Below are 43,821 nucleotides of genomic sequence, written 5' to 3' on the forward strand. Positions count from 1 at the left end.
GGCCGCCGGCGCGGGCGCGGCGCATGATCCGATGTGAAACTGATGTCACGGCCGCGTTCATACGTCAGAAAATAGGCCATTTTTTTCTGACATACAAGAGGCATGAAAAACGTGCAGGAGGGTTGGTGACAGTAAGAAAGACGACGCCGTCGACGCACTCTACGAGCACCGGCGAAGTGCCTGCTTCTCGTTGGTTCAAAGGATGCTCCCGGATGCAAGTGTCGTTGGTCGGTGCCGCGGTTAGCCCGTGGCCACGGCGTCTTTGATCATGTTGCGGGCTATGACGAGCTGCTGAATCTGGGTTGTGCCCTCGTAGATGCGAAACAGGCGCACGTCCCGGTAAAAGCGTTCGATCCCATAATCGGTCATGTAGCCGGCGCCACCGTGGATCTGGACGGCGCGATCCGCGACGCGCCCGACCATTTCACTCGCGAACATCTTCCAACAGGCAGCCTCGGTGGAGACGCTTGCGTCGCGATCCTTCGCGCGCGCAGTCTCGATCACCATGCAGCGGGCCGCATAGGCCTCGGCCCGGCTATCGGCGAGCATGGCCTGTACGAGCTGGAATTCGGCGATCGGCTGTCCGAACTGCTTGCGCTGGATGGCGTAGGCCAAGCTGTCGGCGATCAGGCGCTCGGCCATGCCGACGCATACCGCCGAGATGTGGAGCCGCCCGCGGTCCAGGACCTTCATGGCAGTGTGGAAGCCCCGGCCTTCGCGGCCGCCCAACACCGCGTCGGCCGGGACGCGGCAGTCCTCGAAGATGACGTCGCTGGTGAGGGATCCGTTCTGTCCCATCTTTCTGTCGACGGCGCCGAGGCTCAGACCCGGGGTCCCCGCCTGGACGAGAAACGCTGTGACCCCTCCTTTTGAGCGCTCGGCATCGGCGGTGCGCGCAAAAACCGTGAACAAGCCGGCATGCGGGGCGTTGGTGATGAAGCGCTTGGTGCCGTTAAGCACGTAGCTGTCGCCGTCCCGCCGCGCGCTCATGCGCAGGGACGCCGCGTCCGAGCCCGCCTCGGGCTCCGTAAGGGCGAACGAGGCAATGATCTCACCTGTGGCAAGTCGCGGCAGGTATTTCTGCTTCTGGGCCTCTGTGCCGTCCATCACGAGGCCCTGGGAGCCGATGCCGTTGTTGGTGCCGATGAGCGACCGGAAGGCCGCCGAGGTGCGCCCGAGCTCGAACGCGACCATGACCTCCTCCTCCATAGTGAGGCCCAATCCGCCATAGGCTTCGGGGATGGAAAGCCCGAAAAGGCCCATATCGCGAAACGCCTGCTTGATGTCGTCCGGGATGGCATTCTGCTCTGCCACAGCGGCTTCTTGCGGCACCAGCCTTTCGCTGACGAAGCGGGCGACGGTCGCTACAAGTTGGTCGAAGGTAGCTGGATCGAGCGCCATGTCTGTTTCCGTCTCGTGTCTGGAAGTTGGCTGTCAGGCCAGCTGCGTCACCCAAGGTGGCCGATGTTCAGGCCATGACCGGGCATCGTAGAAGGTCAGGGCCAGAGCCGAATTGTTTGCGGCGAGGCTGCTGGGCGCCAGCCGATAGTTGTTCGACCCGCCTTCGCGGTGCCTGCCGGTCTGTGGTCATACACTTGCGCATTTTCGGGTCGCCATCACTTCGTCGACGCTTGCAATGGGCTTTACACTTGGGTACCGTCCAAGTCAATTATTCGGAAATTAATTCCATTATACAGAATTTGTAGACTCAACGCCGAATGGTTCGGCAAGACGTGAGAAGGCCGTGCGTGCATGTCGCAAGCGAATGAGATGACCGGGGCTGAAAGCCTGGTGCGAACAATGATTGCGGGGGGCGTTGACACGTGCTTCGCCAATCCGGGCACCAGCGAGATGCATTTCGTGGCGGCCCTCGACCAGATTCCAGGTATGCGCTGCGTGCTTGGGCTGCAGGAGAACGTTGTCACCGGCATGGCCGATGGCTTCTACCGGATCGCGGACAGGCCTGCATGTACGCTGCTCCATTGCGGGCCGGGGCTGGCGAATGGTTTGGCGAACCTCCACAACGCGCGCCGGGCCGGCAGCGGCATGGTCAACATCGTGGGCGACCAGGCGACTTACCACGCGCCGCTCGACGCCCCGCTGACGGCCGACATCGAAGCACTGGCCCGAACCGTCTCTGCGTGGGTGCGCACAAGTGCCCGGCCGCAGGATGTCGGGCAAGACGCCGCGGCCGCAATGCAGGCCGCCCGAACGATTGCCCGGAACCTCGCGACGTTGATCCTCCCTTCGGACTCCTCGTGGGGCCGAGGCGGCGTTGTAGCCGAACCGCTACCCAAGCTCAGGGCGCCAGCAATCGACCCGCACGCCGTCGAGGCGGCCGCTGCGGCGTTGCGCAGTGGTGGTCCAAACGTCCTCATCCTGCTCGGCGGCCGGGGTTTCCGAGCCGTCTCGCAGCGGCTGGCATGGCGCCTAGCTCACGCGAGCGGCGCCGCCATCCTCGGGGAGTTTGTCGCCCCGCGTGTGGAACGCGGCGCCGGGCGTCTCCCCCTCGAGCGGATCCCTTACGATACCGACGCGGCGACCAAGGTCTTGGCCCGTTATACTGACATCGTTTTGGTCGGTGCTCGCCCGCCAGTCAGCTTCTTCGCCTATCCCGACAAACCGTCACGACAACATGCCAATGATGCGCGCCTCCATATCCTTGCCCGTCCGGAGCAGGACGTCGAAACGGCCTTGGCTGCCGTCGTCGATGCGCTAGGTGTGCCCGATGCCGCCTATCCAGCCGGGGCGGATCGACCGCAGCGGGTGACCGGCAAACCTTCCCCGGAGGGCTTGGCCCGTATGTTGGCCTCGGTCATGCCGGAGGGGGCTATCGTTTCGGATGAAAGCATTTCGTTCGGTCGGGGGCTTTACGCCGAGACGCATGGCGCGGCCCCGCACGACTGGCTGCATCTAACTGGCGGCGCGATCGGCGACGGCCTTCCGGTCGCCACCGGGGCTGCGATCGGCGCGGGAGGTTCGAGGCGGGTGATTAGCCTTCAGGCGGATGGCTCGGCCATGTACTCGCTGCAGTCCCTCTGGACACAGGCGCGCGAGCGGCTGCCGGTCACGACCGTTCTCCTCAGCAACCGGAAATACAACATCCTAATCGGTGAGTACAAAGGCGTCGGCGCCGTCCCGGGTCAAACCGCGATGAACATGCTCGATCTGTCCAATCCCGGCATCGGCTGGGTCAAGCTCGCGGAAGGGATGGGCGTCGAGGCCGTCCAGGCGCATTCCCTAGAGCAGTGCGCCGATATGCTTGAGGCGAGTTTTCACCTTGCTCGGCCCTTCCTGGTCGAACTTGTTATCTGAGGACAGCCGTGCCCGGCGCCTTCATCTGCGACCGCGTCCGCATCCCTATTGGCAGCCTGACTCTGATTACCAGGGTTGCTTGATGGCGCGACCGCCGGCTCGCCACCACGGAACAGGGGTATGGGGGCGAGTTCCTGCCATGCTGGGGCTCTGCACGTCTCGGCCTCGCCTCGTCGTCGAACTGAACGAAGCCTTGCCTCCCAAGGCACAGACGAGCTCCGCGAACTGGCCTCCAGAGGGCGCGGAGCACGTCAATCCCAGCGAGCGGCGCTATAGCGCTCGCGCCCCACTCGGCATGTCGGGCGCCAATTTGGCAACGACCGCGGCGGTGAACCTGCAGCGCATTGCCGATTGAGCCATTTCGGTGGAATGACCGTCTGTCCTCCGTCGCTCGGGAGGATCTTGTCGCCATCTGGCGCTACAAACCGGGCCTTAGACGGCGCGCTTTACCTTTCCGGTCATCATATCAGCTGCCTTCGCGGCCATCATCATGATGGCCACGTTCGGATTTCCCGAAATCAGATGCGGCATCGCGGAGGCATCCACGACACTTAGGCTCTCGAGCCCACGCACGCTTAAGTCGGGGTCAAGGACCGCGTCCTCGCCCATACCCATCTTGCAGGTACATGCCGGGTGGTAGAGTTGGATGGCGTTCTCGCGGATGTGGAGGTCGATGTCGGCGTTCGTCCTTAGGTCGCGGTGGGGACTTGTGAGACGATCGCGAAAAGGTGCCAGGGCATCGCTGTTGCCAAGGGCAAGGGAGCGTCTCACACCATCCCGGAGCACATCGAGATCTTCCGTCCGGGAGAGCGAATTATAGAAGATAAGAGGTCTATCCCGGGGATCGGAGGATTTCAGGAGGATTTCGCCACGGCTCTTCTGGCTCAGCAGTTCTGGCCTGATACCGAACCCGTCGACATATGGCCGTTTGAGACCCGGGAACCAGAAATTGGCGTCGCCAGGCACCATGGAGATGACCAGTTCGAGATCGGGCTGGCGAAGCGTGGGTTGCGACTTTATGAAAGCCAGTATCGCCCCCGGGATGTTTGTCGCAGGCCCGGTCGCGCCGAAATAGGCGCGCAGCATGCTTGTGCCGACCCGATCGAGCCTCAGGCTGCCATGGAACATGCCAGCCTGCTTGCGACTCCAAGACACCCAAACCCCCAGATGGTCTTCGAGATTCTTCCCGACCGGGAGATCAACCAGGGAATCGATGCCCATCGCTTTCAGATGATCGGCAGGGCCGACGCCGGACAGCATTAGCAGATGCGGGGTGTTGACGGCGCCAAGACACAGAACCGTACGCTCGTTCGCGAAGGCGACCGAGGTCTTGCTGTTATGCACAAAGTCTACGCCAGTTGCCCTCGTTCCATCAAAAAGGACTTTCGTCGCCATCGCGCGGGTCCGCACCGTCAGGTTCGACCTTGTCATTGCCGGTCTGAGGAAAGCGCGGCCCGCCGAAGAACGGGTGCCGTTTCGGATCGTATACTGTGCCATCGCGAAGCCTTCCGGCTTGGCACCGTTGTAGTCGTCGGTGACAGAGTAGCCCTGCGATCGGATCGCGGTGAACCACGCGTCGTAGATTGGATCTGGCCTGAGCGCCTGCCGGGCTCCGAGTTCGCCACCCCCGCCGCGAAAGAAGTCCTCGCCGCCTTCCCAGGTTTCGCATTCTTTGAAATACGGCAGGACGTCCTCATAGCTCCACCCGGTCGCGCCACGCTCGACCCAACGGGCATAGTCGACCGGATGGCCGCGCGTATGGGCCATGTAGTTAATGGAAGAGCCGCCGCCGACGACCTTTCCGTGCGGGACCTGCATGCGACGCCCGTTGAGAAGAGGGTCGGGCTCTGAGACATCGCCCCATTCGTGGAGGCCATATTGAGACAACTTCCGTGCCCCGATGGGAATCGAGATCAGGGGATTCCAATCCCAGCCCCCCGCCTCCAGCAAAAGCACCCGCGCGTTTCGATCGCGCGATAAGCGGTTGGCCATGACGCAGCCGGCGGAGCCCGCGCCGACAACGATAAAGTCATAGGTATCCGTCAAGATCGGCTCCTTTAATGTCTCGGGTGGACGGTGGATGTCGCCGCGCACCATTTGTTGTGGTTCCGGTGGCCGTAGGGGTGAATGCGTGCGGCGAGCAGATCGCGTGTCCGGCGAGCACTCAGAGGCAAACCAGGGCCTTTTCGACAGGTTTCCGGCGATTTGTCTCCGCCACGAGGCCGTTGCGAGAGGTCACCTCGCGCACGGATGCGGTGCGTTCCCGGGTCTTGCGCGCTGACATCCGCGCTCCGAACTATGGCCCGGTCCTCGATCTCCGCCGCGCCAAGTGGGTGTATCACCCGTTTTGGATTGAACTCTGTTTTCTGGCTGATGCCGCGAATGGCGATGTCAGGCTGGGCGACGCGAACGGTTGGACCGCACACTAACGCGGAGCGGATCGTGCCCAGTGCCGCCTCAGTCTCCTTTGGACCGTGCACGATCTCTCGCCGGCGCCTGTCCGGAATTGCAAGGCGCGTGATTGCCCGGTCGTTGACCCGGTGGTCTTCCGTTCCGCGAACCACTTCGCGCCGAGACGGCCAGAAGTCGAAGGGCGCGTGCGTGCCAAATCCGCGACCGAAGTGGAACGCGTAGATCTCGGGATAGATGGCTTTGGCACCGCGACGCTCTGGCTTGACCTCGTAGAAGCACACGATGGCGAGCTGAAGGAGATGGGTCGCGCCGACGCCTCCTAGAGGTCCATCCAACACGATGCCAAAGCGGTCGCGGAAACCCGAGTTTGGGAACACGTCAGCGACGGTTCCCACCTGCCCATTGGTCTTGACCTCGAACATTTCAGGAAAAAGAAGGATTGTGACGTGCATTGATGTTTTTCGAAGACGAGACCGAAGCCGGAATTTGATATTAGTCAGATTTTACGCCATGGTCAACGCTCCGGTCGGCGTAGCTGTATTCCTGCTCGACTTACGCCACCCACCAGCCAGGCGGCTCTCTAGCGCTGATCTGAGGCTGTCGATCTCGACCCGGCGTTAACCGCAAGGCACGTTGAAGAGTCTAGTCGGTGGATTTTGTGCCACAAGAAACTTGACAAAGATCGAAAAAAGCGCATCATGTTCGCTGCGACGTGAGCCGTTGCGAGCCTGCTTGGCCAAAAGATCTCGGCAGGGATTGTTCTGAGAAATCAGCTGCACGGCTCCTTGCCAAACCGCCTCGATCGGAATGCCGTGCACCCCAACGCTTGAGGTGTGAAATGCTGAAAGTTAGTATCGTTGTCGGCAACCCGAAACCGCGGTCGAGGACCGCCAAGATCGCGGAAAGTTTTGCGCGTGGACTTGTCGGATCTTCCGATAGCTCGCTGCGGATCATCGATCTCGCGGACCATGTTGACGAGATTTTCCTCTGGCCAGCCGAGAGCCTGCAGGAGCTTAACCAACTCGTGGCAGACTCAGATCTCGCTATATTCTGCTCCCCCACCTACAAGGCCAGCTACACCGGACTGCTCAAAGCGTTCCTGGATCGCTATAAGGCCAATGGCCTGAGCGGGGTGACCGCGATAGCGCTGATGACAGGGGCTGACATGGGCCATTCCATGGCCCCAACCGTCAACCTGGTCCCGTTGCTGCTGGAACTTGGTGCAATCGTGCCCACGCGCGGGATTTATTTCAACACCTCGCAGATGGATCAAATCGACGACCTGGTGCAGAGCAACGCGGCGCTCACCCGCGATTCACTGAACGTTTTGCGGCGCCTCGCCGAGGCGATCGATGCTCCCGCAGGGGCGACCTCCAAGATGGCGAGGGCGAATTGATGCTGCACGCCCACTTTGAAGATCGCAAATTTCGTGAGGCGCTCGGCAACTTCGCATCCGGGATTACCGTCGTTGCCGCAATGGTAGATGACGAGCCAGTCGGCTTCACCTGTCAATCCTTCTTCAGCGTCTCGATTGCGCCACCTCTCGTCTCGTTCTGCGTGATGAACACTTCCACGAGTTGGCCGAAGATCCGATCGGCCAGCCGCTTCAGCATCAACATTCTCTCAGCCCGTCAGGCCGAGGTCTCGCAAGCTTTCGGCCGCAAATCGCCAGATCGATGGGCAAACGCGCGCTGGCAACTGAGCCCGGACGGAAACCCTGTGCTCCACGAAACCCTGCTCAGCATGGATTGCAGCCTGCACGCGGAGCACGTCGCCGGAGACCACTGGCTGGTGCTCGCCAACGTACATCGACTGCTTAACGACGGCATCGAGGACAACGGCCCACTCCTCTTCTACCGAGGCACCTATCGCCAACTCGCGAGCCCGTGAGCGGCAGCCACACGAGTGAGCGCCCGCGCCGCGGCTGAGTTGGGGCGGCGCGGCACGGCTCGCGCCGCGGCCTCTCATAATTGGAATTAAGTTCTGATTTTTGGCTTGCCTTTGTAAACCCCGATCAATACCATTGCAACGCGGACCTCGGTCCTTTGCTTCAGGATCAGCTTATGACAAGACAATTGCATTTCGTTGGGTACTGCTGTGTTAGCCCGACCTGGCACAACAACGGCGCTTGGCGCCATGCCGAGAGCGACGCGGTGAACGTCATCAATCCGTCGCGCTACGAAAACATCGCAAAGATCCTCGAAGAGGGTAAGTTCGACGGCCTCTTCTTCGTCGACTGCCTCTCGATGTTCGAATCCTATGGTGACACTTTCGCAGCCGACCTGAAATGGGGTGGGCAGATGTACATGCTCGAGCCCATGCAAGTGCTGGCGGCCATGGCGCGGGCGACAAAAAACATTGGCCTCGCCGCCACCATGAGCACAAGTTTCTACCATCCATACCACATCGCCCGGCAGTTCGCGACGCTCGACCACATCAGTGGTGGCAGGGCAGGCTGGAACGTGGTGACATCCGCCAACAATCTCGAAGCGCAGAATTTCGGCATGGAGAAATTACTCGACAAGGCGCTGCGTTACGATCAAGCCGACGAAATCTTGGAGGCTTGCGGGGCACTCTGGAACAGCTGGGACGAGGGTGCCTTGCTGCTCGATCAGGAAAAGGGTCTTTTTGCCGACCCCGAGAAAGTCCGCTATGCGAACTATGCGGGGAAATACGTCAAGACAAGGGGGCCGCTCCAGACGCCGCGCTCTCCGCAGGGCCACCCGGTGATCATGCAAGCCGGTTCATCGGACCGCGGGCGCGAGTTTGCCGCGCGTTGGGCCGAGATGGTGTTCACCAACCAGCGCGACAAGGCGGGCATGCAGACCTTCTATAGCGACATGAAGGGCCGCGTCGAGGCGGCGGGGCGCAATCCGGACCACTGCGCGATCCTGCCGGCGCTTGATTTCGTGGTCGGAGAAACCGAATCGATTGCCAAGGAGCGTGCCGACTACATCAATTCGCTGGTCAACCCTGAACTTGGCGTCGCGGACATCTCCAACTCACTCTACCTTGATCTCTCCAGCCATCCCCTCGATCAGAAGGTGGATGAGCTCGATCTTTCCGAGGGTGCAAAGGGCATACGCGGGATCTTCGATCTCATCCTTGGCGGCTCCAAGGGCAAGACTCTGCGCGATGCCGGTCAGGCGTGGGGCGAAAGCCAGATGATCTTTCAGTTCGTCGGCACGCCGACGATGATTGCTGATCACATGCAGGACATGTTCGAGTCCCACGCTTGCGACGGCTTCATCGTTACCCCCAAGCTCAGCCCCTCCTCCTATATTTCCTTCGTCCGCTCGGTCGTGCCGGAACTGCAGCGGCGAGGAATTTACCGGAAGGACTACACCGGCCGGACCTTCAGGGAGAACCTGCGGAGCGGAAGCTAGCCAGCCAAAGGCACCGACCAATGCCCATGATGGGCGGGCGAGGCCTGGACCTCGACTGTCAAAGAACGCTGGAGACCGCAAGTGCAGGACAACGCGTCGGAGGCTGAGCAGGGACTCCCGCTCAGGGGCGTAAAGGTTCTCGACCTTTCGCGGGTGCTGGCGGGCCCGTGGGCGACGATGAGCCTTGCAGACCTGGGTGCCGAGGTCTGGAAGATCGAGAACATAGATGGTGGCGACGATACCAGGGCGTGGTCCGTCCCGAGTTACAAGGGGATAAGCACCTACTTCCTGTGCGCCAATCGCGGTAAGCGCTCAATCGCGCTCGATCTCAAGACCAAGCACGGTCTTGAGATCGTCAAACAGCTGGCCTCGCGATGTGACATCGTCGTCGAAAACTTCCGCGTGGGCACTGCCGAGCGCCTCGGCGTGGGGTACGAGCAGCTCAAGGCGATTAATCCCGAGCTCATTTACTGTTCAATTTCGGGCTATGGCCGCGACAGTTCGGAAGCCCGGCGCCCAGGCTACGATTTTGTCGTCCAAGCCGAGAGTGGCCTAATGGCGATTACCGGCGAGAAGGAGGGTCAGCCGCTGCGTGTCGGTGTCGCCATAACCGATATCGTTTGTGGTATGGTTGCCACCCAGTCGATCCTTGCTGCCCTTATACATCGCGACAGGACGGGGCGTGGCCAGCAGATCGACCTGTCCCTGCTGGACTGTGGCCTCAACCTTTTGATCAACGTTGGCAGCGCCTATCTCAACACTGGTGGTGAGGTGAAGCGCTACGGAAATGCTCACCCGACGGTGGTACCCTACCAGATCTTCCCTTGCGCAGACGGGGACCTTGCGCTCGCCGTCGGCAACGATCGCCAGTTCCGAGCGCTTTGCCGGTCAGTGGTCTATCTCCCGGAGCTTTCGGACGACCCGCGCTTCACCTCCGCCAATGGTAGGGCCGCCAACAGAGAGGCGCTGATCCCGATCCTCGCCGCCGTCTTTGCGACGGCGTCGCGTCAGCACTGGATGGACGCCTGCGCGGTGGCCGAGGTGCCGTGCGGGGTCGTCAAGACGGTTCCTGAGGCTTTGGGGAGCCGTAATGTCATCGAGCGCGGCACCATTCAGACGCTGCACAGCGACGCCGTCGGGCCAGTCTCGCTCGTGCGCCCGGCCCAGGGACTGCGCGCACAGCGGCACGCCACCCCCCTCCCCCCACCGATGCTCGGCCAGGATACCGAGACCGTGCTGCGCGAGGTGCTGGGTTACAGCGAGGAGACGATCCGCGAACTCATCGATGCCGGCGTGGTCTCCCAGTATCATGGCTCCTCCCCCTCCGCCTGAAATAACCCCCCGCGACCGATACCGTGCGAAGCCCAGGCCCTGGGTCGATGTTGCTCCCAGCGCCGGGCAATCCAGCTTGCTACTCTCGATCTTGCTGGCCCGGACTAGCGGGGGAAACGGAGCGGTGGGTTCATCCGCCCACCGATCCGGCGGCTGGCGACGTGACGCTTGCGGATGACGCCATTTGCCAAGAACGCAGCTAGTATACGGCTCGGCCATTTCTGCTTCTTGCGGGTCACGAACCAGACGTCGGTGTTCTCCGTGCGCATTCCCAAGGCCAGTTCGGCGAGCGTGCGGCCATTCTGCGCTCCGCAGGGCATGCCGTTGCCCCAGCAGCCGCAGGCATAGAGGATGCGTGGGTCGCTGGCTTCCCCGACATGGGGAATCCAGTCGGGAGTGATCGAGATAGGCCCTCCCCACGTCTGCGCGACCTCGACCCCGCTCAGCGCGGGGAAGAAAGCCGCCAAGTGGTCGGGACCAGCCCGCTTGAGGCGCATGTCGACCTCAGGCGCGAGGTTCCTGTCCCACGGCGCCGAGGTGTAGTAGCCCCCGACATACAGCATGCGGCCATCCGCCGTCGGCGCGAATGAGTAGAACAGGTCCGAATGGATGTTGACGCCCGAACGACGGGGCCAGCCGAGCTGTTCCCACTGTTGCGGTGTCAAGGGCTCCGTGATGACCCCTTTGACCATAAGCGGCGTCTGCTCGCGGGCCAAGCCGAGCTCCTTGGCACTTGGCAGCAGGTGGGTGAAAGCGTTTGTTGCCAGGACCAGTCTCTTGCAGCGGATAACCCCAAGACCGGTCTGGAGCGTGATCAATTTTCCCGTGGTATCGATCGATGCGACCGGCGAATTCTCGTAGACCCACACGCCGCGACGCTCGGCAGCGCTCTTGAGGCCACGCACCAACTTTAGCGGATTGAACTGGCCGCCTCGTGACTCATGGTAAGCCGCTCCGAACTGGTTGCTGCCGAGCTCCTGCTCGACCTGCTCGCGCTCAACGTATGACACATATTGCGACTGCCCCATCCGTTCCATCAGCCGCATTGCCTCGTCGATGCGCCCATCACCCTCGACGCGTAGACAAACGTTGAGAGTGCCAGTGTTTGTGTAATCGCAGGCGATTCCCTCTTCGTCGCGCACGTCCTCAATGAAGGCTATGCCACGGTGGACGTAGTCCCATGCTTCGCGTCCCCTATCGGCTCCGTGGCTGCCGACAAGTCGCTCGGGTGAGGTGCCGCCAAACTTCATGATGATCTGCCCAGCGTTGCGCCCGCTTGCGCCGAAGCCGACAACCTCAGCTTCGAGCAAAGCCACATCGACGGAGGGGTCCAGCTTCTTCAGATGATACGCGGTCGAGACGCCGTTGATACCTCCACCGACGATACACACGTCGACATCGACGTGGCCGATTAGCGGGGTAGCGGGTTGGTAGGAGTCAGAAGTGTTCCACCAATGTGAGCGCGACCGGTTGAGGACGGACCCACCCGACGGTCGTTTCGCCGAGGCGTTCAAGATCACTGCTTCCATGTCATTGTGCTCCCTGGCGGAGATCGGCCAGCCGCCCTGTTGAATCAGCGCCACTCGAATTCTGACATTAATCTGATTTTGTCAATACGCACCATCTAGAAGTCGACTTCGTGGGAGTTTGCAGTTTGCCCTCCCGTCGCCCTCTCTGCATAATGATCGCCACCAAAGAAACCAGATTTAAAAAAAATTTCAACAATGGAGAGCACTGCCACGTCCGCCTCGTTAATCGCGCATGAAGGCCTATTTTACGGGTATCCGGACGCTTTATCGTTCCCGATCAAGCCATCAGCCATCTCCATACCAAAGCACCATAATCGGATTTTAATTTCATATATTGCCAATTTGGCGATTCCGTGAGACACATTCGGGTAGCCAGATTTGAGGCTGGCAAAATCAGAAAAAGAAACTTGGGAACACGGAGAATTCGATGACAATCGGGAAAGCGCGTTCCGGCCTCTCTCGCCGGAAATTTCTCAAGATCGGCGCAACCGCCGGCGTCGCTTTGGCGGCGACGAAACTCGCCACGCCGGCTATCGCCCAATCTGATGCGGAGGGACTCCTCGTGTCGTCCGGTGGCGGCGACTTCCTCACCGCCTTGCAGAAGGCCTACTACGACGACTTCACCAAGAGTACGGGCATCAAAATTGTACCTCAGCCCTGGAAAGGGTTGGCCGAGTTGAAGGTCATGGTTGAATCCAATGCCTTCGGACAGTTCGATATGATGCTGGCTTCATCCGGTGAGGCGGCCAGTGCACAGGGCCAGGGATTGAGCGAACCGCTCGACTATGGGCTCATCGAGCGCAAGGCCCTTATTCCTGGTGCAAGCGGTGACAACTGGTTTCTCTGCAACATCGCCGCCAACGTCCTGTCGTGGAATACTTCGGTATTCCATCCGGGCTCCGAGCCGAAAAAATGGGCCGACTTCTTTAACCCTGCCAATTCGTCGCCGCGGGGGCTTTGGAAGAACGCCAACCAGACACTTGAGCTCGCGGCCCTGGGTGCCGGCGTCCCGATCGAGAAACTCTATCCGCTCGACATTGAGAAGGCGCTCAAGACTCTGGATGGGGTGCGCGATCACATCGTGTGGTGGGAGGGTGGTTCTCAGTCGCAGCAGCTTCTCGCCGGCGGCGAGGTCGACATGGCTTCGATGTGGGTCAACCGCGTGAAAGCGCTCAAGGACGAGGGCAAGCCGATCGACTATTCCTTCAATCAGGGCATTTGCGACGGCGACACGATCATCATCCCGAAGGGCCATCCGAAGAAGAAGACGGCCATGAAGTTGGCGGCGTATCTTTCAACGCCCGAACCGCAGGCACGGCTCGCAGAGTTGCTCCCGCTGGGTCCCACCAACACCAAGGCCATTCCGCTTTGCGATCCGAAGGCTCTGGCGGCTACGGTTGCGGACCCGGCGAATTTGAAGACCGCGCGTCTTCAAGATTTTGACTGGTGGGCCAAAAACAGCGATAAGGCCAATAACGAGTTCACGAAATGGCTTCTCGGATGATGGTGCCCGGGGTTCGGCGGTCGGCCGAGCCCCGGCCCCATCGCGAGGACGGCTGCTGAACACCGCCGGCCTCAATTGTTGCGCGAAAAACCAGAGGCTCGGACGCATGAATCGATCGCGGCATTGGTCGCCGGATTTTGCCCTCAAATTCCTGCTGGTGCCACCGGCGCTCTTTCTATTGCCGACATTTTTCCTGCCGCTCGGTGTCGTCGTTTATCGCGCCTTCGGCGAGTCCCGGCCAAGTCTGGCGAATTTTGGGGAGATCGCCGCAAATCCGATTTACCTTACAGTCATCTGGCAGACATTCACGACCGCGCTCTACGCCACGGTCCTCTGTCTGGTGGTGGCCTTCCCGATCGCCCATCTCATCTCCCGGGCCAACAGGTTCTGGTCCGGCATTGCTTTTGCCCTCGTGATGATACCTTTCTGGACAAGCGTAGTGACCCGAACATATGCCTGGATCGCGCTCCTCAGCCGTCGCGGCGTGATCAACAATCTGTTCATGCAGTTGGACTGGATCGACCAGCCCCTCAAGCTGATGAACAACATGACTGCGGTGCAGATCGGCATGGTCCAGTTCCTGCTGCCCATGATGGTCCTACCACTCGTCAGCACGATGCGACAGATCGACACGACCAAGCTTCTGGCTGCGCGCATCCTAGGCGCCAACCCGCTGCGAGCCTTCTGGCACATCTATCTGCCCATGTGCCTGCCGGGTCTTGTGGCAGGCAGCGTGCTGGTCTTCATCACCGCTCTGGGCTTTTACGTGACGCCCGCCCTACTCGGTTCAGACAGGAACATGATGATCTCGGTGCTAATCGAGAGACAAGTCTCGCAAGCCCTCAACTGGCAACTCGCCTCGGCGCTTGCGACCGTCCTACTCGCCATGGTGTTGCTGTCGATCACGCTGATCGCCTACATCGCCGGGCGGCGCGGTGTGAGATTGGCCATCCAATGAGCTGGACAGCCTTTGAGCGCCTGACGCACCTCGCAAGCCGGATCTTTGCCACCCTCGGTCTGTTCTACCTAATCCTGCCCATCTTGATTTTGGCACCCCTATCCCTCAGCAGCGGGCTGTTTCTGGATTTGCCGCTGCCGGGCGTCTCGCTGCAGTGGTACCAGAGGATGTGGAACCATCCCGGCTACCTTTCGTCCTTCTCGAACACTCTCATGATCGGTCTCGGGGTGGCGCTCGTGTCCGTGCTGCTGGGCACGATGGCCGCCCTAGCTGTCGTGCGCGGAAAGATCCCCTTCGCCAAGGCGATCTCCGGGTTGCTGCTGTCGCCGCTGATCATGCCGCAGATCATCTTGGCAATCGGCATCTTCCCGATCTTGGCACGTTTTAACCTGATCGGGTCGCGCGCGGCAGTTATCGTTGCCCACACGGCCGTCGCGACGCCCCTGGTGTTCGTAACCGTGTCGGCAGCGTTGCGGGGCTATTCGGAAAACCTGGAGCTTGCCGCCATGACCCTTGGAGCCAACGGTTGGCGCACGTTCGTCCATGTCACCTTCCCGATGATCAGGCTCGGCATGCTGACGGGAGCGATCTTTGCCTTCGCCTTTTCCTTCGACGAGATCATCATCGCGCTCTTCCTGACGGATGCGTCCTCAGTGACGCTGCCGGTCTTCATCTGGAACGAGTTGCGCTACCAGATGGACCCGACCATTGCCGCGGCCTCGACCGTCGCGATCGTCCTGGCGCTTGGCCTGCTTGGCACGGTGACGTTGCTGCAACGGCAGAGCGCCAAATTCTCAACCACCAAGGAAGCCGATCAGTGAGTGCCATCCACCAGCGGATTCGGGCCGCCACCCCCTTTCATAGCTTCGGCGCCGGGGCGAGCGCCGGTGTGCCTGGCAAACGGATCCAGTATGTCGGCCTCTGCAAGCGGTATGGAGCATTGGTGGCTTTGCAGCCGACCGATCTGACCATAGAGGCCGGCGAGTTCTTCGCAATAATCGGGCCGAGCGGTTCGGGGAAGACAACCTTGCTGGGTCTGACGGTCGGCTATCTCGCGGCGGACGAAGGTGAGATCCTCGTGGACGGCCGTAACATCGAGGGCGTGCCACCCTTCAAGCGCAATTTCGGCATGGTCTTCCAGAACTATTCGCTGTTTCCGCACAAGACGGTTGCACAGAACATCGCCTTCCCGCTCCAGATGCGCGGCGTTGCCAAGGACGAGATTGCCCGCAAGGTGCGGGACGTGCTTCGGCTGGTTCGCCTCGACAACGTGGGCGACCGCTACCCCAACGCCCTATCAGGCGGCCAACAGCAGCGCGTGGCGCTGGCCCGTGCTGCGGTCTACAATCCCCTGCTCCTGGTGATGGACGAGCCCCTGAGCGCGCTGGACAAGAACCTGCGCGAGGAGATGCAGTTCGAGATCAAGCAACTGCAGGGCAAGCTGGGGTCGACGGTCCTCTACGTCACCCACGACCAGGGCGAGGCAGCGGCGATGGCGAGCCGGATTGCCATCATGCGCGCCGGTTCGATCATCCAGATTGGCTCAGCCAAGGAACTCTACCGCCATCCGAAGAACCGTTTCGTCGCGTCTTTCCTCGGTCAGGCGAACGTCTTCGATATCTCGGGGGTGCGAGGTTCGGGAGAAGACCTACACATCACGACCGCCCTTGGCGTGCCCCTGAGAGTGACCTCGGTTCCGGCCGGGACGCTCGACCTGTGTGCTTGCGTGCGGCCAGAGGCCATTACCTTGTCTGCCAGCCATCCCGGCACTGACAACGTTGTCAAGGGCACGGTCGTCGACATCACCTTCACCAACGGCGTCCAGCGCCACCGGGTGGCTGTCGGATCGGGCCAAACGATCGAACAATGGCAGCAGATGTCTGGAGATCCCTTTAGCCCAGAACCGGGGGCGGAGGTCTACCTGAGCTGGAAGGCGAGCGAGACGATGGTCGTTCCGGCGCAGTAGCCGCAAAGGGCCGAAGTGGCAGTTGGATCATTCACACTTGGAAACATCCGGTACTTCGCGTAAGCGCTGCCGCAAAGTATCGGCTAAGGAAGCGAGGGACTGAATTGCGCAAGCGCCTGAACAATCCCATCGAAGACGCCACCGAAAGCGAGGGCTTCTCCACGTCCCTGGTTCGTGGCCTGCAGATATTGCGAAGCTTCCGGCCGGGGGAAACGTCGCTTGGAAACCTCGAACTCATGGCCCGTACGGGATTGCCGAAGGCGACCGTGTCGAGGCTGACCTACACGCTCGCAGGCCTGGGTTATCTTGTTTACGATGACGTCCTGGGGCGCTACAGCCTTGGCGCGGCGACGGTTTCGCTGGGCTATACTGCCTTGAGTTCCAACGCCATCGTCCACGTCTCACGCCCCCTGATGCAGGACCTTGCGGACGAAACCGGTGCTGCGGTTGCTTTGGGAGCGCGTGACTACAACGAAATGGTTTATCTCTCCAACTGCCGATCCGAAAGCCTGGTGACGCTCAGGCTCAACGTTGGATCAAGGCTGCCACTGTGGAACAGCGGCATGGGCTTGGCTTATCTAGTCGGCCTCTCCGAGGAACAGCGCAACCAGCTGAGCAATCGCTTCCTGCCCCCTACGCGGAGCGAACGCGCGACTTTCTCGAAGCTGCTCGAGCAGGCGCAGGAGCAGTATGCGCGTTTGGGCTACGTCACGGCCTCAGGCACCTGGCACAGCTACGTCAAGGCCGTCGGCGTGCCGTTCATACCCATCGACGGATCTCCGCCGCTCGCCTTTTCCTGTGGCGGAACCGCTGAGATCATCGACGAGAAGACTATCGCCGAGAAGATCGGCCCAGCACTTGTGCGCATGCGGACTGGCGTTGAGAATCTCCTGGCTGGGATACCGAAAGAGCCTGCCCCTCTCAAAAAGGCCAAACGGGTCAAGGCCGACCGCTAGAGCATAATCTGACCTGATGGAATCGCGAGGGATTCCCATCGGCGAGAATATCTGATTCATCATGTCTGCTGGATATGGAGGCCAGCAGGCATGGTTAGAGCCATATCGGAGGATCTGCGTTCGCGTGTGATCGCGGCGGTTGAGGGTGGCCTGTCGCGGCGGGCCGCGGCGGATCGTTTCGGTGTTGCCCCGGCAAGCGCGGTGCGCTGGGTCCGCGAATGGCGAGAGAGCGGCGCGACGCGGGCAAAGCCCCAGGGCGGGGACAAGCGCTCCCAGCGGATCGAGGCCTATCGGGATACGATCCTGGCGGCGATCGAAGGTCAGGACGACATCACGCTGGTCGAGTTGGCTGAGTTTCTCAGGGCGGAGCATGCGGTCGTGTTCGCGCCGAGCACGATCTGGCGCTTTCTCGACCGTCACTCGATGACCTTGAAAAAAAACGGCGCACGCCAGCGAGCAGGATCGGCCCGACGTGCTCGCGCGGCGACGCGCCTGGTTCAAGGCCCAGCCTGATCTCGATCCCGAACGATTGGTCTTTATCGACGAGACCGGCGCGTCGACGAAGATGGCTCGCCTGCGTGGACGGGCAAAGCGGGGCATGCGGTGCCGGTCTCCGATCCCGCATGGGCACTGGAAAACGACCACTTTTACAGGCGCATTGCGCCTGACGGGCATGACTGCGCCGATGGTCCTCGACGGACCGATGACGGGTGAATGGTTCGCCGCTTATGCCGAGCAGGTACTGGCGCCTACGCTTCGAATTGGGGACATCGTCATCCTCGACAACCTGCCCGCTCACAAAGTCACCGCCGCCCGCCAAGCGATCGAAGCGGTCGGCGCGCGAATGCTCTTCCTGCCACCTTATAGCCCCGACTTTAACCCGATCGAAAATGCCTTCTCGAAGCTGAAGTCGATCCTCAGGAAAGCCGCCGCACGCAACATCCCCGAGCTTTGGGACGCAATCCGCGACGCGCTGCCCCGCTTCACCGCCGAGCAATGCACAAACCACTTCAGCGCCGCAGGTTACGAGCCTGAGTGATCAGATTCTGCTCTAGCCGACGCTTGCGGGACGCACCGGCTACGACCATCGCGATAGCTGTTCCTCCGAGCCTTCCGGGTGACGACGTCAATGTCAGTCCTTTGCCGAGGCGAGCATCTTCTCATGCGCGATCGCTGCCTGCATCGCCTCGATGATCGGTTGGATCTTGGCGATGTCGTACGACCTGCCCATGAATGTCATCTGGTAGGCGATCGCCTCCTGTGCGAGATAACGCCGGCGCTGTATCAGCATCCCAAGCATGCGCTCGAGATTACCCAGATGATCCTCGCTGAGCTCGGCCTTTCCGAACTCTTCAATGGGACGGGCGTAGCCGGACTGTTCCTTCAAGGAATTGTATTCACCAATCTCCGGCGGACTTTTATGCATCATCTTCTCCTTGTTCTGGTTCGCGGGTAGCAGGCGCCGCCTTGGGCTTAGACCGTCCACGTGACCGGTACGGATTTGCCGTTGTCGGCATCACTCCACAATGTTGGGAGGGGCCCGCCGGGACCGAAGAAGGGGTCAAAGGCCGGTATCGGCACCCGCCGCGAGGTCTCGGCCAGTTCGTAGTATTCGTCTGGATGACCCAAGCGGAAATCGAGCACGCCGAACCCGGCCGGAAATGACCCCGTCACGAGCAGATCATCTGTGATCGAGACGCCGAAATGTCCTACACCGGCGGGAATGGCCACGACATCGCCCTTCCGGAGCAAAACCTCCTTGCCGTCGTGGCCCCCGAACAGCCCGCGCGCCTCGCCGCGTATGACAGCGATGAGTTCGTGTGACTGGCTATGGAAATGATGCTGCGGATAGAAACCGATTGGACTGTGCCAACTCGGGTTCCAGTAATTCGATCGCTGGCGGTCTTCCATTTCGATCGCTGACCAGGCGACCACGTCTCTGTAGACGAGCAGAGGCAGACGTGAGTTCGGCACCCGCCCGTTGCCCTTAAAGAAATAGGTCTCGACAGTTACGCCCATGGCAATGATCCCTGTTGACGACATCACGAGGAACAGGCAACGACCGAGAGGCGTTCAGCGCGGCTGCTCATGTCCGCGATCGATCGGCCTCTTCCAGAACCGCGCTGATTGCCGCCAGTGAGGCGGGCTCGTCCATCAGCAGCGGATGTCCCCTCACCGGCACGACCGTCAGCTGGGCGTTCGGATTGACGCCAGCCATCTCGAGCGCCAGATCTGCCGGCATGTAGAGGGATTTCTCGGCGCGCAGGATCGCCACCGGGAGCTTAAGCGCTTTGAACTCTTTGTCGAAGCTCGGCTTGGCCTCCTTGAAGCGCTGTGTCTCCTGCTGAGTCAGTTCGTCGAAATCGCGTACATATTTGTCGCCCGCCACCTGCCGATAGGTCTGCAGGGTGAAGGAGCGCCAGTCGTCCTCGTCGAAATCCGGAAAGTAGTCGCCATACTGTTTCTTGGTCTTGCCAAGCGCCTCGTCGAAGCCGATCGCATCGAAGCTCAGATGCGTTGCGATGTGCTTGGTCCCTGGAGACGAGGTCTGGGTGCCTACGTCGTTCAACACAATGCCGGCGACCCGCGCCGGTTTCTGCGTCGCCATCTCGATCGCCATGAAGCCGCCGAGCGCTACCCCGGCGATCACGACGTTTTCGACCTGAAGGCGATCCAGTAAATCCCACATATCCCCGATCAGTTTGTCGAAATGATAGTCCGCGACATCGTTTGTGCGCGATGACTTACCTCGGCCGCGCAGGTCCGGCGTGATTACGTGGCGATCGCCCGCTATATTGCCGGCCAGGCGCCGGTAGTCTGACGAATTTCGCCAGAAGCCGGGAATACACAAAACAGGCGTGCGATTGCGCGCTAATGATGGGACGTATTGCTTGACATACATTCTGCCGAAGCCTGCAAGCTCCAAGAATTCTTCTTTGACGCTATAGGGTTTCGACTCCATCTGTCCTCCGCTGTCGTCTCGCTTGGCCCCGTTGGTCCGTACTGCGGGTTGGCCGACCTGCAAACTGTGTCGTTAAGTCGGCCCTGCGATCGCGAGCCAGACCGGCGCACAAACTCCTGTCAGAACTCCACTTCGCTATAACCTGATGTTAATCTGGTTTGTTCGGCTGCGTCAACCATGAGATTGGAAATTGATTAGCTGGTCGGAATACCTGCGATTGCTCGCCGAAGCGGAGCCAAGTACGCGCGAGCGGAATTCACAACATGGTGATAATATGCTTACAAATCAAGCGTCTGCCTTGCCTGGCCTGACCGCGAGCACGTCCGGAAGGATTGTCCTCAAATAGGAAATTTGCATCCGCATGGAGTGCTCGAAGGTTTCGTCATCAATCTTGCCGTAAAGCAGATAAGATCGTGCCCAAGCCGACTCGACAAGGTCCATGGCTCGGGAAAAGGTTTCTTCCATGTCGGGGATGTTGGGCATGACGAAAAATGAGCGTAGCGCCGATGCGAGTTCTCGCGCCGCAGCCCGAGTTTCCTGATACGTCGCCAAGGTTGCCTGGCGATGGATTTGCGGGCCGAGCAGCACCTCGCAGATGGGTCGGCTGGCGTTGTATTGGTCGCGAGCATATTCACCCATCTTATACATCCAAACTTGCCAGCTCGGATTCTTCGAGCGTGCCTGGGCACGATGCGCAAGCACGGTGATCTCGGTCCCTATCTGCGCGTATTTCCGCGTCAACTCGATGCGCAACGCGGCCATGGTTGGGAACAAGTAGTTGATTGACGCGGGCGGCATCTTGGCCGCCCGGGCAACGTCGTAGGAGCTTATGTCCTCAATGTTGACGGCCTCGAGCAGCTTTTCTGTGGTGCTAAGGATTTTGGCGAATCTTGCCTGGCTGCGGTTTTGTGTTGGGCGCCGCGCCACATGTTCAACCTCGTCGGATCTGGTCTTACGCATCGACGATTTTGGTCGCACGGCGCCTTGCATCTGGTCGGTCGGTGCCTCATCGTCGGTAGTCCTCATTTGAGCCTCCTGTACCATCGACATGCGGCCCAGCTCTTCCGGTGGGCTGCGCGCACAGCGAAAAACTGCTGTGTGCGTGGCGTGAATTTTGCCCCTGCTAGGGACTATATGCGCGCCGTTTTTGCGATCTTAATCGAAATTGACGGAACTCGCCATGCCGGCATGATAGCGGTGACAGCGATGTCCGGATCTACCATTCGACACCTGTGCCGCTCTCACAGCCTACGCCGCTTCGCCGTGCAACGGCGGGCTGCTGACGGGCCTGGTAGCGCCTGTATGCCTTGCGTGTGAAGGCGTTGCGGATCTCTTTCCAGCCGGGACGCATACAGGCCGCCAGATCGAGACAAAGGCCGATAAGGGCAAACGCGCATGCGCAATCGACTACGACCCGTTTTGACACGATAACGAGTCGGCATCTCGCTAAAATCTGATTTACAACCAATTCGATCTGCGTTAAGCCTCCGCCAATAGCCAAGGTCGCTCGGCTCGGCGCCTTGGCCCGGGGTACGGAAATATCAAAAACAATGATCCACGAAAGACATATGGGAGAAGCAGCATGACCTATAGAATCAGCCGCAGGACCTTGTTGAAAGGGGCGACAACAGCGGGCTTGGCAGCACTTGCCGCCCCGGCCATTGTCAAGGACGCGTTCTCTTCCTCAGGCAGCCTGAACTTCATGGCATGGTCGGGCTATGACTATTCGCCGTTGCTTGACAAGTTCAAGAAGGCGACGGGCATTACGGTCAATATTGCCTCTCAGCAACCTGACGCTGAGACCATGCTTGCGCAGGCGAAGCTGGCCAAGAGTGGCGGCATCGATATCGCCGAGCCGGCGATGCATTATGTGCGCGTCTGGATTAGCGAGGGCATGCTCCAGCCGTACGACCTGACCAAGATCAAGATGTCAAACTTCGTCGACGGCGCGCCGGGCGCCACGCCGGGAGACCAGGGCGAAGTCGACGGCAAACGCTACTACCTGCCGTCGAGTTGGGGCACCGAGGCGCTTGTGTTTAGCAAGAAGGATGCGCCGATGACATATGGCTCAGCCAGCCTCGCCGACCTCTTCGATAAGAAATATGAAGGCAAGGTGACCCTTCGTCCCCAATCGGCTCTTCCGGCCATGGGCCGCCTCCTCGAGGCTCAGGGAAAGCTGCCGCGGCCGTTCCTAGACAGTTACAGGGACGAGGCGACGATGCGGCAGATCTGGGACATCGTCCTGGCCGCGGCGATCGAACGCAAGGCAAATGTTGCCCAGTTTTGGTCCTCGGAGTCGGAAGCAGAGGGTGCCTTCCGAACCAATGGCTGCACACTCGGTCTTTGCTGGGATTCGAGCGGCGCGCATCTAGCGCCCGACGGGTTTGGCTTCATAGCGCCCAAGGAAGGCGCCTTCAGTTGGAGCCAAGGCTTCGTGCTGATGAAGAACGCCACGAATGTGGACCAGGCGCATGAGTTCATCAACTGGGTGTCCTCGGCTGAAGGGTCCTCGGGCTGGGCAACAATGTACAGCTGCAACCCGATCGGTAAGGGCGGCATTGAGCTGATGTCACCCCAGGTGCTTGAGTTCTACAAGGCGGCCTATCCGGAAGATGCCCTCAAGAAGCTCTGGCTGTGGCCGCCACGCGAGCCATGGTTTGTGAAGCTGAGCACCGAATACGGAGACAAATGGCGCGCCGCCTGATCGAGGTCGATCATGGCCGCAGGCGCCGCTCTTTCCTGGCGGTGCCCGCGGCCATATGATTTGGCGCCTTGACCGTGTGATGCGGCAGGGTCGCGCGTTGCCCTCTGTACGCTCAAGCCTTTGAAGAGGCTGCGCGGTCGGCGGCTCCCGGGCCATAGGTTACAATCTCAAATAGGCGGTCGATGAGCGAAGGCGTACAACTCTCAGGCGTTTCGGTGAATTTCGGTAATTTCCGGGCCGTAAACAATGTGTCTGTGTCCATCAAATCCGGTGAATTCTTTTCGTTCCTCGGTCCTTCAGGCTGCGGCAAGACAACAATCTTGCGGGCGGTTTCCGGTTTCATCAGCCCGAGTGCTGGAAGCGTCAGGATTGGTGGCCAGGACATGGCGGGGATCGGCCCGAACCGCAGGCCAACCGCGCTTATTTTTCAGAATCTCGCCCTGTTCCCGCTGATGTCTGTGTGGGAAAACATTGCATTCGGTCTCGAGGTCCGCGGCGCACCAAGGGCCGCGCGACGCGCCAGGGCCGAGGAGCTGTTGCGGCTGGTTGACCTGCCTGGAGCTGGAGACAAGGCCATCGCGCAGCTGTCGGGAGGCCAGAAACAGCGCGTGGCGATCGCCAGGGCCCTTGCGGTCGAGCCGAAGGTCATGCTGCTTGACGAGCCTCTCTCGGCGCTTGACCTGAAGCTGCGGCAGCACATGCGTGCGGAGCTGCGAGCGATCCAGAAGCGCACGGACATCACCTTTATCTACATCACTCACGACCAGGGTGAGGCGCTGGCAATGTCAGACCGCATTGGCGTCATGTCGCAGGGCAGGCTGCAGCAGGTCGATACGCCGCAGAGAATCTACGAGAACCCCGCCAACGGCTTCGTGGCGTCCTTTGTAGGCGAGAACAATGTCTTCAACGGAACCCTAGACGATATCCAAGCCGGTGTCGGAACCTTCACGACCGATGACGGGGAGGTGCTGAGAGCCATGGTGGGATCCGGGGTCAAGGAGTATGCCGATGCGAAGCTCTATGTGCGGCCCGAGCGCGTAACCCTCAATCCCGTGAGCGAGAAGGCGCGCGAGGGCGCAAACGTCGTCGCCGTCAAGGTCGCGAGCATCGCTTTCGAAGGAAACTTCATCAATATCCACGCCAGCGACAAACGGGGGCGGCGGCACATCGTGCAGGTCCCGAACGATGCTTCGGTGTGGATCCCGCCGGTCGGGACAGATGCCCGACTTGAGTTCACGCCTGACCAAGCCACGATCCTGACAGAAAATTTGCCTGCACGCGCTGGAGAGGACGACGTCGGTGTCCGGCAGGGTCAGTCGTACCGTGTCGAGGTCGCGCAATGAAGGACGTGGCGCGCCGATATGGCTTTGCCGCGACGGTCGTCATGGTGGCTCTGACGGCGTTCTGGGTCTTGGTGCTCATCATTCTTCCCTATCTGTTCCTAGTCGACGCATCGTTTCGACCGTCCCTGCCGGCCGACCAAGTCGGCGGTCCGAACGACCACTACACCTTGCAGAACTATCTGACCCTTCTGAACCCGAACGCCACAAAGGAATTCCTGTTCCTGTCGATCCCGATCCACCTCTTCGTCTTCGCGCAGACGGTGGCGATCAGCTGCCTTGTCACTGTCATCACCTTGGCGCTGGCCTATCCGCTGGCCTACATCCTGGCCAAGGTGGTCAATCCGCGCACTGTCGCGACACTGTTCCTCATCCTGCTCATCCCTTTGTGGATCAGCGAACTGCTGCGCAGCTTCGCCTGGTACATCATCCTGGCATACCAAGGCCCGCTGAACGCACTGCTCGGCCTGTTCGGGATCAGCCCGATCCGCTGGATCAGCGGCTACAACGGCGTGATCATCGGCCTGATCTACACCTATTTTCTCTTCATGTTGTTCCCGATCTATGGGTCGCTCACCACCCTGGATTCCAACCAGATCGAGGCGGCCGAAGATATGGGCGCGCGCTGGTGGCAAATCCACCGCCGGGTGGTAATCCCGCATGCTAAGCCGGGCATCGCGTCGGGCTGCGTGATGGTCTTCATGATGTGCGCGGGAGCCCTCTTTGTCCCGCGGCTGCTCGCCTCGCCCAGCTCGCGCTGGTTCACCGAGGTGATCATGCAATGGTTCTTCGAGGGATTGGACTGGAACACCGGCTCGGCCTACGCCTTCATGTTGCTTCTCGTCTGCACGGTGTTCGTGTCGCTCATGATCCGGCTCTTCAAGGTAAACCTGACCGATATCGCGCGGTGAGCTCATGCAAAAACTGACCCTCGGCAAGATACTCGCAAATGGCTTTCTGGGGCTGTGTATGGCCTATATGGTTGTGCCGCTGATTATCATGGGCGGCGCCGGTTTCAACAATTCGCGCTTCCCGTCCGTCTATCCCTGGCGCGGCTTCACCGAACGCTGGTTCGAGGATCTGTGGAACGACCAGCGCATGCTGGATGCCGGGATCAACACCTTCTTCCTGGCACTGGCCGTGGTCGCCATGGCGGTGCCAATCGGAACCGCCGCAGCGTTGCTGCTGAACAGTCTGCAGAGCAGGATGCGCCCGCTGCTGTTTGGCATTCTGATCGCGCCAATCCTCACGCCCGGTGTTGTCGTCGGCATCTCGACTTTACTGTTCTGGAACGAATTCAACATCCCGGCCGGCCTGCACCTCTCAGCATTGGGACAGGTGTCCTACATCGCGACCTACGTCATGCTCTTGGTGCTTGCCAGGCTCCAAAGCTTTGACAGGGGCCTTGAGGAGGCGGCGCTCGATCTCGGCGCGAGCCATGGCCAAGTCATGCGCCGGATTGTTCTTCCCCACCTTTATCCCGCCATCGTCCTTGGCGCAGTGCTGGCCTTCTTCCAGTCGGTGGAGAACTACAACATAACCCTCTTTACGCGTGGCAACGCCCAGACTTTGACCGTCTATATTGGCTCCATGGTTCGCACGGGCTTTACGCCCGAGATCAACGCGCTGGGCCTGCTGTTCATTCTCATCACTATCGCCGGTGTCGTCTATGTCGAGATCAGACGCCGTCGCAACGTGCGCCGGGAGCTCACGCTTGAGGCTCTCGCCGCGATCGAGGAGCGCAGAGACCTGCAGGGCATGGCCCCGTAACGGTACAGGAGACGCGGAGACGGCTGCCGGTGCCGAGAGGTTGCATCTCGGGCGTGGCCATCAACTCTCAGGTAACCGGATCGCTTGATGACTGGACGCGGGACGGGGCCGCACCACGGTGATCGACCTGACCGCCCAGGCAATCCTTTGCTGTGGTCAAGTGGGGCGATCTGCTTCGCGTCCGGCGGCGCAGTCCGCGGCCTCCAGTCCAGCGACCTCGAAGATTTGCCACGCCCACGCAGATCCGGCGCTACCACGCGCCGTTCAGACGCAATCTTGGCCGCGAGGCGATTGAAGTCCGATGGGTTGAGCCAGAAGCCGCGAGCCAGAGCACGGGAGTGGGGCCCCTGTCGGTTCCGGGGCGACGATCCTGGTAGTACATCTGACCGAAGCCCGGGATTGCTAAGCTAACCCTCCACCGAGGATAATTTCTTTACCACCACCCTTCCAGTTGATTACTCAGTCCGCCGCATCAAATTCAAGCGCCATAAAGGCTCTTTCCATCCCACTCCGAAGCCGCCTTCTTCATCTTCTCCAGCAGAGCCCCGCCATCCGCAGGTTGAATGAGCTCTATGATCCCGCAAACCGGATTGCCATCAAAGAAAACGGTGGTCGACCCGGTCGCGGCGACACCCCTTTGCAGCTCCCGCATGCCGGCGGCCTTCAGACGAGCCGCATCTTCGGCAAGCCGCATGGTTCGGATTCCAACGTGGTGGATGGCACCGTAGGGGAAGCCGCGAAACACCGAAGGCGTCTCATTGTGCTGCTCGATCAGTTCGATCTGGACGCCGCGGCCCCATGCCAGCGCAAGGCTGAAATCCAAATCGCTTGACGCACCGTTCACGACGAGCTCAGAGAACTGCAAGTGCTTCTGCACAAAGAAGGGCCCTACGCCCAAGTGCGCGACCCAGAAGCTTACAGCGGCCTCGAGGTTGGCCACAACATAACCGATCTGCGCAATCGGGCCGATGACCGACACGGAAGATGCGAGGTCGTCTCGCGGAGTCTCGGGCGACATCTCGTGGGTGCCATAAGTTGATTTAAATCGCTTTCTATATCGGAATCGTCTCTCTATCAATCGTATAAGGCGCCCCATTACAATTTTTTTCATTCTTAATCTGATTATAGGGTGCCGACTCTATTGAGCCGGGTGTTTTCCTTGGCCAGGTGCCTCCCGGCAATTCATTCCAGTGAGGACAAAAAAATGGGCGTTTCGTGGGTCAACTGAAAGGGGTATAACCGTCACCCTAGTGGGAGCATTCTGAGACACAAGTTGCGGCTGCGGAGCGGCGTGATGGTCTTCGCGCCCGCAGGTGTATCAGTCTCGACGACCCTTTGATATTTCACGGGCCCACCACATTCCTCAGATCATGTCCTGGTCACTTTCCGAAGTTAGCCAAGAGCATTCGGCCGATCCTTGCACCTCCGGAGCTGGACGCATTCACATTTGGCAGACGGCCGATCCAAAGCCCGGAACAAGCCGTGGCAACGTTTTGCGTGCAGCCTAGCCAACGTTGTACCGGATGGGCTATTAAAGTTCGGGTTGTGCCGCCAGAGACAGTGGATGATTCGATTAATGTGGGGTTTAGGAATGTTGCAGCCCGACAGGCCCCCGGCCAGGTGCCGCGGGGTCCGTCGGCGTCCGACCCGGCTTCGCCAAGTAGGTCCACGTCCTCTTTCGCTCCGCAAGCGAGTTATTTAGATGCCAGACAACAACACCAGCATCAGGCCGCGGTCCTCGCTCCGCAAAGGCAGATCCGACACCATCGAACATGTGGCCCGGCAACCCTCTCAAAATCGCAGCATGGCACGCTTCGAGAAAATCCTCGACGCATCGGAAGAGCTGCTGCAGGCGGCAAACATAGAAGATATCAGCTTTTACGACATTGCCCGCCAGGCCAGCATCTCGCCAGCGTCCATCAACTACCTATTCCCCACGATGGCCGCGCTCAGAATTGAGCTGAGCAGACGCTACCTTCGTAAGTCCTCCCAAGATGCTATCGAGGCGGGCCAGGCATTGGCCCGCCGCAGGGATTTCAGTTGGCAGACCTGGCTCTATGATGTCGGCAAGCATGCCCGCGCCTATTTCAACGATCACCGCCCGGTAAGCGAGGCCTGCCTTGGGCCGATCTTGCATCGGGAGTCGCGCCGAGCCACCATCGCCGAGAATGACAGGCTAGCTCGGGCCCTGGTCGACATTCTGATGGAGCTTTTTGTTCTGCCCGAAATTCCCGGCCTGACGCAGAAGTTTGCTTTTAGCATGGAGGTCGTCGACGGGCTCTGGTCACGGTCCTACACCCTGCACGGCTATATAGATGACGAGTCTTTCCAGGAGAGTATGCGCATGCAAACCGCGTATCTGCGCATGTTCTTGCCGGAGGTGTTGCCGGTAAGTAGCGGTGACTTCGCAATGGGCAGTGTTGACCCCGCCTTGGACGGTCGGCCCACTCGAAATCGGACACAAAGTCTCTAGATCAGTGATCCGGGATTCGCAGTCCGCCACCGTCGTCTATGCCCAGCTTCTCGTTTGCAGAAGACCGCGCCCGGAAATATCAAAAAGCGCATCAGGCTCAAAGCCGGCCGGGTTCCTGCTTTTGGGGCAGGTAGCTGGTAGCGCTCCGCAGACGCTGGCCAATTGTGCGGCCTCCCCATGGATCTCACTCCGTACTGACTTTTTGCCGACTGGAAGGCGAAATTCGCATGAGCTGGCGATGCGGCATCGCGCCGGTCCCCGGCGGGGTTCTATAGGGCTACCGCCGCCTTCAATCCCTCCAGCACCGCCTCCTCGGCTGTGCGCGGGGTAAGGCAATCCCCCACGATGTGCCGCTCGATGGGCAATGCCGCTATTTCCCGTTCAAGCTCGCGATCCGCTTGGCCGCCGTGACAGATCACCAGCGTATCGACACCTTCGACCAAGATGGGCTTCAGGGCGGCCACGTGTTCGAGATAGACCGTATTTCCCTCTGCGCCATAGAGACGTGCATAGTTGATGATCATGACGCCGGCTTCGAAGAGCCTGGCGGCGGCTTTGTCGCGGACATATGCTGGCAGCGTCTCGCCCGGCTGGACGCCCACCACGGCGATCGTGACGTCGTGACCGTTCGCGGCAAGTTGCAGGGCGGCGCCAACCCCGACCCAATCGCAGGTGATGTCAGCAATCAGCACCCTTTGTCCCGCTTTCGCCGTCCCCGCGATCACCTCATGGGCGGTGATGTGATCGATCCCCTCGATCCGTTCCAATGGTGGCAGGCGCGGCGTCGCGCCGGTGGCCAGAACGACCGCATCGGCTCCCTCCCTCTCGATAAAATCCCTCGTCACCTTCTGCCTCAATCGCACTGTCACGCCAGCCAACTCCACCTCGCGGGCCAGGTTTGTGATGATGCCGCCGAACTCGGCACGCCCCGATACCCGGCTGGCCAGCACGGCTTGCCCGCCAAGATAGCCCGAGGCCTCGCAGAGGACGACGTGGTGACCACGCATGGCCGCAACCGAAGCCGCCTTCATTCCGGCCGGGCCACCGCCTGCGACGATGACCCTCTTGGCACGATCGGCCATGCTGTAGGCACCAAGGGTTAGTTCACGTCCGGACTCTGGGAACTGGATGCAGGATACCGAATAGCCACGCTGAAAATGACCGATGCAGGCCTGGTCGCAGGCGATACATGCCCTGATATCATCCACGCGGCCCTCGCGAACCTTCGCGACGAAGCGGGGATCGCAGATCATCGCCCTGGTCATGCCGGCCGCGTCCATAAAACCCTGGGCGATAGCCGACTCAGCCGACTGCGGGGTATTGAAACGCCCGGTCGCCACCAGCGGTACCGTCAGCCGTCTCTTAGCACGTTCGGCAAAGGGGGTGACGTAGCCGGTCTCGGCAGCCTCCATGGGTGCAACGATGTGCATGGCGCCGGCGCGGGTCGAGGGTGTGCCGAGCACGATGTGGAGGTAGTCGACCAAACCGGACGCATCGAGCCGCGCAAGCGCCTCGAGGCTCTCGTCCTCCTCCAGCCCGTCATTGTCGAGATCGGCCGCTGACAACCGAAAGCCGAAGGCGATGTCCGGTCCGATCGCCGAACGAACCGATTGCGCTACCTCCATAATGAAGCGGAAACGATTGCTGAAGGGCCCACCATAATCGTCGGTACGCCGGTTGATCGTAGCAGCAAGGAACTGCGCCGGGAGGTTGCCCTGGTTGCCGCAGATTTCGATGCCATCGACCCCCGCCTCGACGGCGCGGGCCGCGGCCGCGCTGTAAGCTTCGACGATCCTTGCGATCTCGTCGACCTGTAGCGCTCGCGGCCTGATGTGAAAGCGCTCGGCATAGGTGTCGGAGGCGGAGAAGGTCAACGGGGAGGTGCCGTCCGGCGCGCTGTACATCTCTCGCCCAGCGTGCAGCAGTTGGGCGAAGACTTTGCCAGCCTCGGCGTGGATAGCCTTGGCGACAGCGCGGTACCCAGGAATGGCCTCATCGCTGTCGAGGCGGGGCTGGCTGGGTTGCGTGAAGGAGAACTCGTCTATGCTGGCGGCCGTCAAGATATTCAATCCCGCTCCGGCGCGCGTCCTCGCCACCTGGTAGGCGATATAGGCGTCGTTGAGCAGTCCGTCATCGCCCTGCAGCAACGTTTCGTGGGCAGGAAAAATGATCCGGTTGCGAAGCTCCACCTTCCCGAGCTTGATGGGCGATAGGAGATGCGGAAACTGGCTATACGTCATCGGCTGACCATGGCTCATGGAAATAATTGGATGTTAATCCGTTTTTCTGATTCGGCAAGCTGAGACCTGCTCTCGTGGCGAGCTTCGCGTAAGCATCTGTTGGGCCAAGCAATCCGACCAGTAGCCTTGCTACTTTGCCCAGAATCCCTAGGAGAATTGCGGTTCGACAGCGACTTGTACCACCAATGAGCCGGACGTTGGCGGACTCCTTGCGTGGATGAAGATCGCTCTATAAGCTGATGCAAATCAATTTATTGCGGATTTAACCATGCTCCCGAACCACCTCACTCCGTCCGAACTCACGGCCCGCCAATGGGACGTTGCGGTCATTGGCACCGGCATCGGCGGCGCGACGCTGGGGTACGCGCTGGCCAAGGCTGGCCGGCAGGTCCTCTTCCTCGAGCGTGGTCCATCCTACTTCTCCGCCGACGCCTTCGTGGGCAACTGGTTGGAGGCATTGGTGCCTGACCAGGTAAACGGCTTGACACCGGAGCAACGCCGGCTTGCTGGCAGGCTCGCCAAGACGATGGATGATGTGACGTCTGGTTCCGCGCGGGCCATCCTTCCGCTCCTCGGTATTGGCACCGGCGGCAGCAGCGCGCTCTATGGGATGGTGATGGAACGCTTCTTCCCATCGGATTTCGAGCCCGGTCGGTACTTCCGCGACGCGCCAGGCGCAAACGTCCCCGAAACATGGCCCGTTACCTTCGACGAGTTCCAGCCCTATTATGCCGAGGCTGAAACGCTTTACGGAGTGCGGGCCACGCCCGACCCGTTCCGTCCAGTGGGCGAGACGCGTGGCACCACCGTGCCGCCGCCCCTGACGCCGGCCAATCGAGAAATCTTTGATGATCTGTCCGCCAAGGGACTGCACCCGTACCGCCTGCCAATGGCCTGCGATTTCGAACCAGGTTGCGCCGAATGTCTGGGCTACGTTTGCGCGAGGCGGTGCAAAGGCGATAGCGTCAAAGCGTGTCTGGGACCGGCGGTTTTGCTGCATGGCGCCAAGTTGGTGACCGACTGCGAGGTCGAGACCCTTGAATCGGGTGCCGGCGCAGTCACCGCGATCAACGCGATCGTTCTTGGCGAACGGATCACTATCAGAGCAGGTACGGTCGTTCTTGCGGCGGGCGCCGTTCATTCGCCGGCGATCCTCCTGCGCTCGGGTGGAGAATTGGGCCTCGCCAACAGGTCAGGACAGGTCGGTCGCAACCTGATGCGCCATCTCACCGACTACTACCTCCTCTATCCGCGGACCGCTCCGAACCAGGGTTTCCTGAAGCAGGTCGCATTCAACGACTTCTACGAGTGCGATGGGACCAAATATGGCACGGTCCAGTCCAATGGACGATTTCCCCCGAGCCGCACCGTAGCGACGTATTTCAGGGAGACGATGCGTGAAACATGGGAGCCGCTGGCGATGCTTTTTCCCGTCATCAGACCTTTCGTTGAACGTCGCGTGGCCCAACTGGTCAAGGACGCGCACATCATGGCCGCCTTTCTGGAAGATCTCCCCTACGCCGAGAACCGACTCGTTTTGTCGCCCGACGGCAAGGGATTGCGGTTGACCTACACGGTCGGGCCTAACGAGCAGGCGAGGCTGCGCGAATTTCGCAGAATGGTTGCGCAGGCGATCGCGCCGAAGCCGTTCAAGGCGGTGCGTCGGGCACACGACAGCAAGATGCTGGGGCACGTATGCGGGACCTGCCGGTTTGGCGATGATCCCAGGACCAGTGTGCTGGACCGCAACAACAGGGCGCATGAGGTGGCCAACCTCTATGTTGTCGACAGTTCCTTCATGCCAACTTCTGGCGGTACGAATCCGTCGCTGACGATCGCCGCGAATGCCCTGCGCGTGGCCGCTCACATTCTCGGAGAGAGTGGCGCCGCGCCGAGCAGGTCGGTGATTGCCACGGTGTAAGTTGAGCGTCGGCAGACGTCGGCCCCCAGACGTCAAGTTAGGTGACTGCGATCCGCTCCGGAGGGATCCAGCATGCAACTCGGGCGCTTCTTCCGGCAGGTAATGGCCGCGAGGCAGACTTTCGCCGCGCACATCGCTCATGCCGCAGCGACCGTCAATCGGCTAGCTCGGCGACAAGGTGATCGAGGTTGCCGTTGAGACGCTGTAAAAGACCCACGAACAGTCCGATCTCATCCGCGATGAAGCCGGCAAGGGCGGCTTCTGTTCCCTCACTGGAGGGCTTCCCGTGCTGCCGGCAACGGATAGTGGTTTTGACCGTCCGTAGGGCGGGCTCCCGTTGCATTCTAACTGCGCTTGGCCTTAGTCACCGAATTGCGGATAATCAACTCAGCCGGGACCACGATATCGCTGCTTCGGCGCGTAGCACCCTCGATAACCTTCAGGAGCATCTCAACTGCAAGCTCCCCCACGGTGGCGATCGGCAAGCGAACCGTCGTCAAGGCCGGAGCCAGATGACGGGCGTAAAAACTATCGTCAAAGCCGACGACCGAAACATCCTCAGGTACGGCCCTGCCGCTTTCCTTCAGCGCCGCAATCGCGCCGGCGGCGATCTCATCGTCGCCGGCAAAAAGGGCGGTAAAGTCAACCTTTTGTGCGATAAGCCGCTTCACCGAGTTGTAGCCATGTTCCTCGGTAAAACTGTCATACTCTATCGCAATATCAGCCAGCGACAGCCCCAGTTCGGCCAACGCGCTCGCGATCCCTGCGATGCGAGCGTGCGTATCGCGATGGGCTTCGATGCCGGCAAGGTGGACAATGCGGCGGTGACCGGCCTGCAGAAGGACACGCATCGCCTCTTTCGCTCCGCCCATGTTGTCGAGCGTCACAGAACCGGCAGCGATAGCGCCCTCGTTAGATCCAACAAGGATGACAGGGATTCCGCTCTTCTCTATGACGTCCCGCGCAGCCGCGCTGAGTGGGAACTCCAGATTAAGGAGCAGACCATCGCAAGATCGATCAACCATATCTAGCGTCGCCCGCTCTTCCTCCTCGGGGTATCCGAAGCCGCTGCCGAGCAGCAGCCCTTTGCCGGCAAGTCGACACGCTTGCTGTATCCCGCTCACGAGTTGGGAATAGTAGGAACTGGTCAGGTTCGTCACGACTCCGCCGATGATGTTGCTGCGGCTAGACTGCAAACCGCGCGCGGTCTCGTTCGGGCGATAGCCGAGCTCCCGGATAGCCCTTTCGATGGCCTCCCTGGTGCTGTCGGAGACGTAGCCCTTATGCGTGATGTAGCGAGAGACGGTCGATTTCGACACTTTTGCCCGTTTCGAGACGTCTATTATTGTTGGTGCCACCTTGCTTTTTCCGTCTCCTTGGGGGAACGTTCCCATAATAGGACGCGCCGAACATTTCAAGTGCCTTCGCGGAAGTGAAGCGGCAAATCGGCAGTTTTCGGCCGCAAGCCAACCATCGATGCATGTCTCCCGTAGTCACCGTGGGCATGCAACTCACCAAACCTGCACACCAGGAGACACTCCGGATGCCACAAGCCCGTTCCTTCCTGAACCTTTCGATAGTTGACCATCCGGGCCTGATCGACTTGCATATCGACCCTGAGGGAAACGTCGCGTCCGCCCCTCTGGCAGGGGCTATCCCCACCGATTGCCGAGGCGCCTACGTCTCGGCCGGGTGGGCAGATCTTCACGTCCATGTCTGGCATGGCGGCACCGACATTTCCGTGCGGCCCGAAGCGGCAGGCATGGCCTGTGGCGTCACTGCAATGGCCGATGCGGGCTCTGCTGGCGAAGCGAGCTTTCACGGCCTTCGGGAATATGTGATTGAGCGGCGGCCCGAAACGATTAAGGCCTTCATCAATATCGGCTCCATTGGGCTTGTCGCCTGTAACCGTATACCCGAACTGCTCGATCATCGCTTTATCGACGTCGACCGGACACTCGCGGCGATTGAGTCAAACCGTGACCTAATCTGCGGCGTCAAGGTACGCGCCAGCGGCGTGATCGTCGGGAGTTGGGGAGTGGAACCGCTCAAGATCGGTCGCTATGTGGCTGATGTCGCCAACCTCCCCTTGATGGTACACATCGGCGAGGCGCCCCCAACGTTGGAGGACGTATTCGCTCTATTGCGCCCCGGCGATGTCGTAACCCATTGCTTTAATGGCAAGGCGTCGGGGTCCGTGATCGCGACCCCACGGCTTTTCGAGATGGCGACCGAACTCGCAAAGCGCGGCGTGTTGATGGATGTCGGCCACGGCGCAGCCTCCTACGATTTTGGGGTAGCGGAGAGGGCGATAGCCGGCGGGCTTCGGCCGTTTTCCATCTCCACTGATGTGCATCTGCACAGCGTCGATGGCCCGGTCTTCGATCTGGCGACGACGGCCTCCAAACTCATGGTGGCGGGCCTGAGCTTTAGCGAGACGATTGCGGCGATCACCACGGGGCCGCGTGGGTTCCTCGGGCTGCCACAACTCGATCTCAAGCCTGATGCGCGGGCGGATTTCACCATCTTCTCAATCGACGAGACCGACCTTGAGGTCCGTGACAGCGCTGGCAATGCGCGGATATTGAAGCGGATGATCCAGCCGCAATGGAGCCTCGTCGGACCGCATTGCCTGAAGACGCCCCTCAGCCGGCAGCGCACCTGGACTCACTGATCTAGCCTGCCCCCTCCATATCGGGAAACCGACTGTCTCGTTGGTTCCGCATAAGTTTGAGGACGGTCAGCGCGGGCGAGGACGCTCAACTCGGCGGGCCCCGATGGCGGCCACTGGCGACGTAGGCACCCTCCTCCGCGTCCGCACGGAGCTTTTGTCTTCATATACACGACGCAGATTTGGGTATCGCGCTGCACCCTTGACAGCCTAACTCCAGCGTCTGTATGGTCAACTTAGATATGGGAACGTTCCCATATAGTCGTTCACGTGTGCACTCAGCAAAACAAGTACAAACAGGGGACGGGAAAGATGGCAAATAAATCTGACGGCTCAACGACAAATGGCGAACTGTCGAGGCGTACATTTTTGATGATGACCGGTGCTATGACAGGCGCCATGGTTATGGGAGGCGAAGCGGCATTCTCGACGTCGGCGTTTGCTGCATCGGAAAATGTCCTGACCGTTCACATCGAAGAACAAACTGGTTGGGTAAAGAACTTCAACCCTTTTGACGCGGCCGGCCGTCGGTCGAGCACCACCGATTTCATCTATGAGCCTCTGGTCATTTTCAACCAGTTCGATGGCGGCAAGCCGGTGTTCCGTCTGGCGACGGCCTACAGCTTCTCCGAGGACCTTCTCTCGCTCACCTTCACCATCCGCGATGGCGTGATGTGGTCCGACGGGCAGCCGCTCACGGCAGAAGATGTTGTCTACTCGCTTGAACTCGCTCTCAGCAATGCCGCGGTCGATCTGGTCGGTCTGACTGCGGCAGTTTCGGGTGTGCAGCAAGTCGGCAACTCGGACGTGAAGCTCACTCTCAAGGCCATCAACTCACTGCTTCCCGAAGCCCTGGGCGGTTTTTCTGTTGTGCCCAAGCACATCTGGAAGGATGTCCCGAATCCCGCCACCTTCGCTAACGAAACGCCTGTGGGATCGGGTCCCATGACCGAAATTCGGCGGTTCACCTCCCAGGTTTATGAACAGGCTCGCAACCCGCACTATTGGGATGCGGCGTCTCTCAAGGTCGACGTTATGAGGTTCCCGCAGATTTCCGGCAACGATCAAATGCTTGCGGCGCTGCCGACGGTCGGGCTCGATTGGTTTGGCTCGTTCCTCCCCGACATCGACAAAACCTATGTTGCCCTGGATTCCGAGCACAATGCTTATTGGCAGCCGCCGGGCGACACCGTGTCGTTCGACCTGAACTGGAAGGCCGCCGAGGCGGGCAATAACGAAGCGTTCAACGACATCAACTTCCGTCACGCGTTTAGTTTGACGCTGGATAGAAAGTCCATGGTCGATGTCGCGGGTTTCGGGTACCCGACTGCCAATGGCAGTGCGACGGGCCTTCCGCAAACGTTTGAAAGCTGGCGGAATGCCGATGCTGGAAAGGACGCCGACAAGTGGGTTGCGTTCGATCTGGATGGTGCCAGCAAGGCATTCGACGCAGCGGGCTATGACAAGCGCGACGGCGAAGGATTCCGGCTAACCAAAAGCGGCAAGCCCATCAAGTTTTCCATCATCGTTCCGACGGGATGGACGGACTGGATTGATGACGCGCAGATCGCAATTGAAGGCCTGCGCAAGGCCGGCATAAACGCAACCGTGGCGACGCCGCCGTTCACTCAATATGTCCAGCACCTCCTCGATGGCAGCTACGACGTCGCCATGCATGCACGGCCAGACGGTGCGACTCCCTTCGATGCGTATTATGGATCCTACTCGAGCGATTTGGTCGGCAAGACGAGGCACAGTGCGTCACGTTACACGAACCCGAAGCTGGATAGCCTGTTTGCCGACTTCCGCGGCACTGCGGATGACGCAAAACGACACGCCATCTTCAATGACATCCAGGTCATCATTGCCAATGATTTTCCGGTTATCCCGGCGTTCAACAACCCCATCTGGTACCAGTATTGCACCAAGCGGTTTTCCGGATTCCTCAGCAAGGACACGCCTACAATGAACCCGGAAAATCACGACAACAATCACATGCGCCTGATGCACCTGCTGCAGCTTTCGCCTGTCGCCTAACGACAGCGTAGTAAGGGATCATCGAGTCGATGCAGGCATTTCTTCGACGGACCAGCACATATTGCGTTGCACTTGCTATCGCGATTGTCGTGAATTTCGTGCTTCCCCGCCTAATGCCAGGAAATCCGGTCGACTCGATGATTGCCCAGATGGGCCAGCGGGCAACACCTGAGGTCGTTGCAGCCTTGAGGGCCAGGTTCGGTCTGATTGATCAGCCTATCTGGGTCCAGTTCGGCGGTTACCTCAAAGGCCTCGCGACGTTCGATCTCGGATTGTCAACGAGCTACTATCCACGGACTGTCGTGGAGGTGCTGGCACGACCGCTAATCTGGACGTCGTTTTTGATCACAACGACGATCCTGTTCTCGTTTGCGGCCGGAACACTTCTTGGTGCGTTATCGGCATGGCGTCGCGGCGGCAAGACGGATTCAATTCTTTCGCCGCTCGCCTTCGTCGTGAACTCCGTGCCTCCAGTCGTTTTCGCTCTTACGACGCTGTTCGTTTTCGGCGTCCTCTATCGACTGGCTCCCGTAAGCTACGCCTATGACCCAAATCTCGACCCAGGGCTGAACGGTACCTTCCTTCTCAGCGTTGCGGGACATGTCGTGTTGCCAGTTTTGAGCCTGGCACCCTATTTAATCGCCAGCTTCCAAAGCACGATGCGGTCATCGATGATTTCTATTCTCAATGAAGATTATGTAACGCTCGGCCGAGCGAAGGGCCTTTCCAGTGCTGCCGTGATGTTCAGTTACGGTGTGCGAAATGCCATGCTCCCGATGTTGACGCATCTGGCTCTTATGCTGGGTAGCATATTCGGAGGATCGATCGTCGTTGAAGTCGTCTTTAACTATCCTGGACTTGGAATGACACTATTCACGGCAACTCTTGCCCACGACTATCCCGTGATTCAGGGGCAGTTGATGTTGATGACGTTAATAACCTTAGGAACCAACCTGCTGGTGGACATCATCTACGGCCTCGTTGATCCTCGTCTGAAAGGAGCGACAAGTTGAGCTTTCTGCTCCACCAAAAGAAGGCTGTTCTGGGAATTGCAATTCTCCTTGTGCTTTTCGTATTGGCTGCCTTTGCCCCGATAATTGCGCCATACAGCCCGGAACAACGAGTTGCCCGCTCGCATCAGCCGCCGACGATCGAGCACATCATGGGGACGACAAAAATGGGGCGCGACGTCTTCAGCCAGTTTGTCTGGGGTGCGCGATCATCATTGTCGGTCGGGGTCGCCGCCGGGGTTGCTATTACAATACTTGGTACGGTCATCGGGCTGATCGGCGGATATATCGGTGGTTGGGTCGATCGCAGCCTCGATCTTTTGACCAACGCCGTCCTTGTCATACCGAACTTGCCCTTGCTGATCCTCTTGGCAGCATTCGCCGGTACGGTGGGACCCAGCGTGATCATCGTAATTATCACGCTGACGTCCTGGCCCTGGGGCGCACGCATGACCCGGTCTCAGACGTTGGCGATCAAGAACCGCGAATTTGTCATTGCCGCGCGAATGGTCGGAGAGTCGAAGTTCCGAGCGGCCCTGGTCGAAATTTTGCCGAACCTGTTGCCGCTGATCGGCATCAATCTCATCGGCAGCATCATCTTCGCGATCGTGACGCAAACAACCCTTGAGTATCTCGGATTTGGAGATCCCCTCCACGTTACGTGGGGGACCATGCTTTACAACGCGCAGAACTCCTCAGCCATCTTGGTTGGAGCGTGGTGGGATGTTGCTGCCCCTTGCGCGGGCATCGCGCTCGTCGGTCTGGGACTCGCGCTGATAAATTTCACCCTTGATGAGATTGCCAATCCACAGCTGCGCTCCGGGCCTGCCCTTAGTCGATGGGTGAGATTGACTCGAGAACGCGCCAAGGCGCTGGAGGCCAAGCGCTAGTGGAACCTTTGCTTAGTATCAGAAATCTGAGCATCGAATACCTGCTCGACCGCGGGAGCTTCGAGGCCGTCAAGTCGGTGAGCCTCAATATCGCTCGCGGCGAGATATTGGGACTGGCGGGGGAATCAGGATGCGGCAAAAGCACGATCGCTTACGCGGTCGCTCGCCTATCCAAATCTCCGGCGTGGATCGTTGATGGCCAAATCGTCCTTGAAGGAAGCGATCTCTTGAAGCTGACGGAACGTCAGATGCAGAAAGTGCGCTGGCGCCGAATAGGAATGGTGTTTCAAAGCGCGATGAACTCGCTCAATCCACTAATGCGGATCGAAGGGCAGTTCCACGATGTCCTCCACCAGCACCTGAATACCTCTCGCGAGCAGTCGCGAGACATCGCCCAAAAGATGCTGCGCCTGGTGGGAATTGCCCCGCAGCGATTGTCTGACTACCCCCATCAATTCAGCGGCGGCATGCGCCAGCGGGTCGTAATCGCGATCTGCCTGGCTCTCAATCCAGACCTAATTATCATGGACGAACCGACTACAGCACTTGATGTCGTCGTCCAGCGAGAAATCCTGGAGCAGATCGCAGAACTTCAAAAGGCGCGAGGATTTTCGGTTCTGTTTATTACGCACGATCTCCATCTCATGGCGCAAATATGCCACCGAATGGCTGTGATGTTTAAGGGCGAGGTCGTCGAAAGCGGCGATGTCTACCAGATGCTCAACAATCCGCAGCACGCTTATACGAAGGCGCTGTGGGCGGCGATTCCACAGCTGCCAAAGATGCGGCAGGAGCGCGAAAGTATTCTCGTGACCCCAATTGCGGATCGCGTCGAAGCCAAAGCGGCCGTTCCCCTACCTACGGTTCAGCTCCGGAACGTCACCAAACGCTTTGAGGCGTTTCAGGCACTGCGCGGGGTGTCGTTTGAACTCAATGCCGGGCGCGCGCTGGCACTGGTTGGTGAATCAGGTAGCGGGAAGTCGACGGTCGCGAATATCATTTCGCGGACATTTTCTCAAACGACCGGGGACGTCATGCTGAATGGCAAGGACCTTCCATCGTCATTGAAGGCGAGGGACGAGAAAGCCTATCGCAAAAGCGTTCAGATGATTTTTCAGGATCCGTTTGCTTCGCTCAATCCGGCTTTTACGGTCCGCCACCACATTATGCGGGCGCTCAAATTGCACGGCCACGGAAAAGACCGGGCGGACCGGAACAGGCGGATCTTGGAAATCCTTGAGTGGGTTGGTCTCGAAGGCGAGCTGACAGCACCAAAATATCCACATCAACTCTCGGGGGGACAACGGCAGCGCGTCAATATCGCGCGCGCGCTGGCCGTCGAGCCAGAAGTACTGTTGGCGGACGAGCCGACATCGATGCTCGACGTGTCGATCCGACTTGATATTCTAGAACTGTTGTCCAGAGTTAAGCAGGAACGTCGACTTGCGATGCTATACATCACCCACGACATAGCAACGGCCTATCATGTAGCCGAAGATATTGTCGTAATGTTTGCCGGCCAGGCAGTTGAGTGGGGAGACGCTCTCGGCGTTCTGTCGGATCCTCGCCATCCATATACGAAGCTGATGCTTTCGGCCGTGCCGGACCCCGCCAGTCGGTTTCGGGTGGATAACAGTGCCAAGTTCTTGAAGGAAGCAGGCCGCATACGCGCTGTGAGCCGCCCATACTCTGAGGAAATTGTTCAGGTCGGACAAAACCATTTCATTCGCAAAGTGGCAGAGTCTGAATAGGAAGTGACGAGTTCTGGGGATGCGGACACTTCCGCGTTCGACGGCTTGCTCCTGCAGAAATGTGAAAATTGAAGCTATCTTCGAGATCTATTCATAGAAGAGGTTGCGGCCATGGACGTTTCGCCAAATCAAGGATCGAACTCGTCCATTCGGGAGCGGCTGGGGCTGCGGCCCATCATCAACGTTGCCGGAACAATGACCAGCTTGGGCGCCTCAATCATCGTGCCCGAGGCAGTAGCGGCCATGGCCGAGATCGCCTCACTTTTTGTGGAAATCGACGACCTGCAGCGCCGGGCAAGTGCGGTGATCGCCAAGGCGACCGGCGCTGAGGCAGGCTTTGTGACAGCCTCTAGCGCAAGCGGACTGGTGATGAGTATTGCTGGGGCGATGACCGGTGCCAAATTGCTGGCGATCGAACGCCTGCCCAACGACACCGCCGACCTGCACAATGAGGTCATTATGCAGGTGGGGCACCTGGTGAACTATGGTGCTGGAATCGACCAGGCGATCCGGCAGTGCGGCGCCGAGGTAGTGTTTGCCGGCACGATCAGCGACACCCAGCGACATCACCTCGATGAAGCGATAAACGAGAGAACGGCCGCCGCTATCTATGTGGTGGCCCACACAACAGTCCAATCCGGAATGCTGTCGCTGGCTGAATCCGTGGAAATATGCCACGCCAAGGGCGTGCCAGTAATTGTCGATGCTGCCTCGGAATACGACCTCCGCCGCTTCCTCGGAGAAGGCGCCGACATTGTCGTTTATAGCGGCCACAAGTTCCTCGGCGGTCCGACATCCGGCATCGTCGCTGGTCGCCAAGATTTGGTCCGCGCGGGCTACCTGCAGAACATGGGGATCGGCCGTCCCATGAAGGTGGGCAAGGAAAGCATCGCCGGCGTGATGGCGGCGCTTGAGGCATGGGACCGGCGCGATCACCAGGGCACCCGGATACGCGAGCAGGTGGCGCTTAATCTCTGGAATGACGCTCTGTCTAAATTGCCGGGACTGGAAGTTCGCATCATTCCCGATCCGACCGGGAATCCGCTTGATCGGCTCGAAGTCGCTGTCGGCCCGGCCAGCGGATTTAGTGCCGCCGGGCTTGTGGCAGTTCTGGCAGCTGGATCGCCTTCCATAATGGTGAGAGGTCATCATGCGGAACGCGGCGTCTTCTACCTCGATCCTTGCAACCTGCACCAAGGTGAGGAGTACATCGTCGCCGAACAGATTACGTCGCTACTGCGCAGAACCGAGCGTCCCGCCAATGCAATGCAGTCGCCCCGAAAGGATGCAGCCCGGATCCTGCGGTGGCCGGACTGATCGCGTCGCCAACAAGGCAAGGCCAGCCGCGCCCGACATCTTCATCGCGACATCATGCCGATAGTTGCCCGCTCGATAGCCGTCCAACCCTAGACCCGAGCGCCCATCCGTTCATGCACCACCCAGCGAGGCAGCTAGCGCCGGCGCAAATTGATGTGCAATGGCGGCAAAGGCTACACGGGTGGAGAAGGTTGGATGACAGTTCCTCTCCCTCTACCGCCATTCCCCCACTCCTCCGAGACCGTGGGGAATGCCTCCTCGCCCAGGAGGGCTGTGAGCTGTCAAACGTGACCCTCGATCGGCGTCCAATTTTCCCCTGAGGGATCCCTGGCATCACGAGCGTGCTCGCGCCGGAATACACTTGGCGAGCGTGAATATGGCCAAGCGCCCAATAACCAAAGCCGTGGCCGTCCACGTCGGCGACGCTGCAAGGTGCATAGACGTCATGGCCAGGGGAGCCGGCCAGGCTCGTGTGCATGATGCCGACGTTCGCAGCTCCCTCCTGCGGCGCGGCAAATTTGGGCAGCAGGCTGTCGGGCGCCTTGGGGTTGGCGAAACTGAGCCCATGGAACGCGACGTCACCCCAGGGCCAGACTGGATCACGGATTGGCAGCGGCCGCCAAAAATGGTCACCGTGTCGGGCAACACGAGCTGCTTCGTAATCCGCGACATGGCGTCGTGGTTGCCGCGGATCATGTAGACCCTGATGCCAGCTTGATGGAGACGCGTCGTTTGGGATGCCAGAAAGCGTGCCGTCTTCATAGAAGTCTGGTCGCCATCGTAAAGATCGCCAGCAATGACCAGAGCGTCGACGCGCTCCGCAAGACAGAGGTCCACTATTGCAGCGAATGCCTGTCGGCTGGCATCTCCGACTAGCTCGGCGAGTTCAGAATTTCTGAGTGCGAGCGAGCGCAGTGGCGAATCGAGATGGATGTCGGCCGTATGAATAAATCGAAATGCCATCCGGGGCGCTCTCCAGGCCCGAACCGGATGTCAGGCCAATCCTGTCGAAGTCCAAGTCGCTGAACTGTATGCAGCGACCAAAGCTTGGGTTAGCAAAATCCGGCAGCGTTGGGCAACGGGAGGCGAGCGAGATACAGTGGCCCATGATTCTCAGCTAGTCGTGCACCTATCTGTTGATGGTCTCCTGGAATTTCTCAATTCTGGAAAGAATGTCGTCGAATGACGGCGGGGTGTTATCGAACATCATCGGTGCCATTGTCCGATATCCGCTCTGAGGTCATTGATCCGGGACTCGCGCCGCAAAGTGCTTCCGGCTGATGCCCTTCTTTTCTGGATGGCGACCACCTGTGTAGCCGAGGTCGGCCCGGTCGAAGGACAAATCGATGTCCTCGGAGAAACGGCGGATGATGCCAA

Annotated in this window: 35 protein-coding genes and 1 pseudogene; 24 read left to right on the forward strand and 12 right to left on the reverse strand. The window is 59.9% G+C overall.

Annotated features, from left to right (window positions below):
* Window positions 1–240: 240 nt before the first annotated feature.
* Window positions 241–1,401, reverse strand: coding sequence for an acyl-CoA dehydrogenase family protein (locus FJ930_RS28055; protein ID WP_141840930.1), 1,161 nt, complete (start codon window positions 1,399–1,401; stop codon window positions 241–243).
* A gap of 369 nt (window positions 1,402–1,770) precedes the next feature.
* On the opposite strand from FJ930_RS28055, the gene FJ930_RS28060 reads away from it, so the two are divergent.
* Window positions 1,771–3,315: an acetolactate synthase large subunit gene (locus FJ930_RS28060; RefSeq protein WP_141840931.1), complete on the forward strand. Its 1,545-nt coding sequence runs from the start codon at window positions 1,771–1,773 to the stop codon at window positions 3,313–3,315.
* 139 nt (window positions 3,316–3,454) lie between these two features.
* Window positions 3,455–3,670 carry a hypothetical protein gene (locus FJ930_RS28065; RefSeq protein ID WP_141840932.1) on the forward strand — a complete coding sequence of 72 codons (216 nt, stop codon included), beginning with the start codon at window positions 3,455–3,457 and terminating at the stop codon, window positions 3,668–3,670.
* Window positions 3,671–3,747: 77 nt separating this feature from the next.
* On the opposite strand, the gene FJ930_RS28070 is transcribed toward FJ930_RS28065, so the two are convergent.
* Both FJ930_RS28070 and FJ930_RS28075 read right to left on the reverse strand, forming a co-directional pair.
* The gene (locus FJ930_RS28070; RefSeq protein ID WP_181763490.1) at window positions 3,748–5,361 is read right to left on the reverse strand and encodes a GMC family oxidoreductase N-terminal domain-containing protein; all 1,614 of its coding nucleotides are present in this window, start codon (window positions 5,359–5,361) and stop codon (window positions 3,748–3,750) included.
* An 11-nt stretch (window positions 5,362–5,372) separates the two neighbouring features.
* Entirely contained in the window at window positions 5,373–6,179 is an 807-nt protein-coding gene (locus tag FJ930_RS28075) for a hypothetical protein (RefSeq protein ID WP_141840934.1), read from the reverse strand.
* A 386-nt stretch (window positions 6,180–6,565) separates the two neighbouring features.
* On the opposite strand from FJ930_RS28075, the gene FJ930_RS28080 reads away from it, so the two are divergent.
* The 4 genes from FJ930_RS28080 to FJ930_RS28095 all read left to right on the forward strand — a co-directional run bounded on the left by FJ930_RS28080 (window position 6,566) and on the right by FJ930_RS28095 (window position 10,445).
* Window positions 6,566–7,123 carry an NAD(P)H-dependent oxidoreductase gene (locus FJ930_RS28080; protein ID WP_141840935.1) on the forward strand — a complete coding sequence of 186 codons (558 nt, stop codon included), beginning with the start codon at window positions 6,566–6,568 and terminating at the stop codon, window positions 7,121–7,123.
* Window positions 7,123–7,617, forward strand: coding sequence for a flavin reductase family protein (locus FJ930_RS28085; RefSeq protein ID WP_141840936.1), 495 nt, complete (start codon window positions 7,123–7,125; stop codon window positions 7,615–7,617). The genes FJ930_RS28080 and FJ930_RS28085 overlap by 1 nt, the downstream gene beginning before the upstream one ends.
* A gap of 173 nt (window positions 7,618–7,790) precedes the next feature.
* A complete protein-coding gene (locus FJ930_RS28090) occupies window positions 7,791–9,113 on the forward strand; it encodes an LLM class flavin-dependent oxidoreductase (protein WP_141840937.1) in 1,323 nt (440 codons plus the stop codon).
* Between the two features lie 81 nt (window positions 9,114–9,194).
* Window positions 9,195–10,445, forward strand: coding sequence for a CaiB/BaiF CoA-transferase family protein (locus tag FJ930_RS28095; RefSeq protein WP_141840938.1), 1,251 nt, complete (start codon window positions 9,195–9,197; stop codon window positions 10,443–10,445).
* A 104-nt stretch (window positions 10,446–10,549) separates the two neighbouring features.
* Here FJ930_RS28095 and FJ930_RS28100 read toward each other — a convergent pair whose 3' ends face one another.
* A complete protein-coding gene (locus tag FJ930_RS28100; RefSeq protein ID WP_141840939.1) occupies window positions 10,550–11,974 on the reverse strand; it encodes an FAD-binding oxidoreductase in 1,425 nt (474 codons plus the stop codon).
* A gap of 427 nt (window positions 11,975–12,401) precedes the next feature.
* Here FJ930_RS28100 and FJ930_RS28105 point away from each other — a divergent pair, with 427 nt between their 5' ends.
* The 6 genes from FJ930_RS28105 to FJ930_RS28130 all read left to right on the forward strand — a co-directional run bounded on the left by FJ930_RS28105 (window position 12,402) and on the right by FJ930_RS28130 (window position 18,397).
* Window positions 12,402–13,478, forward strand: coding sequence for an extracellular solute-binding protein (locus FJ930_RS28105; protein WP_141840940.1), 1,077 nt, complete (start codon window positions 12,402–12,404; stop codon window positions 13,476–13,478).
* A gap of 106 nt (window positions 13,479–13,584) precedes the next feature.
* Window positions 13,585–14,436 carry an ABC transporter permease gene (locus tag FJ930_RS28110; protein WP_141840941.1) on the forward strand — a complete coding sequence of 284 codons (852 nt, stop codon included), beginning with the start codon at window positions 13,585–13,587 and terminating at the stop codon, window positions 14,434–14,436.
* Window positions 14,433–15,257 (forward strand): ABC transporter permease, encoded by an 825-nt coding sequence (locus tag FJ930_RS28115; protein ID WP_141840942.1) that lies wholly within the window; start codon window positions 14,433–14,435, stop codon window positions 15,255–15,257. The genes FJ930_RS28110 and FJ930_RS28115 overlap by 4 nt, the downstream gene beginning before the upstream one ends.
* Window positions 15,254–16,402, forward strand: a complete 1,149-nt coding sequence (locus FJ930_RS28120; protein ID WP_181763491.1) for an ABC transporter ATP-binding protein — start codon at window positions 15,254–15,256, stop codon at window positions 16,400–16,402. Before FJ930_RS28115 ends, FJ930_RS28120 begins: the two co-directional genes overlap by 4 nt.
* 104 nt (window positions 16,403–16,506) lie before the next feature.
* Window positions 16,507–17,358 carry an IclR family transcriptional regulator gene (locus FJ930_RS28125; protein WP_246677067.1) on the forward strand — a complete coding sequence of 284 codons (852 nt, stop codon included), beginning with the start codon at window positions 16,507–16,509 and terminating at the stop codon, window positions 17,356–17,358.
* A gap of 90 nt (window positions 17,359–17,448) precedes the next feature.
* Window positions 17,449–18,397 (forward strand): IS630 family transposase gene (locus FJ930_RS28130; protein ID WP_246677068.1). Its coding sequence is split into 2 segments (ribosomal slippage): window positions 17,449–17,792 and window positions 17,791–18,397, totalling 951 coding nucleotides; the frame shifts between segments, so codons are not numbered across the junction.
* Window positions 18,398–18,490: 93 nt separating this feature from the next.
* On the opposite strand, the gene FJ930_RS28135 is transcribed toward FJ930_RS28130, so the two are convergent.
* The 4 genes from FJ930_RS28135 to FJ930_RS28150 all read right to left on the reverse strand — a co-directional run bounded on the left by FJ930_RS28135 (window position 18,491) and on the right by FJ930_RS28150 (window position 21,346).
* Window positions 18,491–18,787, reverse strand: coding sequence for a hypothetical protein (locus FJ930_RS28135; RefSeq protein WP_141840944.1), 297 nt, complete (start codon window positions 18,785–18,787; stop codon window positions 18,491–18,493).
* A gap of 44 nt (window positions 18,788–18,831) precedes the next feature.
* Entirely contained in the window at window positions 18,832–19,377 is a 546-nt protein-coding gene (locus tag FJ930_RS28140) for a cupin domain-containing protein (protein WP_181763492.1), read from the reverse strand.
* Between the two features lie 67 nt (window positions 19,378–19,444).
* A complete protein-coding gene (locus FJ930_RS28145; RefSeq protein ID WP_141840946.1) occupies window positions 19,445–20,320 on the reverse strand; it encodes an alpha/beta hydrolase in 876 nt (291 codons plus the stop codon).
* 285 nt (window positions 20,321–20,605) lie between these two features.
* Window positions 20,606–21,346: a TetR/AcrR family transcriptional regulator gene (locus FJ930_RS28150; RefSeq protein ID WP_141840947.1), complete on the reverse strand. Its 741-nt coding sequence runs from the start codon at window positions 21,344–21,346 to the stop codon at window positions 20,606–20,608.
* A gap of 556 nt (window positions 21,347–21,902) precedes the next feature.
* Between FJ930_RS28150 and FJ930_RS28155 the strand changes: the two genes are divergently transcribed.
* From FJ930_RS28155 to FJ930_RS28170, 4 genes are all read left to right on the forward strand, one after another.
* Window positions 21,903–23,024 carry an extracellular solute-binding protein gene (locus tag FJ930_RS28155; protein WP_141840948.1) on the forward strand — a complete coding sequence of 374 codons (1,122 nt, stop codon included), beginning with the start codon at window positions 21,903–21,905 and terminating at the stop codon, window positions 23,022–23,024.
* A gap of 182 nt (window positions 23,025–23,206) precedes the next feature.
* Window positions 23,207–24,367 carry an ABC transporter ATP-binding protein gene (locus FJ930_RS28160; protein ID WP_141840949.1) on the forward strand — a complete coding sequence of 387 codons (1,161 nt, stop codon included), beginning with the start codon at window positions 23,207–23,209 and terminating at the stop codon, window positions 24,365–24,367.
* Entirely contained in the window at window positions 24,364–25,275 is a 912-nt protein-coding gene (locus tag FJ930_RS28165; RefSeq protein ID WP_141840950.1) for an ABC transporter permease, read from the forward strand. Before FJ930_RS28160 ends, FJ930_RS28165 begins: the two co-directional genes overlap by 4 nt.
* A gap of 4 nt (window positions 25,276–25,279) precedes the next feature.
* Window positions 25,280–26,134 carry an ABC transporter permease gene (locus FJ930_RS28170; protein WP_141840951.1) on the forward strand — a complete coding sequence of 285 codons (855 nt, stop codon included), beginning with the start codon at window positions 25,280–25,282 and terminating at the stop codon, window positions 26,132–26,134.
* A gap of 478 nt (window positions 26,135–26,612) precedes the next feature.
* On the opposite strand, the gene FJ930_RS28175 is transcribed toward FJ930_RS28170, so the two are convergent.
* Entirely contained in the window at window positions 26,613–27,152 is a 540-nt protein-coding gene (locus FJ930_RS28175; protein ID WP_181763493.1) for a VOC family protein, read from the reverse strand.
* A 684-nt stretch (window positions 27,153–27,836) separates the two neighbouring features.
* Here FJ930_RS28175 and FJ930_RS28180 point away from each other — a divergent pair.
* Window positions 27,837–28,607: a TetR/AcrR family transcriptional regulator gene (locus FJ930_RS28180; RefSeq protein ID WP_141840953.1), complete on the forward strand. Its 771-nt coding sequence runs from the start codon at window positions 27,837–27,839 to the stop codon at window positions 28,605–28,607.
* Window positions 28,608–28,876: 269 nt separating this feature from the next.
* On the opposite strand, the gene FJ930_RS28185 is transcribed toward FJ930_RS28180, so the two are convergent.
* On the reverse strand, window positions 28,877–30,847 hold the full coding sequence (locus FJ930_RS28185) for an FAD-dependent oxidoreductase (protein ID WP_181763494.1): 1,971 nt from the start codon (window positions 30,845–30,847) through the stop codon (window positions 28,877–28,879).
* A gap of 268 nt (window positions 30,848–31,115) precedes the next feature.
* Between FJ930_RS28185 and FJ930_RS28190 the strand changes: the two genes are divergently transcribed.
* Entirely contained in the window at window positions 31,116–32,768 is a 1,653-nt protein-coding gene (locus FJ930_RS28190; RefSeq protein WP_141840955.1) for a GMC family oxidoreductase, read from the forward strand.
* 344 nt (window positions 32,769–33,112) lie between these two features.
* Here the strand turns inward: FJ930_RS28190 and FJ930_RS28195 are convergent, their stop codons facing one another.
* Complete coding sequence (locus FJ930_RS28195) at window positions 33,113–34,162, reverse strand: LacI family DNA-binding transcriptional regulator (RefSeq protein WP_141840956.1); 1,050 nt, start codon at window positions 34,160–34,162, stop codon at window positions 33,113–33,115.
* Window positions 34,163–34,311: 149 nt separating this feature from the next.
* On the opposite strand from FJ930_RS28195, the gene FJ930_RS28200 reads away from it, so the two are divergent.
* The 6 genes from FJ930_RS28200 (at window position 34,312) to FJ930_RS28225 (ending at window position 42,444) form a co-directional block, all read left to right on the forward strand.
* Entirely contained in the window at window positions 34,312–35,442 is a 1,131-nt protein-coding gene (locus tag FJ930_RS28200; protein ID WP_141840957.1) for an amidohydrolase/deacetylase family metallohydrolase, read from the forward strand.
* Between the two features lie 402 nt (window positions 35,443–35,844).
* On the forward strand, window positions 35,845–37,476 hold the full coding sequence (locus FJ930_RS28205) for an ABC transporter substrate-binding protein (protein WP_246677069.1): 1,632 nt from the start codon (window positions 35,845–35,847) through the stop codon (window positions 37,474–37,476).
* A gap of 29 nt (window positions 37,477–37,505) precedes the next feature.
* Window positions 37,506–38,489: an ABC transporter permease gene (locus tag FJ930_RS28210; protein WP_141840958.1), complete on the forward strand. Its 984-nt coding sequence runs from the start codon at window positions 37,506–37,508 to the stop codon at window positions 38,487–38,489.
* Window positions 38,486–39,376 carry an ABC transporter permease gene (locus FJ930_RS28215; RefSeq protein WP_141840959.1) on the forward strand — a complete coding sequence of 297 codons (891 nt, stop codon included), beginning with the start codon at window positions 38,486–38,488 and terminating at the stop codon, window positions 39,374–39,376. The genes FJ930_RS28210 and FJ930_RS28215 overlap by 4 nt, the downstream gene beginning before the upstream one ends.
* Window positions 39,376–41,127, forward strand: coding sequence for an ABC transporter ATP-binding protein (locus FJ930_RS28220; RefSeq protein ID WP_181763495.1), 1,752 nt, complete (start codon window positions 39,376–39,378; stop codon window positions 41,125–41,127). The genes FJ930_RS28215 and FJ930_RS28220 overlap by 1 nt, the downstream gene beginning before the upstream one ends.
* A 111-nt stretch (window positions 41,128–41,238) precedes the next feature.
* Window positions 41,239–42,444 carry an aminotransferase class V-fold PLP-dependent enzyme gene (locus tag FJ930_RS28225; protein WP_141840961.1) on the forward strand — a complete coding sequence of 402 codons (1,206 nt, stop codon included), beginning with the start codon at window positions 41,239–41,241 and terminating at the stop codon, window positions 42,442–42,444.
* Between the two features lie 310 nt (window positions 42,445–42,754).
* Here the strand turns inward: FJ930_RS28225 and FJ930_RS28230 are convergent.
* Window positions 42,755–43,407: pseudogene (locus FJ930_RS28230) on the reverse strand (DNA repair exonuclease); the annotation flags it as partial.
* Window positions 43,408–43,821: the final 414 nt, after the last annotated feature.

The sequence above is a fragment of the Mesorhizobium sp. B2-4-15 genome, assembly GCF_006658505.1.
In the GTDB taxonomy this organism is placed as follows: Bacteria; Pseudomonadota; Alphaproteobacteria; order Rhizobiales; family Rhizobiaceae; genus Mesorhizobium.

Coding starts and splice junctions, on each gene's coding strand:
- FJ930_RS28055 (WP_141840930.1), bottom strand. CDS start 1,401: ATGGCGCTCGATCCAGCTACCTTCGACCAACTTGTAGCGACCGTCGCC.
- FJ930_RS28060 (WP_141840931.1), top strand. CDS start 1,771: ATGACCGGGGCTGAAAGCCTGGTGCGAACAATGATTGCGGGGGGCGTT.
- FJ930_RS28065 (WP_141840932.1), top strand. CDS start 3,455: ATGCTGGGGCTCTGCACGTCTCGGCCTCGCCTCGTCGTCGAACTGAAC.
- FJ930_RS28075 (WP_141840934.1), bottom strand. CDS start 6,179: ATGCACGTCACAATCCTTCTTTTTCCTGAAATGTTCGAGGTCAAGACC.
- FJ930_RS28080 (WP_141840935.1), top strand. CDS start 6,566: ATGCTGAAAGTTAGTATCGTTGTCGGCAACCCGAAACCGCGGTCGAGG.
- FJ930_RS28085 (WP_141840936.1), top strand. CDS start 7,123: ATGCTGCACGCCCACTTTGAAGATCGCAAATTTCGTGAGGCGCTCGGC.
- FJ930_RS28090 (WP_141840937.1), top strand. CDS start 7,791: ATGACAAGACAATTGCATTTCGTTGGGTACTGCTGTGTTAGCCCGACC.
- FJ930_RS28100 (WP_141840939.1), bottom strand. CDS start 11,974: ATGGAAGCAGTGATCTTGAACGCCTCGGCGAAACGACCGTCGGGTGGG.
- FJ930_RS28105 (WP_141840940.1), top strand. CDS start 12,402: ATGACAATCGGGAAAGCGCGTTCCGGCCTCTCTCGCCGGAAATTTCTC.
- FJ930_RS28110 (WP_141840941.1), top strand. CDS start 13,585: ATGAATCGATCGCGGCATTGGTCGCCGGATTTTGCCCTCAAATTCCTG.
- FJ930_RS28115 (WP_141840942.1), top strand. CDS start 14,433: ATGAGCTGGACAGCCTTTGAGCGCCTGACGCACCTCGCAAGCCGGATC.
- FJ930_RS28135 (WP_141840944.1), bottom strand. CDS start 18,787: ATGATGCATAAAAGTCCGCCGGAGATTGGTGAATACAATTCCTTGAAG.
- FJ930_RS28140 (WP_181763492.1), bottom strand. CDS start 19,377: ATGGGCGTAACTGTCGAGACCTATTTCTTTAAGGGCAACGGGCGGGTG.
- FJ930_RS28145 (WP_141840946.1), bottom strand. CDS start 20,320: ATGGAGTCGAAACCCTATAGCGTCAAAGAAGAATTCTTGGAGCTTGCA.
- FJ930_RS28150 (WP_141840947.1), bottom strand. CDS start 21,346: ATGAGGACTACCGACGATGAGGCACCGACCGACCAGATGCAAGGCGCC.
- FJ930_RS28155 (WP_141840948.1), top strand. CDS start 21,903: ATGACCTATAGAATCAGCCGCAGGACCTTGTTGAAAGGGGCGACAACA.
- FJ930_RS28160 (WP_141840949.1), top strand. CDS start 23,207: ATGAGCGAAGGCGTACAACTCTCAGGCGTTTCGGTGAATTTCGGTAAT.
- FJ930_RS28165 (WP_141840950.1), top strand. CDS start 24,364: ATGAAGGACGTGGCGCGCCGATATGGCTTTGCCGCGACGGTCGTCATG.
- FJ930_RS28170 (WP_141840951.1), top strand. CDS start 25,280: ATGCAAAAACTGACCCTCGGCAAGATACTCGCAAATGGCTTTCTGGGG.
- FJ930_RS28175 (WP_181763493.1), bottom strand. CDS start 27,152: ATGTCGCCCGAGACTCCGCGAGACGACCTCGCATCTTCCGTGTCGGTC.
- FJ930_RS28180 (WP_141840953.1), top strand. CDS start 27,837: ATGCCAGACAACAACACCAGCATCAGGCCGCGGTCCTCGCTCCGCAAA.
- FJ930_RS28185 (WP_181763494.1), bottom strand. CDS start 30,847: ATGACGTATAGCCAGTTTCCGCATCTCCTATCGCCCATCAAGCTCGGG.
- FJ930_RS28190 (WP_141840955.1), top strand. CDS start 31,116: ATGCTCCCGAACCACCTCACTCCGTCCGAACTCACGGCCCGCCAATGG.
- FJ930_RS28195 (WP_141840956.1), bottom strand. CDS start 34,162: ATGGGAACGTTCCCCCAAGGAGACGGAAAAAGCAAGGTGGCACCAACA.
- FJ930_RS28200 (WP_141840957.1), top strand. CDS start 34,312: ATGCCACAAGCCCGTTCCTTCCTGAACCTTTCGATAGTTGACCATCCG.
- FJ930_RS28205 (WP_246677069.1), top strand. CDS start 35,845: ATGGGAGGCGAAGCGGCATTCTCGACGTCGGCGTTTGCTGCATCGGAA.
- FJ930_RS28210 (WP_141840958.1), top strand. CDS start 37,506: ATGCAGGCATTTCTTCGACGGACCAGCACATATTGCGTTGCACTTGCT.
- FJ930_RS28225 (WP_141840961.1), top strand. CDS start 41,239: ATGGACGTTTCGCCAAATCAAGGATCGAACTCGTCCATTCGGGAGCGG.